51 protein-coding genes (1 of these 51 running past the window's edge) are annotated in these 57,671 nt (G+C 45.7%); 33 read left to right on the top strand and 18 right to left on the bottom strand.

The window, feature by feature from the left end; all coding sequences use genetic code 11:
• Positions 1-637, top strand: the 3' portion of a protein-coding gene (locus R7P35_RS20015) for an AI-2E family transporter (RefSeq protein ID WP_005379202.1). 434 nt of this gene lie to the left of the window's left edge; only the last 637 of its 1,071 coding nucleotides appear in the window; its start codon lies beyond the left edge, outside the window; its stop codon occupies positions 635-637.
• 18 nt (positions 638-655) lie between these two features.
• Here the strand turns inward: R7P35_RS20015 and R7P35_RS20010 are convergent, their stop codons facing one another.
• Both R7P35_RS20010 and R7P35_RS20005 read right to left on the bottom strand, forming a co-directional pair.
• On the bottom strand, positions 656-3,103 hold the full coding sequence (locus R7P35_RS20010; RefSeq protein WP_042522593.1) for an EAL domain-containing protein: 2,448 nt from the start codon (positions 3,101-3,103) through the stop codon (positions 656-658).
• Positions 3,104-3,297: 194 nt separating this feature from the next.
• Positions 3,298-4,203, bottom strand: coding sequence for a DMT family transporter (locus tag R7P35_RS20005; RefSeq protein ID WP_025768291.1), 906 nt, complete (start codon positions 4,201-4,203; stop codon positions 3,298-3,300).
• Between the two features lie 168 nt (positions 4,204-4,371).
• Here R7P35_RS20005 and rmuC point away from each other — a divergent pair, with 168 nt between their 5' ends.
• The 7 genes from rmuC to tatC all read left to right on the top strand — a co-directional run bounded on the left by rmuC (position 4,372) and on the right by tatC (position 10,560).
• Complete coding sequence (gene rmuC, locus R7P35_RS20000; RefSeq protein ID WP_005379209.1) at positions 4,372-5,904, top strand: DNA recombination protein RmuC; 1,533 nt, start codon at positions 4,372-4,374, stop codon at positions 5,902-5,904.
• Positions 5,905-5,981: 77 nt separating this feature from the next.
• Positions 5,982-6,761, top strand: coding sequence for a bifunctional demethylmenaquinone methyltransferase/2-methoxy-6-polyprenyl-1,4-benzoquinol methylase UbiE (gene ubiE / locus R7P35_RS19995; RefSeq protein WP_005379210.1), 780 nt, complete (start codon positions 5,982-5,984; stop codon positions 6,759-6,761).
• 11 nt (positions 6,762-6,772) lie between these two features.
• Positions 6,773-7,408 (top strand): SCP2 domain-containing protein, encoded by a 636-nt coding sequence (locus R7P35_RS19990; RefSeq protein WP_005379213.1) that lies wholly within the window; start codon positions 6,773-6,775, stop codon positions 7,406-7,408.
• The gene (gene ubiB / locus R7P35_RS19985; RefSeq protein WP_005379226.1) at positions 7,405-9,039 is read left to right on the top strand and encodes a ubiquinone biosynthesis regulatory protein kinase UbiB; all 1,635 of its coding nucleotides are present in this window, start codon (positions 7,405-7,407) and stop codon (positions 9,037-9,039) included. The genes R7P35_RS19990 and ubiB overlap by 4 nt, the downstream gene beginning before the upstream one ends.
• Before the next feature lie 52 nt (positions 9,040-9,091).
• Positions 9,092-9,337: a Sec-independent protein translocase subunit TatA gene (gene tatA / locus R7P35_RS19980; RefSeq protein ID WP_005382958.1), complete on the top strand. Its 246-nt coding sequence runs from the start codon at positions 9,092-9,094 to the stop codon at positions 9,335-9,337.
• Positions 9,338-9,340: 3 nt separating this feature from the next.
• Complete coding sequence (gene tatB / locus R7P35_RS19975; RefSeq protein ID WP_017635021.1) at positions 9,341-9,739, top strand: Sec-independent protein translocase protein TatB; 399 nt, start codon at positions 9,341-9,343, stop codon at positions 9,737-9,739.
• 68 nt (positions 9,740-9,807) lie between these two features.
• Positions 9,808-10,560 (top strand): twin-arginine translocase subunit TatC, encoded by a 753-nt coding sequence (gene tatC, locus R7P35_RS19970; RefSeq protein ID WP_005379234.1) that lies wholly within the window; start codon positions 9,808-9,810, stop codon positions 10,558-10,560.
• A 459-nt stretch (positions 10,561-11,019) separates the two neighbouring features.
• On the opposite strand, the gene R7P35_RS19965 is transcribed toward tatC, so the two are convergent.
• Positions 11,020-11,781 (bottom strand): TatD family hydrolase, encoded by a 762-nt coding sequence (locus R7P35_RS19965; RefSeq protein WP_025768294.1) that lies wholly within the window; start codon positions 11,779-11,781, stop codon positions 11,020-11,022.
• Positions 11,782-11,965: 184 nt separating this feature from the next.
• Here R7P35_RS19965 and hemB point away from each other — a divergent pair, with 184 nt between their 5' ends.
• From hemB to polA, 3 genes are all read left to right on the top strand, one after another.
• On the top strand, positions 11,966-13,027 hold the full coding sequence (gene hemB, locus R7P35_RS19960; protein WP_031777176.1) for a porphobilinogen synthase: 1,062 nt from the start codon (positions 11,966-11,968) through the stop codon (positions 13,025-13,027).
• 127 nt (positions 13,028-13,154) lie between these two features.
• A complete protein-coding gene (locus tag R7P35_RS19955; protein ID WP_005379245.1) occupies positions 13,155-13,589 on the top strand; it encodes a GNAT family N-acetyltransferase in 435 nt (144 codons plus the stop codon).
• A gap of 619 nt (positions 13,590-14,208) precedes the next feature.
• Positions 14,209-16,995, top strand: coding sequence for a DNA polymerase I (gene polA / locus R7P35_RS19950; protein WP_005379246.1), 2,787 nt, complete (start codon positions 14,209-14,211; stop codon positions 16,993-16,995).
• Between the two features lie 747 nt (positions 16,996-17,742).
• Here the strand turns inward: polA and yihA are convergent.
• Complete coding sequence (gene yihA / locus R7P35_RS19945; protein ID WP_017635019.1) at positions 17,743-18,402, bottom strand: ribosome biogenesis GTP-binding protein YihA/YsxC; 660 nt, start codon at positions 18,400-18,402, stop codon at positions 17,743-17,745.
• A gap of 159 nt (positions 18,403-18,561) precedes the next feature.
• Between yihA and R7P35_RS19940 the strand changes: the two genes are divergently transcribed.
• The 5 genes from R7P35_RS19940 to hemN all read left to right on the top strand — a co-directional run bounded on the left by R7P35_RS19940 (position 18,562) and on the right by hemN (position 23,270).
• Positions 18,562-19,179, top strand: a complete 618-nt coding sequence (locus tag R7P35_RS19940) for a c-type cytochrome (protein WP_005379248.1) — start codon at positions 18,562-18,564, stop codon at positions 19,177-19,179.
• Between the two features lie 838 nt (positions 19,180-20,017).
• Positions 20,018-20,656, top strand: a complete 639-nt coding sequence (locus R7P35_RS19935) for a class I SAM-dependent methyltransferase (RefSeq protein ID WP_017821951.1) — start codon at positions 20,018-20,020, stop codon at positions 20,654-20,656.
• Positions 20,656-21,198: a Der GTPase-activating protein YihI gene (yihI, locus tag R7P35_RS19930; RefSeq protein WP_005379252.1), complete on the top strand. Its 543-nt coding sequence runs from the start codon at positions 20,656-20,658 to the stop codon at positions 21,196-21,198. The genes R7P35_RS19935 and yihI overlap by 1 nt, the downstream gene beginning before the upstream one ends.
• A 7-nt stretch (positions 21,199-21,205) precedes the next feature.
• Positions 21,206-21,694 carry a DUF2489 domain-containing protein gene (locus R7P35_RS19925; protein ID WP_005379254.1) on the top strand — a complete coding sequence of 163 codons (489 nt, stop codon included), beginning with the start codon at positions 21,206-21,208 and terminating at the stop codon, positions 21,692-21,694.
• 184 nt (positions 21,695-21,878) lie between these two features.
• Positions 21,879-23,270, top strand: coding sequence for an oxygen-independent coproporphyrinogen III oxidase (gene hemN, locus R7P35_RS19920; protein WP_017635016.1), 1,392 nt, complete (start codon positions 21,879-21,881; stop codon positions 23,268-23,270).
• A gap of 69 nt (positions 23,271-23,339) precedes the next feature.
• Here hemN and add read toward each other — a convergent pair whose 3' ends face one another.
• The 6 genes from add to glnA form a co-directional block, all read right to left on the bottom strand.
• On the bottom strand, positions 23,340-24,344 hold the full coding sequence (add, locus tag R7P35_RS19915; protein WP_172563432.1) for an adenosine deaminase: 1,005 nt from the start codon (positions 24,342-24,344) through the stop codon (positions 23,340-23,342).
• Between the two features lie 147 nt (positions 24,345-24,491).
• On the bottom strand, positions 24,492-27,038 hold the full coding sequence (locus R7P35_RS19910; protein WP_318092526.1) for an EAL domain-containing protein: 2,547 nt from the start codon (positions 27,036-27,038) through the stop codon (positions 24,492-24,494).
• Between the two features lie 102 nt (positions 27,039-27,140).
• Positions 27,141-28,544: a nitrogen regulation protein NR(I) gene (gene glnG / locus R7P35_RS19905; RefSeq protein ID WP_005379267.1), complete on the bottom strand. Its 1,404-nt coding sequence runs from the start codon at positions 28,542-28,544 to the stop codon at positions 27,141-27,143.
• 57 nt (positions 28,545-28,601) lie between these two features.
• Positions 28,602-29,648: a nitrogen regulation protein NR(II) gene (gene glnL, locus R7P35_RS19900; protein WP_017821940.1), complete on the bottom strand. Its 1,047-nt coding sequence runs from the start codon at positions 29,646-29,648 to the stop codon at positions 28,602-28,604.
• Between the two features lie 132 nt (positions 29,649-29,780).
• Complete coding sequence (locus R7P35_RS19895; protein WP_017635013.1) at positions 29,781-30,362, bottom strand: DUF4124 domain-containing protein; 582 nt, start codon at positions 30,360-30,362, stop codon at positions 29,781-29,783.
• A gap of 195 nt (positions 30,363-30,557) precedes the next feature.
• Entirely contained in the window at positions 30,558-31,967 is a 1,410-nt protein-coding gene (gene glnA / locus R7P35_RS19890; RefSeq protein WP_005379275.1) for a glutamate--ammonia ligase, read from the bottom strand.
• Positions 31,968-32,497: 530 nt separating this feature from the next.
• Between glnA and typA the strand changes: the two genes are divergently transcribed.
• Together typA and R7P35_RS19880 are read left to right on the top strand one after the other, a co-directional pair.
• Complete coding sequence (gene typA / locus R7P35_RS19885) at positions 32,498-34,327, top strand: translational GTPase TypA (RefSeq protein WP_005379276.1); 1,830 nt, start codon at positions 32,498-32,500, stop codon at positions 34,325-34,327.
• Between the two features lie 72 nt (positions 34,328-34,399).
• The gene (locus tag R7P35_RS19880) at positions 34,400-34,942 is read left to right on the top strand and encodes an AAA family ATPase (protein WP_065275007.1); all 543 of its coding nucleotides are present in this window, start codon (positions 34,400-34,402) and stop codon (positions 34,940-34,942) included.
• A gap of 31 nt (positions 34,943-34,973) precedes the next feature.
• On the opposite strand, the gene R7P35_RS19875 is transcribed toward R7P35_RS19880, so the two are convergent.
• Positions 34,974-35,615, bottom strand: coding sequence for a DUF2959 domain-containing protein (locus R7P35_RS19875; protein ID WP_005382972.1), 642 nt, complete (start codon positions 35,613-35,615; stop codon positions 34,974-34,976).
• 34 nt (positions 35,616-35,649) lie between these two features.
• Here R7P35_RS19875 and R7P35_RS19870 point away from each other — a divergent pair, with 34 nt between their 5' ends.
• The 3 genes from R7P35_RS19870 (at position 35,650) to R7P35_RS19860 (ending at position 38,024) form a co-directional block, all read left to right on the top strand.
• On the top strand, positions 35,650-36,594 hold the full coding sequence (locus tag R7P35_RS19870; protein ID WP_005379281.1) for a virulence factor BrkB family protein: 945 nt from the start codon (positions 35,650-35,652) through the stop codon (positions 36,592-36,594).
• The gene (dtd, locus tag R7P35_RS19865) at positions 36,566-37,000 is read left to right on the top strand and encodes a D-aminoacyl-tRNA deacylase (RefSeq protein WP_005379282.1); all 435 of its coding nucleotides are present in this window, start codon (positions 36,566-36,568) and stop codon (positions 36,998-37,000) included. The genes R7P35_RS19870 and dtd overlap by 29 nt, the downstream gene beginning before the upstream one ends.
• Before the next feature lie 106 nt (positions 37,001-37,106).
• Complete coding sequence (locus tag R7P35_RS19860) at positions 37,107-38,024, top strand: bifunctional GNAT family N-acetyltransferase/hotdog fold thioesterase (RefSeq protein WP_005379283.1); 918 nt, start codon at positions 37,107-37,109, stop codon at positions 38,022-38,024.
• Here the strand turns inward: R7P35_RS19860 and R7P35_RS19855 are convergent.
• The 4 genes from R7P35_RS19855 to hslR form a co-directional block, all read right to left on the bottom strand.
• Positions 38,010-40,130 carry an AsmA family protein gene (locus tag R7P35_RS19855; RefSeq protein ID WP_042522600.1) on the bottom strand — a complete coding sequence of 707 codons (2,121 nt, stop codon included), beginning with the start codon at positions 40,128-40,130 and terminating at the stop codon, positions 38,010-38,012. The two genes, R7P35_RS19860 and R7P35_RS19855, sit on opposite strands and share 15 nt — an antisense overlap.
• Positions 40,131-40,320: 190 nt before the next feature.
• Positions 40,321-41,949, bottom strand: a complete 1,629-nt coding sequence (pckA, locus tag R7P35_RS19850; RefSeq protein WP_005379288.1) for a phosphoenolpyruvate carboxykinase (ATP) — start codon at positions 41,947-41,949, stop codon at positions 40,321-40,323.
• Between the two features lie 336 nt (positions 41,950-42,285).
• Positions 42,286-43,161, bottom strand: coding sequence for an Hsp33 family molecular chaperone HslO (gene hslO / locus R7P35_RS19845; RefSeq protein WP_031780788.1), 876 nt, complete (start codon positions 43,159-43,161; stop codon positions 42,286-42,288).
• Positions 43,162-43,191: 30 nt separating this feature from the next.
• Complete coding sequence (gene hslR, locus R7P35_RS19840; RefSeq protein ID WP_005379292.1) at positions 43,192-43,578, bottom strand: ribosome-associated heat shock protein Hsp15; 387 nt, start codon at positions 43,576-43,578, stop codon at positions 43,192-43,194.
• A gap of 253 nt (positions 43,579-43,831) precedes the next feature.
• On the opposite strand from hslR, the gene gspC reads away from it, so the two are divergent.
• Genes gspC through R7P35_RS19780 form a run of 12 tightly spaced genes read left to right on the top strand, consistent with a single transcriptional unit; the run spans position 43,832 to position 55,140 of the window.
• The gene (gene gspC / locus R7P35_RS19835) at positions 43,832-44,758 is read left to right on the top strand and encodes a type II secretion system protein GspC (protein WP_005379294.1); all 927 of its coding nucleotides are present in this window, start codon (positions 43,832-43,834) and stop codon (positions 44,756-44,758) included.
• A gap of 36 nt (positions 44,759-44,794) precedes the next feature.
• The gene (gene gspD / locus R7P35_RS19830) at positions 44,795-46,813 is read left to right on the top strand and encodes a type II secretion system secretin GspD (RefSeq protein WP_005379295.1); all 2,019 of its coding nucleotides are present in this window, start codon (positions 44,795-44,797) and stop codon (positions 46,811-46,813) included.
• The gene (gene gspE / locus R7P35_RS19825; RefSeq protein ID WP_005379296.1) at positions 46,813-48,315 is read left to right on the top strand and encodes a type II secretion system ATPase GspE; all 1,503 of its coding nucleotides are present in this window, start codon (positions 46,813-46,815) and stop codon (positions 48,313-48,315) included. Before gspD ends, gspE begins: the two co-directional genes overlap by 1 nt.
• Positions 48,315-49,532 carry a type II secretion system inner membrane protein GspF gene (gene gspF / locus R7P35_RS19820; RefSeq protein WP_025768303.1) on the top strand — a complete coding sequence of 406 codons (1,218 nt, stop codon included), beginning with the start codon at positions 48,315-48,317 and terminating at the stop codon, positions 49,530-49,532. The genes gspE and gspF overlap by 1 nt, the downstream gene beginning before the upstream one ends.
• Positions 49,533-49,591: 59 nt before the next feature.
• On the top strand, positions 49,592-50,035 hold the full coding sequence (gene gspG / locus R7P35_RS19815) for a type II secretion system major pseudopilin GspG (protein WP_005379298.1): 444 nt from the start codon (positions 49,592-49,594) through the stop codon (positions 50,033-50,035).
• 29 nt (positions 50,036-50,064) lie between these two features.
• Entirely contained in the window at positions 50,065-50,664 is a 600-nt protein-coding gene (gene gspH / locus R7P35_RS19810) for a type II secretion system minor pseudopilin GspH (RefSeq protein ID WP_044129564.1), read from the top strand.
• Complete coding sequence (gene gspI, locus R7P35_RS19805) at positions 50,651-51,040, top strand: type II secretion system minor pseudopilin GspI (RefSeq protein ID WP_017635009.1); 390 nt, start codon at positions 50,651-50,653, stop codon at positions 51,038-51,040. The genes gspH and gspI overlap by 14 nt, the downstream gene beginning before the upstream one ends.
• Positions 51,027-51,704, top strand: coding sequence for a type II secretion system minor pseudopilin GspJ (gene gspJ / locus R7P35_RS19800; RefSeq protein ID WP_025768305.1), 678 nt, complete (start codon positions 51,027-51,029; stop codon positions 51,702-51,704). The genes gspI and gspJ overlap by 14 nt, the downstream gene beginning before the upstream one ends.
• Positions 51,697-52,707, top strand: a complete 1,011-nt coding sequence (gspK, locus tag R7P35_RS19795) for a type II secretion system minor pseudopilin GspK (RefSeq protein ID WP_005379302.1) — start codon at positions 51,697-51,699, stop codon at positions 52,705-52,707. Before gspJ ends, gspK begins: the two co-directional genes overlap by 8 nt.
• The gene (gene gspL, locus R7P35_RS19790) at positions 52,676-53,878 is read left to right on the top strand and encodes a type II secretion system protein GspL (protein WP_025768306.1); all 1,203 of its coding nucleotides are present in this window, start codon (positions 52,676-52,678) and stop codon (positions 53,876-53,878) included. The genes gspK and gspL overlap by 32 nt, the downstream gene beginning before the upstream one ends.
• Before the next feature lie 7 nt (positions 53,879-53,885).
• Positions 53,886-54,377 carry a type II secretion system protein M gene (locus R7P35_RS19785; RefSeq protein ID WP_005383002.1) on the top strand — a complete coding sequence of 164 codons (492 nt, stop codon included), beginning with the start codon at positions 53,886-53,888 and terminating at the stop codon, positions 54,375-54,377.
• 1 nt (position 54,378) lies between these two features.
• Positions 54,379-55,140, top strand: a complete 762-nt coding sequence (locus R7P35_RS19780) for a type II secretion system protein N (RefSeq protein WP_017635007.1) — start codon at positions 54,379-54,381, stop codon at positions 55,138-55,140.
• A gap of 302 nt (positions 55,141-55,442) precedes the next feature.
• Here the strand turns inward: R7P35_RS19780 and cysQ are convergent, their stop codons facing one another.
• The 3 genes from cysQ to nfuA form a co-directional block, all read right to left on the bottom strand.
• On the bottom strand, positions 55,443-56,270 hold the full coding sequence (gene cysQ, locus R7P35_RS19775) for a 3'(2'),5'-bisphosphate nucleotidase CysQ (RefSeq protein ID WP_005379308.1): 828 nt from the start codon (positions 56,268-56,270) through the stop codon (positions 55,443-55,445).
• A 44-nt stretch (positions 56,271-56,314) separates the two neighbouring features.
• Entirely contained in the window at positions 56,315-56,884 is a 570-nt protein-coding gene (gene nudE / locus R7P35_RS19770) for an ADP compounds hydrolase NudE (protein WP_042522602.1), read from the bottom strand.
• Positions 56,885-57,060: 176 nt separating this feature from the next.
• Positions 57,061-57,645, bottom strand: coding sequence for a Fe-S biogenesis protein NfuA (gene nfuA, locus R7P35_RS19765; protein ID WP_005379313.1), 585 nt, complete (start codon positions 57,643-57,645; stop codon positions 57,061-57,063).
• Between the last annotated feature and the right edge of the window lie 26 nt (positions 57,646-57,671).

Here is a 57,671-nt window from a genome sequence, read left to right as displayed (position 1 = left end):
TACGCCGACGATTTTGACACAAGCGATGATCGTGCTGTTTATGGTTTACTTTATGCTCAATCATGGACGAAGCTTATTTCGAAAGTCAGTGTCTTACTTACATGGGTTTGCCAAGCAGCGCCAAGCGATTGAGTTGGTCAAAGCACTACAGAAAGACCTATCTCGATACATTGGCACTATCACGTTGGTGAATGCGGGACTTGGGTTGAGTGTTGGGGCGGTGTTTTTTGTTTTAGGCCTTGAGGACCCGTTCTTGTGGGGCGCGTTTGCTGGCGTGATGAATTTTGCGCCGTATCTCGGCCCAGTCATCTCCATGGTGAGTTTCGGTTTTGTGGCTTATCTGCAGTTGGAGTCGGTCAGTTTTATGCTGACGGTGGTGTCTATCTATTTACTGCTCAATTTGATTGAAAGTCAGTTTGTTACACCAACACTATTGGGGAAAAGGTTTAACTTAAACCCGTTAGTGATTTTTGTTTGGCTTGTTTTTTGGGGCTGGCTTTGGGGCGGAATGGGACTATTGATCGGTGTGCCGTTGCTGGTTTGTATCAATATTTTGGTTGATCGTCTAGAGCTATGCCAATCAACCCAAAATCAAGCAAAGCAAATCACCTCCGCGGACGTGGCACCGCGAGAGTGACTTGAGGGTCAAGCTGGTTCAACGAAACAGTTTTCCAGCGCTCACTGGCTGACTAAATAAATATCCCTGACCATAAATACAGCCTTTTTCGAATAAGTAATCGGCTTGTTCCCGAGTTTCTATCCCTTCCGCGACGACTTTCAACGACAGCGTTTTTCCCATGGCAATAATGGCATTCACAATCGCGTTGCTGTCGCTATTACTTGGGACATCACTGACAAATGAGCGGTCAATTTTCAGTTTGTTGATTGGCAAACCTTTCAAGTAAGACAAAGACGAATAGCCAGTTCCAAAGTCATCCAGAGAAATCTCAATACCCAGCTCTCGTAATTGATTTAACGATGCAATGGCTTGTTGAGGGTCGATCAGTAAAAAGCTCTCTGTGATCTCCAAATCTAACCGTTGGGCAGGGTATCCGGTGTTATCGAGGATAGTACTTAATCGCTGAATGAAATTTGACTGCTGAAGCTGCAACGCAGAAACATTGACGGCGATTTTGCCAAACTCGATGCCTTGGTCCAGCCAAGCATTACCTTGCAAACAAGCTTGTTGTAACACCCACTCACCAATGCTTTGAATCAGCCCTGTTTTTTCTGCAATTGGAATAAAGTCTGCTGGTGGTACAGGGCCAAACTCTGGATGCTGCCAGCGTAATAAAGCTTCCACGCCGACAATCGAATTTTGTTCCAAGTTGTATTGCGGTTGGAATTCTAACCGGAGTTGTTGTTTTTCTATTGCTTGATGCAAAGCGGATTGAATGCGTACATGGGATACGGATTTATCGGTCAAATCCGGTGAGTAAAACGCGTAGCCGTTGCGTCCATTTTTCTTCGCTAAGTACATCGCGGTGTCTGCGTTTTTCAGTAAGGTTTCACTGTCTTGACCGTCTCTTGGGTACAAGGCAATACCAATACTTGTCGAGACACGAAGTGAGTCGTGGTTTGCCAAGTCGAATGGTTGCTGGAATACGCTTAGAATATCGCCGACGGTTTCCAATAAGGAAACATCACTATGGATGTCTGGCAAAATAATCACAAATTCATCGCCGCCAATGCGAGCCACATGCGCATTGAGGTGAAGCACATCTTGCAGACGAATCGCTAACTTAGACAGCAATTGGTCACCACAGAAGTGGCCCATGCTATCGTTGATGTGTTTGAAATGGTCGATATCTAAGAATAGGGTGGCAAACGTCTGCTGGCTTTTGTGTCCGGTTTCGATGTGTTGCTCGAGTAAGCTAAGTAAATGAGTGCGATTAGGTAGATTGGTTAATGGATCGTAAAAAGCCATGCGCTGCAGCTTTTCTTCGTGTGCCTTACGCACAGAGATATCTTCAAACACACAAATGTAGTTAATAAGGTGGTTTTTATCGTCCATTACGGCGCTAATGGTCGCTAATTGCGGATAAATGCTGCCATCTTTCTTTCTGTTGATGAATTCGCCTTTCCATTGGCCTTTGTTTTCGAGTTGATGCCACAACTGTTGATAGAAACCTTGATCATGATGACCTGAGCGCAGAATTCGTGGGTTTTTTCCTATCACCTCTTCAGAGCGGTAACCTGTAATTTGGGTAAAAGCCGTGTTTACATCAATGATGTTGGCATTGCGGTCTGTAATGACCATGCCTTCTTGCGAATTGTTGAAAATTTGGGACGCTAAGGAGAGCTGCGTTTCTACCATTTTTCGGCGGGTGATGTTACGTGTCATCCCCAGAATGCCGATTAAGTTTCCCGCATGATCACGGACAGGAGACTTAATGGTTTCTAGCCAAGTGGGGTTATTGTTGTCATCAATTTGACGGCATTCTTCAACAATATTTTGCGTGCCAGTGGCTACCACCAATTTATCGGCATCAATGAATTTTTCCGCACGTTCATGGCTAAACAGGGCAAAATCGTCTTTTCCAATGATTTCACTGTTGGTTTTTTGCCACGCGTTTTCTACGCTTCGATTGGTCATCGAATAAAGACCATCCATGCCTTTTATCCATACGTGGTCTTCAAGGCAGTCGATAAACTCTTGTAGTGTTGGTGTTGGCTTTATTTCCGCGCTTTGATGTCGCGTTTGTTCTTGCTGACAGTGCAAGTTGATATCAAAGCTGATCCGCCCCGCGATTGCGCTTAGCCATGCCGAAACAACCGTTGATTGATCATTAGGGTGAGTCAGTGTCAGTACGGCAAGCAATTCGCCATTAGGTAGCCAAATCGGTCCAATGCTCAAGGTTTGCTCTTCAAAGGGGGTATGGCTAACTGTAAAATCTGTCGGCGTAAAGTGATCGACAACTTGCGTTATCACATCGATGATAGCACGATGATTTTGGGTTGAGGTGGACACCTCAGTCGATAGCCACTGCTGAGTATCGCTCAGAGTATAAAGCTGTCCCTGAGCTTGAGTTACATCACAGCATTGTCGCAGAACGTGTTGCCAGTCTGCCATCAAAGGCGAAGGAATAGCGAAGCGAAACATAATTAATAACGAGTCCTAAATCGCCCAAAGGTAATTATATTAGAATCTAGCGTAAGCTATTGGGCTTTGTGAGTATCGTATCCAACGCGTAGCTAAATCCTAGCAGCGTAAAGTGCTTTCTATCATTAAAATGTTATCTATATCTCTTTTTTATCCAACTTATTGCATCGTTTTTTAGGGCTTTGGATAGGTGATTAAGAAGCGTTTACCGCTTTGGTTTTCTTGCCCCATGAGACTTGCTGAATGACTAAGCCACTGATGATCAATACCAGGCCAATCAAGGTTGAAGGATGAATTTCTTCGCCGATGATGGTAGCTAACAACATGAGTGAGATAAATGGAGAAGCAAAGATCAGATTACTGATACGCGCGGTGTTTTGCGTTGATTTGAGTGCGCTCAGCCACAAAACGAAAGTGATCCCCATTTCAAACAGTCCGACATACGTCACCGCTGCCCAGCCTTTAATTGAGATTGCCTGCCAGCTCGCACCTTCATAAAGACTTAAACCAATGGCGAATGGAATAGCGACCAAAAAGCCGAGCAGAACGCCAACCACAGGGTCGGCCTTATTTTTGGTATTTAAAATCCAGTAACCGGCCCACAGCAGCGTTGATAGCAGCGCAAGACCAACACCCAACGGGCTCTCAAATTCCATGCCTAAAAGATTTCCTTGTGTGGCAATCACTATCACGCCGACATAACTAAAACCGCAAGCCAGCCAGTCCTTACCACGGATCTTTTGTCCTAAGAAAACAGCGGCCATTAGCGTTAAGGTGATGGCCCAGCTGTAGTTGATCGCTTGAGCCTGAGATGCGGGCAGCAAGTCATATGCTTTGAACAGAATAACGTAATACGCCAAAGGGTTAATCAACCCAAGCAGTAGGTAATACCAAGGGTTTGAGAAAAATGTAGCGCTTAACTGGCCCAGTTTACCTTGCACACCACAGATTACTGTTAGCGCAATCGCAGAGACGATGCTGGCAATGCATAGCATTTGAATCGGCGTAAATTCTGCCAACGTGAGTTTAAATGCGGTTGCAACGGTAGACCAAAGTAATACTGCTGAGAGCCCAAATCCTAGGGCGCGACGCTCGTTCATGATGCCTCTGCGTGATGATGTGCCGCTCGGTTTGGATAATTTGAGCGGAAGAAAGAATATTATAGGAAGGCCTAGTGTATGCGAGGATTTTTCATCCAACAAACTGGACATTTATCCAGTGTCTAAATACCATTGTTATAGATACAAAACACAGGCTAACTCGCTATTATGCAATGGATTCTTGAGTACCAATCTCTCATTCTCTCTTCTCTTTGTGCTGCCACGCTTAGTGGTGTCGCTGCCGGTTGGTGGGTGAAACAGCGTTTTATCACCCAAACTCAGCTTCTCGAGCAACAACTTGTTTCAGAAAAACAGCTTCATCAACAGCAACTTGAACAGGTCAAGCAAAGCCTTGCCGATGCTCAGCAAGAGTTGGATGAATTAGATGATGAGCGCGATAAAGCCGCGTTTGAAGTGCGTCAAACGCACGGAAAGCTGATGGCAGCTATGGAAAAACTGCGTTACTTCGAGGCCGTAAAGCAAGAGCGCCAGCAATACTTTGATGAGCTTGGTCAAATGCGTGAACACAAATCACGTCTAGAAACGCAACTGCGTGAACAGCAAGCTCGCCATGAGCAAATTAACCAAGCTAATGCCGAAAAACTGCAAATTTTAGAACAAGCGGAAGCACGCTTGAAACAACAATTTGAGCACTTGGCAAATCAACTGTTTGAAGAAAAAACCGCGAAGGTCGATTTGCAAAACCGTCAGAGTTTAGAAGGCTTGTTGTCACCGCTTAGAGAACAGTTAGAAGGGTTCAAAAAGCACGTTAATGACAGCTTTAGCCAAGAAGCTAAAGAGCGCCATACCCTAGTGCATGAGCTGAAAAACCTGCAACGTTTGAACGAGCAAATGACGCGCGAAGCGGTTAATTTGACCCAAGCGTTGAAAGGGGACAACAAACAACAAGGTAACTGGGGCGAAGTGGTGCTCGCTAGGGTACTTGCCGAATCTGGCTTGCGTGAAGGGCACGAATATCAGACTCAGGTGAACTTACAAAATGAAGCAGGCAAGCGTTACCAACCTGATGTCATTGTTCATCTCCCACAAAACAAACAAGTGGTTGTGGATTCTAAAATGGCGCTGGTTGCCTATGAGCGCTACTTCAACGCCGAAACTGATGCTGAGCGCGATCAGGCTTTGAATGCGCATTTAGCCGCTCTACGTGCACATATCAAAGGGTTAAGCATGAAGGACTACCACAAACTCAAAGGTATTCAGAGTTTGGACTATGTTCTGATGTTTATCCCGGTTGAGCCGGCGTTCCAAGTCGCGATTCAAGCCGATCCAAGTTTGATCAAAGACGCGATGGAGCAAAACATCATTTTGGTGAGCCCAACAACGTTGCTGGTGGCACTGCGCACCATTGATAATCTATGGCGCAATGAACGCCAAAATGAAAACGCCAAAATGATTGCGCAGCGTGCGACAAAACTCTACGACAAATTACGATTGTTTGTAGACGACATGGAGGGGCTCGGTGGTGCGCTGGATAAGGCGAATCAAAGCTATCAAGGTGCGATGAACAAGCTTGCCACAGGGCGCGGAAATGTGATTCGCCAAGCCGAAAGCTTTAAACACTTGGGAGTTGAAATTAAACGACCGATTTCTTCCGACCTCGCGCAGTTAGCGCAGAGTGATGCATTTTCAGAAAATGACCCGTTAGTAGAAAGACATCCGGCTGAGGATAAAGTAAACTAATCGCCCGCAGTGCAGTGGGCGATTTTATTTGTCAACAAACGCCCCGTAGAGGAAAGCGCTGCCTAAGAGGAATTAGAATGACGGACACAAGTTTGCAATCCAATACAGCGTTAGAGAATGAAACCACTCACTTTGGTTTCTCTACAGTGGCAAAAGACGAAAAAGTGACTAAGGTTGCCGAAGTATTCCACTCCGTGGCAACAAAATACGACATCATGAATGACCTGATGTCTGGTGGTATTCACCGCCTTTGGAAGCGCTTCACTATCGATTGTAGTGGTGCTCGCCCTGGCCAACGTATTCTTGACCTAGGTGGTGGTACGGGTGATTTGACGGCGAAATTCTCGCGCATTGTTGGCGATGAAGGCCATGTCATCCTTGCCGATATCAATAACTCAATGCTTAACGTTGGTCGCGATAAACTGCGTGACAACGGTATTGTGGGTAACGTGCATTACGTTCAAGCCAACGCAGAAGAACTGCCGTTCCCTGATGATTATTTTGATGTCATCACCATCAGTTTTTGTTTGCGTAATGTGACAGACAAAGACAAAGCGCTTCGTTCAATGTTCCGCGTACTGAAGCCAGGCGGCCGTCTATTGGTGTTGGAATTTTCAAAACCAGTGCTAGAGCCGTTATCGAAAGTATACGACGCATATTCATTCCACTTGTTGCCGAGAATCGGTGAGCTAGTTGCGAATGACTCAGAGAGTTACCGCTACCTAGCGGAGTCAATCCGTATGCATCCAGACCAAGAAACGCTGGAAGGCATGATGCAAGACGCAGGTTTTGAAAACACCAAATACTACAACTTAACTGGTGGTATTGTGGCTTTGCATCGCGGTTATAAATTCTAAGGGTTAACGGCATGCCATTTGAACCACTTATCACCGCTGTGATTGAAACGTCACTGAATACACTGATCAAAGACGACCCTGCATTGGGCCGTCGTTTAGCGCGTCTAAAAGGTCAAGTTATTCAAGTTCACCTGAAAGAGATCAATAAAACACTGACATTTGTTTTTAGTCAGCAAATTGATGTGCTTGGTCATTACGAAGGGCAGCCTAACTGCTATCTATCGCTCAACTTGAGTGTGTTACCAGAGCTGCGCGATCAGGCCAACATCACTCGTCTTATTAAACAAGATAAACTTGAACTCGAAGGCGATATTCAATTGGCGCAGAAATTCTCTCAGTTGATGGTGGATTGCAAACCAGATGTTGAAGAGTGGTTGTCTCGCGTGACTGGCGATGTCGCCGCACATACCTTTGTGCAAGGCTCAAAAAACATCGGCAACTTTCTTGCGTCTCAAGCAGAAAAACACCAACGTCATCTTGCGCAAGTAGTGACTGAAGAATGGAAACTGGCTCCCGCTCCGTTAGAAGTGGCCTATTTCTGCGACCAAGTTGATGAGGTTCGCAGCCAGGCTTCTCGCATTGAAGCTCGTTTAACGGCTTTGCTGAATAAGCTGGATGCAGATAAGCCTGCATTGGAGAAACCATGACGCCAGCAGAACTAAAGCGCTTATACCACATCGCCAAAGTACAACTGGAATACGGCTTAGATGAGCTGCTTCCCGATCACCAACTGACCAAAGCTCCGCTTTTACTGCGCAAAAGCTTGTTTTGGATTAAGAACAAGCACCCAGAAAAACCACTCGGTGAACGTCTGCGTTTAGCACTGCAAGAGCTGGGGCCGGTTTGGATTAAGTTCGGTCAGATGATGTCGACGCGCCGTGACTTATTTCCTCCGCATATCGCTGATCCCCTAGCTTTACTTCAAGACCAAGTCGCGCCTTTTGATGGCGAGTTGGCAAAAAAGCAGATGGAGCAAGCATTAGGTGGTCCGTTAGAAAAATGGTTTACCGAGTTTGATATCAAACCACTGGCGTCTGCGTCGATTGCTCAGGTACATACTGCGCGCATAAAAGACACTAACCAAGAAGTGGTATTAAAGGTTATCCGCCCAGATATTCGCCCAGTCATTGATTCAGATCTAAAACTGATGCACCGAATGGCGCGTATAGTCGCCGGAGCGATGCCTGAAGCACGTCGTTTAAAACCAGTTGAAGTCGTGCGTGAGTACGAGAAAACCCTGCTTGATGAACTCGACTTGCGACGTGAGGCGGCGAATGCCATTCAGTTGCGCCGCAACTTTGAGGGCAGCGAAGAATTGTATGTTCCTGAAGTTTTTCCCGACTTCAGTAATGAAACTGTCATGGTTTCTGAGCGAATATATGGCATTCAAGTCTCTGATATTGAAGGCTTGAAAGCAAATGGCACCAATATGAAATTGCTCGCGGAACGCGGTGTGAGTGTGTTCTTCACTCAGGTGTTCCGAGACAGCTTTTTCCATGCCGATATGCATCCGGGTAATGTGTTCGTCAAACCCGAACATCCAGAGAACCCAATGTGGATAGGGCTAGATTGCGGAATCGTTGGTACACTTAATAGCGAAGACAAGCGTTATCTGGCGGAAAACTTCCTGGCGTTTTTCAATCGTGACTACCGCCGAGTGGCGGAGTTACATGTGGATTCAGGGTGGGTGCCTGCGGATACCAATGTCGATGAGTTTGAGTTCGCGATTCGCATTGTGTGTGAGCCTATTTTTGCTAAGCCATTGTGCGAAATCTCCTTTGGTCATGTGTTGTTGAATTTGTTCAACACGGCACGTCGATTCAATATGGAGGTTCAGCCACAGCTTGTACTGTTGCAAAAAACGCTGTTGTACGTGGAAGGGCTTGGTAGGCAGCTATATCCTCAACTTGATTTGTGGGAGACCGCAAAACCATTCCTGGAGGAATGGATGATGAATCAAGTTGGGCCGCAAGCTCTAGTGAATGCGATTAAAGACCGCGCACCATTTTGGGCAGAGAAATTACCTGAACTGCCAGAGCTACTTTACGATAGCCTGAAACAAGGTAAAGCGATGAATCAACGTATGGATCAGCTTTATCAAGGGTATCGCCAGAGCAAGCGCCAGCAGGCGACAGGAAAGTTTTTGTTTGGCGTTGGCGCGACTTTAGTCGTATGCTCGGCAATATTGGTGAACGATGCTTTTGAGCAGCTTTCGTTGGCCTGCGGTATCGCAGGTGTCACATTTTGGCTGCTTAGTTGGCGAGCTTATCGTCAATAGACGTTAAACTCTTGAAATATTTTTGTTTGTTTAAAGACCCGAGGTAAAGAGAATGGGTGGTATCAGTGTTTGGCAACTTCTAATCATTGCTGTAATTGTTGTATTGCTATTCGGAACAAAGAAACTACGCGGTATCGGTGGCGATCTGGGTGGTGCCGTTAAGGGCTTCAAAAAAGCGATGAGCGAAGATGAACCTGCGAAAAATGACAAAGACGCAGACTTCGAACCAAAAAGTCTAGAAGAGCAGCAGAAAAAAGAAGCTGCTCCTGAAACGAAAAAAGACAAAGAGCAGGCGTAAAACGTGTTTGATATCGGTTTTTGGGAACTGGTATTAATATCTGTTGTTGGTCTGGTCGTTCTTGGGCCGGAGCGTTTGCCTCATGCTATTCGCAGCGTGTCTCGCTTTATCGGTGCCGCTAAGAGTATGGCAAATAGCGTCAAAGACGAATTGTCACACGAGCTGAAAGTCCAAGAGCTGCAAGAAAACTTGCGCAAAGCAGAACAAATGGGGATGGATGATTTGTCCCCTGAGTTGAAATCTTCAGTTGAAGAGTTGAAGAAGGCAGCGCAATCTGTAAATCGTCCTTACGCAAAGAACACCGATTCAGAGGCTGAGCCTGTAAAAACAGAGCCAGCAGTCGAAGAGGCCGTGAAAGCGCAAGAGAGCAAGGTTACAGCGGCAGATAAGAAAGCCGAATAGTCTCATTCGGAGGAGCTACTAGTGATTGGTAGCTCCTTTTTGATCTGGTTTTTAATAAGAGGTTTGCCATGTCTACCGTCGAGCAGACACAACCTTTAATTAGTCATTTGTTGGAGCTTCGCAACCGACTACTGCGTTCAATCCTCGCAGTGTTGGTCGTGTTTGTTGGACTAATTTATTTCTCTAACCACATTTACGAGTTTGTTTCCGCACCTTTAGTAGAGCGTCTACCTGAAGGCGCGACCATGATTGCTACGGATGTAGCGTCACCTTTTTTTACGCCACTTAAGCTGACGTTAATTGCTTCGGTATTTATTGCGGTGCCTTTTATCTTGTATCAAGTGTGGGCATTTGTAGCGCCAGGTTTGTACAAGCATGAACGTCGATTGATCATGCCACTGCTGTTTTCGAGTTCGCTATTGTTCTACTGTGGAGTGGCATTTGCCTACTTCGTGGTATTTCCATTGGTGTTTGGCTTCTTTACCGCTATCTCTCTTGGTGGAGTAGAGTTTGCAACTGATATCTCGAGTTATCTCGACTTTGTGCTGGCGCTATTTATGGCGTTTGGTATCGCATTCGAGGTGCCTGTTGCGATTATTTTGTTGTGTTGGACTGGGGCCACTACACCAGAAGATTTAAGACAGAAACGTCCTTATATTATAGTGGCTGCGTTTGTCGTAGGTATGGTGTTAACGCCACCAGACATGATCTCGCAAACCTTACTCGCTATTCCGATGTGTTTACTGTTTGAAGTCGGTTTGTTCTTCGCGCGTTTTTATACTCGTCGAAGCGAAGAAGTAGAAGCGGAAACCGAAGAATAAGGCTAATCTAGATGTGAAAAGCGGCTCAATTGAGCCGCTTTTTTTGCGGTTGGTTTTTTCTTGGGCTAATTACTTAACTTTCATGACGTAACCACATTTTGTGCATACGTATACTTCCTTGATGCCCAGCAGCTTTTGAAAAAAACTGCGCGGTACGCGTTGTAAGTAAGCACCATGTGTACACACTTCAACTTCCATATTCATGCTGTTTTACATTTGTGCTAATTAATGGGCGTAAATCAGTATAGAAAAATAATGTGTCGAGTTGTCGACAGTTTTGCAAAGCGGACGAAGTAAAGTGACGATATGAGAAGTAAGTAGAGTTGCTAGTTAATTATTATGTTTATCAATAATTTTGTATGGATTGTTCTACTATTTCAACGGGTTGAATCGTTCATTCAATAGTTTAGGTGATAAAAAAGCGACGTTGATTTCGTCGCTTTTTTCAATTCTCGTGAATTAAATATTAAACAGCTTTTTGGCATTCTCAGTCGTTATGGCATCGATGGTTGCGATGTCGACATCACGCAAGTCGGCAACACGTTGTGCAACGAGAGAAGTGTAGGCTGGTTCATTACGTTTACCACGGTGTGGCACAGGCGCTAAATATGGACAGTCGGTTTCTAAAATGACCCACTGCATATCCAAATGTGGAATGACTTTATCCATCCCGCCATTCTTAAAGGTCGATACGCCACCCAAGCCTAAGTGGAAGCCTAGCTCATTGATTGATTGCGCTTCTTCTAAGCTGCCTCCAAAACAGTGGAATACACCACGCAGACGACCATCTTGCTCTTGTCTTAGCAAAGTGAGTGTTTCTTCAATCGAATCACGAGTGTGGATAACGACTGGTAAGTCCATCTCTTTTGCCCAGTTAAGTTGAGCTACGAACGCCATTTCTTGCTCAGCACGATAGGTTTTATCCCAATACAGGTCGATACCGATTTCGCCCACCGCAATAAACTTGTGTTTCTCAAACCAACCGCGGATGATCTCCAACGTTTGTTCAACATTGCTGTCCACATAACAAGGGTGGAGTCCCATCATTGAGTGGCACACGTCAGGATATGCCGCTTCGGTTTGTAGCATGGGCTCAATAGAGTCCAGATCGATGTTTGGCAACAGGATTTTATTAATGCCTTGCGTTAAGGCGCGTTGTACTACTTCATCGCGGTCGTTATCAAATTCGCTGGCATAGATGTGCGCGTGGGTATCGATCATCGTTACTCTCTGTGCTTCATAGTTGGTTTCGTATTCGAAGTATACTTGAGTGTGAGTGCTGGGTCATTTTCAGTTTTTTTCATTACCTTTTTCCAGATTGTCACTCGCAACATGCATCAAGAGTGATATGATTTTGTTCACCAGATGATTTGATCATCATAACCGTCCAGACAAGGAGAAAATGGTGTCTGTATCAATTCAAGGTCCATTCCCTGCACGCCGTATGCGTCGTTTACGTAAGCACGATTTTAGTCGTCGTTTGATGGCTGAGAACCAACTTTCTGTTAATGATCTGATTTACCCAATGTTCATTCTTATGGGTAAAGATCGTCGTGAGAGCGTGGAGTCCATGCCGGGTGTAGAGCGTTTGTCGATTGATTTAATGCTAGAAGAAGCACAATACCTTGCAAATCTAGGCGTTCCAGCAATCGCGCTTTTCCCTGTCGTAAACCAAGACGCTAAAAGCTTATGTGCTACTGAAGCCTACAACCCAGAAGGTTTGGTTCAGCGAGCAGTACGAGCGCTTAAAGAACACATTCCTCAAATTGGTGTAATCACAGACGTGGCACTCGACCCATTCACGACACATGGCCAAGACGGCATCATCGATGAAGATGGCTACGTAATGAATGATGAAACCACAGAAGTATTGGTTAAGCAGGCTTTGTCTCATGCAGAAGCGGGTGCTGACGTAGTCGCGCCTTCAGACATGATGGATGGCCGAATTGGTAAGATCCGCGAAGCATTAGAAAACGCGGGCTACATTCATACTCAAATCATGGCTTACTCGGCTAAGTACGCATCGAACTACTACGGACCATTCCGTGATGCGGTTGGCTCTTCTTCAAATCTAAAAGGCGGCAACAAGAAAAACTACCAAATGGACCCAGCAAACATTGATGAAGCGATTCACGAAGTGGCGCTAGACATCAACGAAGGTGCGGACATGGTGATGGTTAAACCTGGTATGCCATACTTAGATGTAGTTCGCCGAGTAAAAACTGAACTTCAAGTACCGACATTTGCTTATCAAGTCTCTGGCGAGTACGCGATGCATAAAGCGGCGATCATGAATGGCTGGCTCAAAGAGCGTGAAATTGTGATGGAATCACTATTGTGCTTCAAACGTGCAGGTGCAGATGGCATCTTAACGTACTTTGCGAAAGACGTTGCTGAGTGGTTGGCAGAAGAGAATGCACAAACTGCTCAACACCTAAATCGTACTCCGGAAGCGACAGAAGAGTAATTATCGCTCAGTGAGAAATACCAGACCAACAAGAGTTGTTCGTCTGTATATACCCAAGTAACCTCAGGCGGATTACAACAGTAACAATCCAAGGTGCTTGGGTATTTTTATTTTGGAGAAGAGAACAATGACAATGCTGATTCGTGAAGGCACATTGGAAGAAGCACTTCAAGTTGTGGCGCGTGTTACCGAGTTTTCGAAAGGAGAAACGGTAGACTCCATGACTCAACGTTTAGAAGAGAAAAACAGTTTAATCCTCGTTGCAGAAAAAAATGGCACGATTGTCGGCTTCAAAATAGGTTACGAATTAGAGGATGGTGTTTTCTATAGCTGGTTAGGTGGTGTTGTCCCTGAAGCTCGAAATGAAGGCGTGGCACAACTGCTTTTGGAAGCTCAAGAGGATTGGGTGGCAGAACAAGGCTACAACACATTAAAAGTGAAATCTCGAAACCAGTTTCCGGCTATGCTTCGCTTGTTATTGAGAAATGGCTATATAATTGAAAAGTTTGAAGAAAAAGTAAATCTTCGAGAATCTCGAGTGCATTTCATTAAAGCAATGTGAAAATAAATGAGATTTTTTCTCATTTAACTGTTGACTACGAAATGAGAATCATTATTATTAAACCTGTCTTAGGGAATGAGGAAAGTTCACAAGGACGTTGAGTGACTTATTAACAGAAGTTAATTAACTGAAAGTTGAGAAGTGATGAAACATTTTTCCGAGAACTTGCACGAATTCTTTTTGACACGACATTGCTCACATTGCTTCCAGTGTAATTTATAGCTTCTTGGTTAAGCTGCTCTATTTACAGAATTTGCTTTACCACTTCTGCTAGGCGACCCCATTCGGGTCGCTTTTTTCTTTTCTACGATTTCTATTTGACGTCACTATTAATATCTTTTCCACATGCGATGATCATTTTAGGAACGTTGATCTTCTCGCTGTTATGAGAATTTGTTGTTATTAATCAATGGTTTGGGTTGGTGTTTTCTTGTTTTTTTTGTTATTGGATAACCAGTGGATAATTTCTATAAACAGAGTTATCCACAGGAGGTGGTGTTTTCGTGAATAAAGTCGGAAAAATTTACGCGACCTAGATCGAGCGAACAAGATAGATTCAGATCAGCAGTCATGGCATCCTAGGCAGATCTCTCAAGTACTGAATTGGATACAGACAATTATGGCAAGTATTCCTGAAAATCCGTTGATCCTTATCGACGGCTCTTCTTACCTATATCGCGCTTTTCACGCCTACCCGGGCACCATGAGCAATGGTGAAATTCCAACTAATGCCGTTTACGGCGTCGTGAACATGTTACGCAGCATGATGCGTCAGTTTGCGTCTGAGCGCATCGCGGTGGTTTTCGATGCAAAGGGAAAAACCTTTCGTGATGATATGTATGCAGAATACAAAGCGAATCGTCCGCCAATGCCGGATGACCTGCGTTGTCAAATTGAACCATTACACAATGTTATTCGTGCAATGGGTTTGCCGCTGATCTGTGTTCCTGGCGTCGAGGCGGATGACGTCATCGGTACGTTAGCATACCAAGCATCACAAAAGGGCATGCCTGTATTGATCAGTACTGGTGATAAAGACATGGCGCAGCTAGTGGATGATAACATTACCTTGATCAACACCATGACGAACGTCGTAATGGATCGTGAAGGTGTGGTTGAAAAGTTTGGCATTCCACCTGAGTTGATCATCGACTACTTAGCACTGATGGGCGATAAAGTAGATAACATTCCTGGTGTACCGGGTGTCGGTGATAAAACAGCGACCGCACTACTGCAAGGTATTGGTGGTCTGACGAAGTTGTATGAAAACCTCGATGATATTGCAGGGCTTGGTTTCCGTGGTTCTAAAACCATGGCGAAAAAGCTCATCGACAACAAAGAAAATGCCATGCTTTCGTATGAGCTCGCGACCATCAAATTGGATGTTGAGCTTGAGGAAACGCCAGAATCATTGCTGAAAGCGGAACCAAATAAAGACGAATTAGTGAAGCTGTATGGCCAACTGACGTTTAAATCTTGGTTGAATGAACTACTTGAAGGCGGTTCTGGATCTGTGGAGGCCGTAGAGCTTGCAGGATCTTCACAAGCTTCTTCTTCTCAAGCCGAGATGGAAACTTCTGCGGTAACAATCGATCGCAGCCAATATGAAACAATTCTGGATAAAGAAACCTTCAATGCTTGGCTAGATAAACTTCAAACGGCTGAGCTGTTTGCATTTGATACGGAGACCGATAACCTAGATTACATGCTAGCGAATCTAGTTGGTTTGTCATTCGCTGTCGATGAAGGTATTGCGGCTTATGTGCCAGTTGCACATGACTATTTAGATGCGCCTGAACAGCTTGATCGTGATTGGGTACTAGAACAGCTGAAGCCAATTCTTGAAGATGCAGCGAAAGCAAAAGTCGGTCAAAACTTAAAGTATGATGCGTCTGTACTCGCTCGTTACGACATTGAGCTAAAAGGTATTAAGCACGACACGATGTTGGAATCGTATATCTACAACAGTGTCGGCGGTAAACACGATATGGACAGCTTGGCGCTTCGCTTCCTACAGCACAGCTGCATTTCTTTTGAGCAAATTGCAGGTAAAGGCAAAAATCAGCTTACGTTTAACCAAATCGAACTGGAACAAGCATCGCCATACGCGGCAGAAGATGCGGATGTGACCCTTCGTCTGCACAATCGCTTGTTTGCTAATATCGAGCAGGATGAAAGCCTAAAGACAGTTTACGAAGAGATTGAAATGCCGTTGGTGCCAGTTCTTTCGCGCATTGAACGCACTGGGGTCTTTATCGATGAAATGAAGCTGAGTGCGCAGTCGGTCGAGATTACCGCTCGCCTTGATGAGCTTGAAAAGAAAGCGTACGAAATTGCTGAGCAAGAGTTTAATATGAACTCTCCAAAGCAATTACAAGCCATCCTATTTGAAAAAATGGGTTTACCGGTTGTGAAGAAAACGCCATCAGGCACACCATCGACGAATGAAGAAGTTCTGCAAGAACTCGCGCTAGACTACCCACTACCAAAACTGATTTTGGAATACCGTGGTCTGGCGAAGCTAAAATCAACTTACACCGACAAACTGCCGAAGATGATCAACCCATCAACGGGTCGCGTGCATACTTCTTACCACCAAGCAGTGACCGCAACGGGTCGTCTATCTTCTACTGATCCGAACTTACAGAATATTCCAATTCGTAACGAAGCCGGCCGTCGTATTCGTCAAGCGTTTGTCGCGCCATCAGGGCATAAAATCTTAGCGGTCGACTACTCGCAAATCGAACTTCGCATCATGGCGCACCTTTCTGGTGACCAAGCGTTATTGGATGCATTCCGTGATGGCAAAGATATCCACGCGGCAACCGCAGCAGAAATCATGGGTGTTTCTATTGAAGACGTTTCAAGTGAGCAACGTCGTCGTGCGAAAGCGGTTAATTTCGGTCTTATTTACGGCATGAGTGCGTTTGGTTTGGCGAAGCAATTAGGCATTCCTCGTGGTGAAGCTCAAGCGTACATGGATACATACTTTGAACGTTACCCAGGCGTGATGCAGTACATGGAAGACACACGCAGCACGGCAGCAGATAAAGGGTATGTTGAAACGATTTTTGGTCGACGTTTGCATTTACCAGAAATCAAATCGCGCAACGGGATGCGTCGTAAAGCTGCTGAACGTGCGGCAATCAACGCACCAATGCAAGGTACGGCTGCGGACATCATTAAGAAAGCGATGCTGTTGGTTGATCAGTGGATTCAGGAAGAAGGCAATGGTCGTGTGAAGTTATTAATGCAAGTACACGATGAATTGGTCTTTGAAGTTGAAGAGTCATCATTGTCCGAAATTGAAAGTAAAGTACAGAAATTGATGGAATCTGCAGCAGAGCTAAAAGTACCGTTGGTTGCAGAAGCAGGTCATGGTGATAACTGGGATCAAGCTCATTAGTCACTTTTAGACCAAAATAACCAATTAATTATGAGCCAGCGCACAAACGCTGGCTTTTTTTTGAGATTAAAAAAGCTAGCGCAAAGTTAACTTTGATGTTGCTTAATAAAAATTTCATGAAAAAAAACTACAAAAATTCTTTGCAATTCTGACCAATTGTTGTACATTAATACTCGTAGGGTACAGAGGTAAGATGTTCTATCTTTCAGACCTTTTGTTTCACGTTATTGGATTAGGCTGATTCAGCCGCCCCAGTCAGTTTTTGACTGGGGCGTTTTTTATTGGGCGAAAGAAAATTATTCTTTTGGATCAGCAGCTTAAAGTTAGCCTTCAAAAACCTTCTTTTTTGACCTTTCTAAGTCACTGCAAAATCTCGATTTTTCCTTCAAATTTATTGCGTTATTCATCCTGTAAATTTACGCCAGTCACACTATTATTTTTTCTTGAAAGAAACTAAGTTACATCTTTTTGAAGATTTGCTTGGCTTAACTGTCTGAATTGTAACGCTATTGGGTGTTTTTGGAGTGAATGTTTGGTGATACACAGGAAACAAGAGCGCTTTTTAACCTATTGAAATCGAATCTCAGTTCAGCAATGCTTCGTCACATAACAATAATTACCAATTTTTCTCTCCCGTTATCCCTGCCAGGAAGGCGGGGATTTTTATTGCCTGTTATTTAGTTCAGATAAACAAAAGCCCCACCAAATGGCAGGGCCGTGTCGAAGAAATTTAACAAATATTGTTAATTATTCTTCATCGCTCGCTGGTATCTCTTGTTCGTCTTCTTCTATCAGGTGTGCTAGTGCTGGTGCAAACCAGGTATCCAGTTTTGCACGTAGCTGATCGACACCTAATCCTTTCAGTGAAGAGAACACATCAACAGAAACGTCACCACCGAAAGTTTCTACTTGCTTACGAACTTTCAGTAGAGTTTGTTTGCGTGCACCACTTTTTAGTTTATCTGCTTTGGTTAGCAAAACTTGCACAGGAATGTGGCTATCGATGGCCCAGAAAATCATTTGTTGGTCGAGATCTTTCATTGGATGACGAATGTCCATTAGAACCACTAAGCCTTTTAGGCACTCGCGTTTCTGTAGGTATTCACCCAAAGATTTCTGCCATTTGTTTTTCATCTCTACCGGTACTTGAGCAAAACCGTATCCAGGTAGATCGACAATGTGACAACCTTCTTCTACTTTGAAAAGGTTGATTAATTGCGTACGACCAGGTGTCTTTGATGTCTTGGCTAAGCTTTTTTGATTAGTTAGACGGTTAAGTGCACTCGATTTACCAGCGTTTGAGCGTCCTGCAAACGCAATTTCGACACCTTCGTCTTCCGGCAGGTGACGAATATCGGGTGCGCTGGTGATGAAATGCGTATTTTGGTAATGAATTTTTACGCTCACTGTTAACTCCATCTCGACTTTGTGTAGTCGATTGATTACTTTTTTGTGAAAATGTGTAAAATAACCGTGCTCGGCATAAGGTCGCCTATTGTACCATGAGTGTACGCGGTATGTTCACATTCCGTGGTACTGGAAGCTTGATAATTATAATGGAATGTCATGAAGAAATTAGCGCTAATTTTGAGTCTTTTAGCCAGTTGCTCAGTATGGGCCCAAGGTAATATTGAGGCTGGTAAAGCAAAATCACAAACCTGTGTCGCCTGTCACGGAGCAGATGGCAACAGTGCAATAACAACGTACCCGAAACTCGCAGGCCAACACGCTAAGTATCTTGAGAAGCAGTTAAAAGAACTTAAGCTAGGCATGACAAGTGGTGGTAAACAAGGTCGTTACGATCCTGTAATGAGTGGTATGGCAATGCCACTGAGCGATGAAGATATCGCAGACCTATCTGCTTACTACGCTTCGCTACCAGTTTCAGAAAACTCAACACCTGAAGATGTAGTAGCAAAAGGCAAAACGCTTTATACCGCTGGTGATGCCGAGCGTGGCCTAACCGCATGTATTGCATGTCATGGTCCTCGTGGCAATGGTACTGAGCTTTCAGGTTTCCCGAAAATTTCTGGTCAGCATGCTGACTACATCAAAGCTCAGCTAGAAAAATTCCGTGATGGCGACCGTGGCAATGATATGAATGCCATGATGCGCGACATCGCGAAGAAAATGACAGACGAAGATATCGAAGTGCTGTCTAAATACGTTGGCGGTCTGCACTAATATACCTAAATCGCTCAAGATCCTGCATCTTGAGCTGGTTGGGTAGATGTCCCTACATCGTTCGAGCAACTTGTACAAAAATGCCCTAGTGAATCCACTAGGGCATTTTTGTTCGTGACAGATATCACAGTCGAGTTTGGATGCGAAAGCGATAGTTGGCTCGGCAGTTTGTGAGACATTTGCCATACTTGATGTTGGCTTTTTCTTGTTAGTGTTTTTAAGTTTTTGATTAAATGATAATTTTGATTTTTTAGAAAAATAGGCGGATTATTTTTTCAACCCATTACTTGTGAGCATAACGGGATGGCGTAAAGTAGAAGTCGTTCACAGGGAGTGAATGTAAGGATTTAAGACCACGGTTTAGGTCTCCAAGGATGTAGCTCGGATGCTTGGTGATTTAGAAAGGGATTTAGATAGGTAGGGAGCCTATCAGATAAGGATGGTCATCTCGTCTGACGGTTAAGACAGTGAAACGGATCAGGCACAGGAAGTTGCTCAGTAGACAGGAAGTAAACGGATAGCCAAAATTCATCAGGAAGATGAAAAACAACTCTTTTTGGCAGGGAAAGCTCTAAAAACAAAGGGATCATTGGTGCACCAAATGTGTGCAACACAGTTTCGCCAATTGATGGCACTTAGAAAGCGACAGTCTGACTGTCGCTTTTTTTATATCCGTTGACTTGCTCAGTCGTAACTTGAATTGATATTACTGCACTTATTTAGCTTTATAGGTTGTAAACAAAGTTTTTTAACAAAAATTGCTGAAAAAATACTCAACAACACTCCAATCCGAGTTCACTTTCTGGTATGTTTCGCATCCCTGTTTGAGGAAGTCAGCATGCATACCTGTCCTTTATGCCAAAATCAGCGCACTCACCATTATTTTGAAGATAAGCGTCGTGAATATCTTCAATGTGAGCAGTGCAGCTTGGTATTCGTAAATCCAGACCAACGTTTGGATGCGGAAAGCGAAAAAGCTCACTATGATTTGCATGAGAACAACCCCGATGATTTGGGTTACCGACGCTTTTTGTCGCGTATTACTGACCCGATCACAGAGCGAATTTCTCCACAATCAAATGGTATCGACTTTGGTTGTGGTCCTGGCCCAACGCTCTCCTTGATGCTGGAAGAGGCGGGGCACAACATGGCGTTGTACGATCTCTACTACCACCCTGATACGTCGGTTTTAGAAAAAACGTACGACTTCATGACAGCAACAGAGGTGATAGAGCACCTCTACCACCCAGATTTGGTGTGGAAGCAATGGTTGAATTTAGTTAAGCCAGGGGGCTGGATAGGCCTGATGACGAAAATGGTCATCGACGTGGAGGCTTTCAAATCATGGCATTATAAGAACGATCTCACTCACGTAGTGTTCTTTAGTCGTGACACGTTCCAGTTCCTAGCAGAGCGGGATAAGCTCGAACTCGAATTTATTGGTAATGATGTAATTTTACTGAGGAAACCCCAGTAATGAGCCGTAGTAAAAAATCTAGAAAACCGGGTGCCGCTGGTGCACCTGAGTTTGTTGTAACTCGTAACCGTACAGAATCTGATGTGGAAGGCCGCTTACGCAAGCGTGCTAAAAAGCGTAAAGGTCTGAAAACGGGTAACCGTAACTCAGAAGTTAACGAGCAGAAAAAGCAAGCTGCTGCACAAAATCGCGACCCGCGCTTAGGCAGCAAAAAGAAAATACCTCTGATTGTTGAACCTGCGAAGAAAATGACGAAGCAAGAGCGTCGTTTGTCGGCAGAGCAAGAACTAGAGATGCTAGAAAATGACGCGCAATTGAACGTGTTGCTAGACCGTATTGAAGCGGGTGAAAACCTGGGCACAGGTCTACAGAAATTCGTCGATGAGAAACTCGATCGCATTGAGAAGCTAATGGACCAACTAGGTTTGTTGGAACCTGAAGAAGAGGAAGACTTCACTGCACCTGCTGAGAAAAGCACGCGCAACGATGATGACTTGCTGGCAGATTTCGACGACATTAATTTCGACGACTATAAAGGATAATTAAGCTATGAATGTAACCTTATTAGCTATTGCTGGTGTTGTGATTATCATCGCACTCGCTTCTTATGCAGGTTACCTTCTGCTTCAATTGAAAAAGCAAAAGGAATTGCAGCTGAAGCATCAAAAATTGGCGATAGACAAACGTAACGCCAACATTTTTGAGAATGTGCATACCTTGTGTCAGGCGGGCATTCAAGGGCAGTGCGATTTATCTGAAATCAGTATCCGTGTGTATAACATCATGGATTATGTACAAGGTGAAGACCGCGTTGATTTCGATAAAACGTACCCTGCGATTTCTGAGCTTTACCACATAGTGAAAGATATGGCGCGTGGCGAAGAACGCCAACAACTTGCCAAGAAAGAGCGTATGCAACAGAACTTGACGCGTCATAAAGCGGAAAGCCGCCTCACTGATGCGATTATTGAGGAGCTCAAAGTGTTGCAGAAAAACGTCCAGCCACTGAATAATCAAATCAATATTCAGATGATTTAAGCGCGACCCCCAATAGTCTCCTTATGGCTAATGGGGGTATCGTGATCACGCTAGCACTTCTTTAGTTTTATACTTAAAAAGCCAGTCGGCGTTGCCACGCTTGTCATCGTCGTATGGCAAAATAGCGGCTCTGAATATCGGGTGACGGCTTTCGTTGCCCTAGCATTTAACGGAAAGTACCACCATGTCGAATCAACACACTGAATCGAAACAGCAAATCGTCTGGGATCAAGCGGTATTGGATAAGTACAACTATTCCGGGCCTCGTTATACGTCATACCCAACGGCGCTGGAGTTTCATGAAGCGTTCACCATTTCTGATTATGATATGGCATGCACTCAATACCCAGAACGCCCATTATCGCTGTACGTACACATTCCGTTCTGTCACAAGCTTTGTTACTACTGTGGATGTAATAAAGTCATTACGCGCCACTCGCACAAAGCGGATGAATACCTTGACGTGCTTGAACACGAAATTCGTCAACGTGCTGCATTACTTGTTGGTCGCACCGTGACGCAATTGCATTTTGGTGGTGGTACACCGACGTTTCTCTCTGAAAAGCAAATCACGCGTGTAATGAGCCTGCTACGCCAAGAGTTTACTTTTAGTAGCGATGCTGAAATCAGTATCGAGGTTGACCCGCGTGAAATCGAGCTGACCATGCTGGATCATCTGCGTAGTGAAGGCTTCAATCGCTTGAGCATCGGTGTGCAGGACTTCAACAAAGAAGTGCAAAAACTGGTGAATCGTGAGCAAGATGAAGAGTTCATCGTTGCGATGGTTGCGCGCGCAAAAGAGTTAGGCTTTCGTTCGACGAACCTAGATTTGATTTACGGTTTACCGAAGCAGACCAAAGAATCTTTTGCCAAGACTCTAGAACAAGTGCTAGAGATGCAGCCGGGCCGTCTATCCGTGTTTAACTACGCGCACATGCCACAGCTATTTGCAGCGCAGCGTAAGATTAAAGACGAAGACCTGCCAAAAGCAGAGGAGAAGATGGCGATTCTGCAAGACACCATCGCGACACTGACTGGTGCTGGCTACCAATTTATCGGTATGGACCACTTTGCTTTGCCGGACGATGAACTTGCTGTTGCCCAGCGCGAAGGTATTTTGCATCGCAATTTCCAAGGCTACACCACACAAGGTGAATGTGACTTGGTTGGCTTTGGTGTTTCTGCAATCTCGATGATCGGCGATGCGTACGCGCAAAACCAGAAAGAGCTGAAGAAATACTACGCTCAAGTCAACGAACTTCGTCACGCTCTATGGAAAGGGGTCTCGCTGGACTCTGATGATTTGCTCCGTCGTGAAGTGATTAAGCAGCTGATTTGTAACTTCAAGTTAGACAAGAAAGCCATTGAGTCTGAGTTTAAAGTGAAGTTTGATCAGTACTTTAAAGAAGACTTACAGCTACTTCAGACCTTCATCAACGATGAGCTGGTGGAAGTGGATGACAATGAAATTCGTGTGACGCTGCGAGGTCGTTTGCTGATCCGTAATATTTGTATGAGCTTCGATAAGTACCTGCGAGCGAAGGCGCGTCAGCAACAATTCTCTCGTGTTATTTAATCCGAGATACAGATTCAAGATATAAAAAATGCCAGCAGATGCTGGCATTTTTTTATGTTTTCGCTGGATTTAAGCGCGATCTTTTACTTTTTCTTTCAGTTCCGCTTTTTCTGCTTCTGAAAGGAACGCAATCTCAAGGCCATTGATTTGCGCTTGGCGAATCTGGTCTTGGCTCAGACCAGCGGCTGGTGCCGCTACTTCGTATTCGTATGGCAGTTCGATACCTTCAACCGCTGGATCGTCAGTGTTAAGACACGCAAGAACGCCATGCTCTAGGAACTGCTTGAGAGGGTGGTTTTCTAGCGTTTCTACCGTACTTGTTTGGTAGTTTGACGTCAGGCAAGATTCAATACCAATGCGGTTTTCTGCTAGGTAATCCATCAGTTTTGGATCGTGAATCGCTTTTACGCCGTGACCGATACGAGTTGCGCCTAGCTCATTGATTGCTTGCCACATGCTCTCTGCACCTGCTGCTTCACCAGCATGGACCGTTACCCCAAGGCCAGCATCGCGTACTTGCTTGAAGTGAGACACAAAGCGATCACCCGGTTGGCCTAGCTCGTCACCCGCAAGGTCGACGGCAACGATGTGATCTTTCTGGCTCAGAATGCCGTCCAGTTCTTGTTGACATGCGTCAGTACCAAATGTACGACTCATGATACCGATCAGGTTGGCTTTCACGCCAAAATCGCGCATACCCGCTTGCACACCGTCCACGACGGCTTCAACAACCCCCGCTACTGGTAGTTTGTGTTTCATCGCCATGTAGTAAGGAGAGAAACGCAGCTCTGCGTAATCGATTTGTGCGTTTAGCGCGTCTTCTACGTTTTCGTACGCGACACGACGACACGCATCTAGATCGCCCAGTACAGCAACACCCCAGTCGAGCTTAGAAAGGAAAGCAACAAGAGAGGGTTCCGCTTCGACAATTTGAACGTGAGGAGTGAGAGACTCAATATCGTACGCTGGTAGGGTAATGCCAAACTTTTGGCCTAGCTCAAGAATCGTTTTAGTACGAATGTTACCGTCGAGGTGACGGTGCAAATCAGTAAGAGGAAGGTTCTTCGTTATCATTTTGTCGATCCGGATAGTTATGAACTGGAACAGGGCCCAAACATCATCTGTGACAATACATGGGTAAGATTTGCAGTTAAGTATAAATAACAGTTGGGTAGATTGTCAGTAGAGGATGACTAGGAAATCAACGATTCTCGCTCTTTTCTACTTCATGTTCACCAAATGTGTTGGCCATTCTTCTAGTGGCATAGGGCGGCTGTAGTAGAAGCCTTGCACCTGATTACAGCCTAAAGAGCGCAGTAATTGTGCTTGATTGCTATCCTCGACACCTTCCGCGACGACATTAGTTTTGAGACCTGCTGTGATATTGATGACGGCAGCGACGACTGAACTGTTTAAGTTTTCTTGTGTGAGTTGATTGATGAAGGTGCGATCAATCTTCAAGCAAGTAAACGGTAGAGAGTGGAGGTAACCCAGTGATGAGTAACCAGTGCCAAAGTCATCTATCGCGATACCAATACCCATTTCACGCAGTTTAGTCATGTTTTCTAGTGTGGTCGGTGCGCTATCAATGACGCGTGATTCTGTGATCTCTAGTGTGAGGTTACTTGCTGGTAATTTCGTGATATCCAATACGCTTGTCACCGTATCGACAAAACTTGGGCAAGATAGTTGATTAACGGAGATATTCACATGCAGTTGGAAGTCCGACGGCCACTGTTTGCTTTCGATCGCTTGGTAAGTGTCGCGACAAGCTTGTAACAGAATCTGTTGGCCAATGGCTTTGATCATGCCGCTTTCTTCCGCGATTGGAATAAAATCTAATGGTGACACCATACCTGAGTCGCTATGCCAACGCGCAAGTGCTTCGGCGCCACACACTGTGCCACTGACGAGATCCACAATCGGTTGGTAATGAGGAATAAACTCTCGGTTTTCAATGCCAGTTTGGATCTTGGTCAGCATTTGCGTACGAAACTTTGAAGCGCTCGCTAGTTCTGGGCTGTAGTGACAAACACCAGTCAGTGAGTCTTGTTTGGCGTAACTTAATGCGATGCTGGCGTTGCGTAACCATAAAGGCATGGTTTCGTTTGGCTGGGTTTGTACAATACCAAGTGAAATCTTCATCACTACATTCTCGCCTTCCACCATAAATGGGGTGGAAAAGAGTTGCTGTAATCGACGCTCGGTTTGTTTAATTTTGGTTTCTGTGTCGACATTTGAGAGAAATACCGCGAATTCGTCACCACCAATCCGAGCCAATAATGCGTTGTCACGAAACTGCTGTTTTAACCTTTCAGCGATGCTGACCAACAACTGGTCGCCGTTGTGATGACCCACACTGTCGTTGATATCTCTAAATTTGTTGATGCCAAGTAAAAATAAACTGCCGTGACAAAGATCAGACTGATTTTCACAGATTTCGACCAAACCCTGACGGCTATATAAGCGTGTTAGAGAGTCATAAACCAACTGTTCACGCAATGCTTTGAATGAAGCTCTTAGATTGTTCGCCATTTCATTAAAAGCATGGACCAGTACGGTTGTCTCATACACATAACCAGGCTTTGGCATGCCGCTATCCCAATCCCCATTTGCCAGGTGCTGAGCGGCGGCGGCCGTCGCGTTAATTGGTCTGGTAACTCGGTTGAAAATGATCCAACTGATGGCGATACCAAATAGGCTTACAATAATGCCAACGAGCCAGCTCTCTTGCTGGCTTTTTGGTAACAGGCCGAGAAGCTCAGACTCCGAAATGGAGGTGCCGATAAACCATGTTAAGCCGTCTTGGTCTCGATACGGGGTTAGCCGACTGAAAATACGTTGGCCATCATGTTCAAATGAAAAAGTATAAGGTTGCTTGGTGTTGTTGAGATCGAAAGACCGGACTCGGCTCGCACTGATTTTGATGATCGGGTCTGCGTTTTCAGCGGCAAGCAAACGCTGCCCTTTATCCGAAAATTTTGTGCCCCATGAGATGACGCTTCCCGGGCCTGAGTGAGCGATTAAACGATGATCTGGGTCCATGATGTAGACCGACGCTTTAGTGTTGTATTTTAACTCGCGCAGGAATTCGTTGAATGTATTGATACGAATGTCTGTCACCAAAACACCAGCAAATTGGTCGTGTTTGTACACCGGCGTCATGGCTGATAGCGTAATATCCTGGCGTTCATCAGCATTGGTATAAATTTCAGACCAAGTGGCGTTTTGGCTCTCTGCAACGGGCTTATACCATGGGCGAGTGCGAGGATCGTATTGGGAGATAACCGTTCGAATGTTGTTACTCACATGGTTGGTTCCATAAATAACCAGATCACCATCGGTGTGGCGATCTTGCACCATTAAGGTGTAATCGTCGGAAAGTTCGCGGCGAAAGCCTGCAAAGTCGCCGTTTTCTGAACCAAATGCGATTACATCCAACTGCGGTATCGATTGGTAAAGATTTTTGAATGCACTTAGCAGGTAGTTTTGAATGTCTGAGGTATCGTGAGGGCGATAAAGGTTGTGATAGCTGACGTTGTGCGCGAGAGCCATAACCGCAGTAAAAGGCTTACGTAGATAGCTATTGAGGTGGTCGTGGACACTTTCGGTTAACACGGAAAGTTGCTTGTCACTGATATCCGTGACCACTTCTTCGTAACTTTGTTTTTGGACGTAGACAATGACACCGATCGCCAGTAAGAAGATCATGACAAATGGAATCAGAACAGCAGTACGCAGTGTAATTTGAGTCGTAGCAGTAGACATCGCCTAATCACATAGATGGTGGTGCGCCACAATTGTACTGATGTTTTTATTAATATCGAGTGACAAACGACGCTCGTTGTTAACGCACCACGTAAGTGATTGTCAGTACAATTCTTTTAATTTTCTGGTGAGTGTATTTCGCCCCCAGCCTAATACTTTAGCGGCATCTTGCTTATGACCTTTAGTGTGCTCTAAGGCTGCTTCTAATAAAATGCGTTCAAATTCTGGTAAAGCGTAAGAAAGTAGTTCTTTATCTCCTGCTGCGAGTGAATGCCGTGCCCAATCCGCCAATTGTTCTTGCCAACTACCATGTGCAGAGTCTGAAATGGATTTTTTCTCTTCTAGTAGTTCGCTTGGCAAGTCATTTGGTAACACCTCGCTACCACTGGCCATAACGGTTAACCAACGGCAAATATTCTCTAATTGACGCACGTTGCCAGGCCAATCAAGGCGGTTAAGAATCTCTACAGTCGACGGGTGGAGAGTTTTTGTTTCCACACCAAGCTCATCAGCCGCACGGATAAGAAAATGCTGTGTAAGCTTTTCAATGTCTTGCTTACGCTCACGCAGTGCCGGGATCTGAACGCGAATCACGTTTAAGCGATGAAATAGGTCCTCACGAAAGTCACCTTCGTGCACCAGCTTTTCTAAGTTCTGGTGTGTTGCCGCGACAATTCGTACATCGACACTGATCGGAGAGTGACCGCCCACTCGATAAAACTGCCCGTCAGCTAGAACGCGTAGTAAACGAGTTTGAATGTCCAATGGCATGTCGCCGATTTCGTCTAAAAATAGAGTGCCGCCATTGGCTTGTTCGAATCGTCCTTGACGAACATTGTTTGCCCCCGTAAACGCGCCTTTTTCGTGGCCAAACAGTTCTGATTCAATCAAGTCTTTGGGAATCGCCGCCATATTGAGCGCAATGAAAGGTTTGTTAGCACGTGGACTGTGACGGTGCAGTGCATGAGCAACGAGTTCTTTACCCGTGCCCGATTCACCGTTAATCAAGACTGAAATAGAGGAGCGAGAAAGACGACCAATGGCGCGAAACACCTCTTGCATCGCTGGTGCTTCACCGATAATTTCAGGCGTTTCTGCTGGAATGTCTTCTGGAGAGAGCTGCTCGCGTTTGTTTTCGTGGCTGTGTGCAATGGCTCGTTCAACCAGAGTTAAAGTTTCATCAATATCAAAAGGTTTTGGTAAATATTCAAAAGCACCTTTTTGGTACGCATTCACTGCCGCATCTAAATCTGAATGCGCGGTCATGATAATCACGGGAAGGTCTGGGTAATCGCGCTGTACTTGCTTTAGTAGCTCCAACCCATCAATACCTGGCATGCGAATGTCTGATACTAGAACATCCGGCACTTCGCGTTCGAGCGCCATTAACACGCTTTCTCCATCGGCATAGGTTTCACATTTGATGTTGGCAGAGGAGAGCGTTTTCTCCATTACCCAGCGAATTGAACTGTCGTCATCAACGACCCAAACATATCCTTTACTCATGTAGTAATCCTTGCAGCAAACCGAAAAACTGACGCGACTTGAAGTCCATTAGCGCACTCAGATCGGCAGATAAATAGTAAATGTTGTGTGACCAGGCCAGCTTTCTACGTCTATTTTTCCATTGTGCTGGTCGATCAAATTTTGCGAAATAGATAGCCCTAATCCAGTTCCTCCCTCGCGGCCACTGACCATGGGATAGAACAGCGTGTCTTGTAGTTCCGGTGGAATACCTGGGCCGTTGTCTGTGATTTCGACACGAGCAGCGAGTTTACAGCGTTTGCCGTGAATATTGGCTTGATGCACCGTTCTGGTGCGAATGGTTATTTTCCCGTGTTCTTGATGGCTAAGAATTTGTGCGGCGTTGCTGACGATATTAAGCATTGCCTGCTCGATTTGGTCTGTATCCATCAAAATCTCTGGCAAGCTTGGGTCATAATCTCGTTCAATGATGATTGAGCGTTGTGACTCTAATTCAACCAGTTGGCGAACCTTTTCAAGGATTTGGTGCAGATTCTCTTGTGTCTTCTTACCTGGCTTTTGCGGTCCTAGTAATCGATCCACGAGCGCCCTTAAACGGTCTGCTTGCTCAATGATGATGTGTGTATATTCGGTGAGAGAGGGCTCTGGCAGCATTTTTTCTAGCAATTGCGCCGCACCGCGTAAGCCGCCAAGCGGATTTTTAATCTCATGTGCAAGCCCTCGGACTAACAGCTTCGCTGCTTGTTGTTGGGCGTGTTGGTTCAGTTCTTGAGAGAGTCGGCGCTGCTGATCAATTTTGCGCATCTCGACCAGAAGCATCAACTGCTTTTGCCAAGTGATAGGGCTAACCGTCACCTCTAGCATTAAAGGGCGGCCATCAACAACGAAAGTGACGTCACTGTCGGTGATGCTTTGGCCACTTTGCAACGGTTGAGTGAGCAGCGCGAGATCCAGCGACGCATGCTGAATCAATTGAGAAAGTGATTGTTCAATAATTCGTTTGGCGCTTTGAGAAAACAGCAATTCGGCAGCCGGATTGGCATAACGGATGGCCAATCCATCATCAAGAATCAGCGTTGCTGTCACCATATTGTTGAGAATGGCACTAGGAAGACTGGTATCCACATTACGTCCTTGTTTTGCTTTAAGATTGTGCGATGCACAATAATGGTGCAATTGAACGTTAAGTATGGCGAATAAATCTTAGAAGAAAAAGTGAAAAGCATCGCTGTGATGTGATTTTTTTCACCAGATATTCTATTTTGCCCCTTTTACGGTCGGCTTAACACTTGCTCTATGTAAATGCACCGTTATAGGGCTAGTAGATGCAATAAGCTTGCCGCTTCTTTTCGCGTGCACAGCAAGTGTGTGAGTGCCTCGGTCAATATTGTTCAACTGCCACACTATATGGTTTTGTGGTGCACCATAAGGTTTTCCATCGAGTAACAATTGCAATTGCTCACCGATACCAAGCTTGCGATTGGTTTCTAATTGAATATTGATGATGCCTCGATTGCTGCGGATGGTCTCGTTGTGCTTGGGAGCCAGCATCGAGAGTTGTAATGGGAGAGGCTTCTCGGTTGTTTTATCTGGCTTGTTTTGTGATGCAGTAGATGGCGTAGTCTGAGGTGCGAGCGATTCAGTACTTTCTACCTCAGGAGCTGGTGCGCTGGCTTCAAGGTTTGGCAGTGCGATCGCTTTTGCTCCTTTGTTTGGCGTATCGCTAAAGTGAACCACGCCATTTTCATCTACCCACGTATACGCGACCTGCGCGAAGGCGATAGAGGCGATTAACAATCCGCTGAGTGCACACAGTGATGGAATAAGCTGAACTTTCATTGCTCACCTTCTCTTGTTCGATGATTTCACGTTTCAATGGCTTAGCTCTTTGACCTGTAAGGAAAAATTCTAAGCGTATTTTTATTATCCCCTCATGTTAAACGTCGAAGCTTGAGTGGCGAATACAAAAAAGGCCCGCCTGCGAGGCGAGCCTAATATTTTATTGCTGTGTTTACACTTTACACAGTGTCGACCTTACACAGAGTAGTAAAGTTCGAACTCAACAGGGTGAGTTGTCATGTTCACACGCTCTACGTCCTGAGACTTAAGGTCGATGTATGAATCGATGAAGTCGTCAGAGAATACGCCGCCCGCTGTTAAGAACTCACGATCAGCATCTAGCTCTGCTAGCGCGTCTTTTAGTGAGTATGCAACAGTTGGGATTTCTGCTGCTTCTTCAGCTGGAAGATCGTAAAGGTCTTTATCCATCGCTTCGCCTGGGTGGATCTTATTCTTGATACCGTCAAGACCAGCCATAAGCATTGCTGCGAAACATAGGTATGGGTTCGCCGCTGGGTCACCGAAACGAACTTCGATACGACGTGCTTTCGGGCTTGGTACCACTGGGATACGGATTGAAGCAGAGCGGTTACGCGCTGAGTAAGCTAGCATTACTGGTGCTTCGAAGCCTGGTACAAGACGTTTGTACGAGTTGGTTGATGGGTTAGCGAATGCGTTGATTGCACGAGCGTGTTTGATGATACCACCGATGTAGTAAAGCGCCATTTCAGATAGACCGCCGTACTTGTCACCAGCAAATAGGTTTACGCCATCTTTAGCTAGAGACTGGTGAACGTGCATACCGCTGCCGTTGTCGCCAACAAGTGGTTTAGGCATAAACGTCGCTGTTTTACCAAACGCGTGAGCAACGTTGTGTACAACGTACTTATAGATTTGGATTTCGTCAGCTTTGGTTGTTAGCGTGTTGAAACGAGTTGCGATTTCGTTTTGACCCGCCGTTGCCACTTCGTGGTGGTGCGCTTCAACAACAAGACCCATTTCTTCCATTACTAGACACATAGCAGAACGGATGTCTTGAGATGAATCTACTGGAGCTACTGGGAAGTAACCACCTTTAACGCCTGGACGGTGACCTTTGTTACCTTCTTCGTAGTCAGAACCTGTGTTCCATGCCGCTTCTACGTCGTCGATTTTGAAGAAAGAGCCTGACATGTCTGTCGAGAACTTCACGTCATCAAATAGGAAGAATTCTGGCTCAGGACCGATAAGTACAGTATCTGCAACACCTGTAGAACGCATGAAGTCTTCAGCGCGTTTTGCGATAGAGCGTGGGTCACGGTCGTAGCCTTGCATTGTTGCAGGCTCTAAGATGTCACAACGGATATTTAGTGTTGCGTCTTCCGTGAATGGGTCAAGCACAGCAGAAGATGCGTCAGGCATCATTACCATGTCTGATTCGTTGATACCTTTCCAGCCAGCAACTGATGAACCATCGAACATTTTACCTTCTTCGAAGAAGTCTGCGTCGATTTGGTGAGCAGGGATCGAAATGTGCTGCTCTTTACCTTTTGTATCAGTGAAGCGTAGGTCAACAAACTTAACTTCGTTTTCTTGGATCAGCGATAGAACGTTTTCTACTGACATCTTGGATAACCTCCAGTGTTAATAAGCGGTAAAAGCTCGATTTATGAATTATTCATGAAACCTGGCATTGATTAATCAATTTGACTTTTCATTAATCGATGCTGTTTTAACTTAAGCCAAAACCGTGCCAAAAAAAATATTCCATTAATTTCAAGCAATTGTGTTTTTGAATGCTAGTTTGGTGCACTTGCTTGCACCAAAATGATCTTTGCTTGCACTATTATGGTGCCAAAAATCATTGTTGCACCATAATGTGACAGGTACATTGCGTATTCAGCCCAGTTTTTGAGCAAGAGTCAATTTGAATTATGCATCGATTAGAATAAAGTTGCGTTTAATCAATTCGTTCTGAGGAAGAAAATGGGCATTAAGCGTAAAAATCGCAGAAATGCTCGGGAGTAGATCACATATTTCTAGGCTTTTTGCTAAAATCTGGTACATTATGGCCGTTTTTTTAATCAGCAAATGTCGCCAGAGAGCACCCGTTCTCAGCGTGGGGGCATTTCATCTATCTAAGTGAATCAATATCCATGGCTACTCCACAGATTGATAAATTAAGAAATATCGCGATCATCGCGCACGTTGACCACGGTAAAACCACGTTGGTTGACAAGCTGCTACAACAATCAGGCACGCTTGAGTCTCGCGGTGAAGCTGAAGAGCGAGTCATGGACTCGAACGACATCGAGAAAGAGCGCGGTATTACCATTCTTGCTAAAAACACAGCAATCGACTGGAACGATTACCGTATCAACATCGTAGATACTCCGGGACACGCGGACTTCGGTGGTGAAGTTGAGCGTATCATGTCGATGGTAGACTCAGTACTACTTATCGTTGACGCAGTCGATGGTCCAATGCCTCAAACGCGTTTCGTAACACAAAAAGCGTTTGCTCACGGTCTAAAACCAATCGTTGTAATCAACAAGATTGACCGCCCTGGTGCACGTCCTGATTGGGTTATGGACCAAGTGTTCGATCTATTCGACAACCTAGGTGCAACTGATGACCAGCTAGACTTTAAAGTAGTTTACGCATCAGCACTTAACGGCTGGGCTTCTCTAGAAGAAGGCGAAACTGGCGAGAATATGGAACCACTATTCCAAACTATCGTTGATGTTGTTGACGCGCCAAATGTTGACCTTGATGGTCCACTACAGATGCAAGTTTCTCAGCTAGACTACAGCTCTTACGTTGGTGTTATCGGCGTGGCTCGCGTAACTCGTGGTAGCGTTAAGCCAAACCAGCAGGTAACCATTATTGGTGCTGACGGTAAAACTCGCAACGGTAAAGTGGGTACAGTAATGGGCTACCTTGGCCTAGAGCGTCACGAAGTGGAACAAGCTAACGCGGGTGATATCATCGCAATCACTGGTCTTGGCGAGCTGAAAATTTCTGACACTATCTGTGCACAAAACGCAGTAGAAGCATTACCACCATTGTCTGTTGATGAACCAACAGTAACAATGACGTTCCAAGTAAACACGTCTCCATTCGCGGGTAAAGAAGGTAAGTTCGTAACGTCACGTAACATCCTTGAGCGTCTTGAGAAGGAATTGGTACACAACGTTGCACTACGCGTTGAGCAAACAGACGATCCAGATAAATTCCGCGTATCAGGTCGTGGTGAACTTCACCTTTCTATCCTGATCGAAAACATGCGTCGTGAAGGCTTTGAGCTTGCGGTATCTCGTCCAGAAGTAATCATCAAAGAAGAGGATGGTCAGTTGATGGAACCGTTCGAAACGGTAACTATCGACGTAATGGAAGAGCACCAAGGCGGCATCATGGAGAACATCGGCCTACGTAAAGGTGAGCTGAAAGACATGTCTCCAGACGGTAAAGGTCGTGTGCGTATGGACTTCGTTATGCCATCACGTGGTCTGATCGGTTTCCAAACGGAATTCATGACACTGACTTCAGGTTCAGGTCTTCTTTACCATACGTTTGATCACTACGGCCCTCACAAAGGCGGTAACATCGGTCAACGTGTAAACGGTGTACTAATCGCGAACGCGATGGGTAAAGCGCTAACTAACGCACTGTTCAACCTTCAAGAGCGTGGTCGTCTATTTATCGGTCACGGTGTTGAAGTTTACGAAGGTATGGTTATCGGTATTCACAGCCGTGACAACGACCTAACGGTAAACGCACTGAAAGGTAAGCAGCTAACCAACGTTCGTGCATCTGGTACAGATGACGCACAGGTTCTTACTCCGCCTATCAAGATGACTCTTGAGCAAGCACTAGAATTCATCGATGACGACGAGCTAGTAGAAGTAACGCCTGAAAGCATCCGTATCCGTAAGAAGTTCCTAACGGAAAGCGACCGTAAGCGTGCTTCTCGTGGCGCGAAATAATTTTCGTTAAGCGATTCAATTAAGAAGAAGCCTCGAGTTATGCTCGGGGCTTTTTGTTTTCTGGAGTTGAATATGAACCCGATTATTATCACCGGTGGGCCTGGTGCGGGAAAAACAACACTGCTGAATGCGCTAGACGCGTGTGGTTATGCCACGTTTCCTGAAGGGTCTCGCGACTTGATTGAGCAGCAAAGCCAGTTAGAAAATGGTATTTTGCCGTGGACGAATTTACCTGAGTTTGCCAAGTTATGCCTTGGGTTGATGGACAAACAAAAGAGTGATGCGCGTTGTCATGATGTTGCGTTTGTTGATCGCGCCATCCCCGACATCATTGCATACCTACAAGTGGGCGGCTGTAAGGTTGACCAAGCTTTCTTAACCGAAAGCGCTGGGTACCATAGTCAGGTGTTTACTTGTCGACCTGAAGCATCCATTTACGTACAAGATGAAGTGCGTCCGCACAGCTTTGAAGAAGCATTGGAGATTCATCAGTCGTTAGTGAGTGTCTATACTGAGTTGGGTTATGAAGTGGTAGAAGTGCCATGGGGAACTGTGCCAGAGAGGGTAGGCTTTGTTCGAAGAGTCATCGGTTTACTCGGTAAGGTCGCCGACTAAAACCTCCTCACTTGGAGGAGGTCTAAATCATTTACTTTTGATTGAGCTTTTGTAGGAATTTATCGGACTCTGCAATCGCTTCGTTCATTTGTTTGATCGCAAACTGAATGTCCTTCTCTAAGCTAGAGAACTCACCTTGCAAAGAACCAATCGCACTGGCGTTAAGGTTGTGTTTTAAGTACAACGTGTTGTCACGCAGCGTGTCCAGTACCGGTGTCATCTTTTTCTCTGCACGCTTCATAGCGCTAAGCATGGTTTTGTACGAGGCTTTGGTTTCACGTAGCTTTTGCTCGCTTGAACGACGCAGTTTCGCACTCGAGTACAGCTCTAGCTCATCTTGCCACTCATCAAACAGTGCGCCGGATACGTCTTCAATCGCAGCAATACGGTCACGTACGTCTTGAGCCGCTTTTTCGCTATCTTCGTATTTGTCATTGATGTTGTTGTAGACATTTTCTAGCTCACCACCATCAAAGTTGGTGATCGCAGACAAGGCTTCAAGTGCACTGGTGAATTCTTCTTGTGCATCTTGTTGAGATTCTTTGGCATCTTCGACGCGGTCGACCATAATATCTCGTTTATGATACCCAACCTGCTCCATTGCTGAGTAATAAGCAGATTGACACCCTGTTAAAGTGAAAATTGATAGTACAATTGCTAATAAATAAGGCATTCTTATGTCCTCGGCGCTAATTATGGGATGAACTATGAACCAGTTATCAGAGAGTTACAAGGCGAGATTAATCAATCTACTGCCAAGTTGCGTCGCGTTTTTTAAGTATCTTCTTAAGCGATTAACGCATGACCGTGTGAATGTGAACGCGGGCTATCTTGCCTACATTACCTTGTTATCCATCGTGCCAATGCTGACGGTATTGTTATCAATATTGTCGAAATTTCCCGTTTTTGCGAACGTTGGTGAGGTGCTGCAAGGCTACATTATTGAGAATTTTGTGCCAGCTTCTGGAGAAGCTGTACATACGGCATTACAGGAATTTGTGGCGAATACGGGCAAAATGAGCGCGGTTGGCGGTGGGTTTTTATTCATCGCAGCGGTCATGCTGATTTCCAACATTGATAAGAACTTAAACTACATTTGGCGAGTTAAAGACAAGCGCCGTTTAGTCTTTTCATTCTCTATGTATTGGATGGTACTCACGTTAGGGCCGATCATGGTCGGTGCGAGTATTGCGGCGACGTCGTACGTGACTTCGCTGCAAATTTTAGAGAACGAGACATTATCTGGTGCGTTTAATTTATTTCTGCGTTGGCTACCGTTGTTGCTGTCCTTTTTTGCTTTTCTTGGCTTGTATATTCTAGTGCCGAATAAAAAAGTACACCTCGCTCATGGTGCCATGGGGGCAGCAGTCGCCGCGATACTGTTCGAGTTGAGTAAAAAAGGCTTTGCGCTTTACATCACTCAGTTTCCGTCTTATCAGCTCATCTACGGCGCGTTAGCGGCGATTCCTATCTTATTTGTTTGGGTGTATTTATGCTGGATGATCGTGTTATTGGGGGCGGAAGTTACGGCTGCGCTTGGTGAGCGAGAGCACTGGAGTGAAGATTTAGACATGATACACTCGACCGCTGAATCTCAGTTAACAGATGAAGGAAGCGAGAGTAGTGATAGCGCTAATTCAACGAGTCAGTGAAGCAGCCGTCCGCGTGGATGGTGAAGTCGTAGGAGAAATTGATCGTGGTCTGCTGGTCTTATTGGGCGTAGAGAAGGACGACGATGAAGCTAAAGCAAAGCGTTTAATGGAGCGTGTTACAACCTACCGTGTGTTCGAAGATGACGAAGGCAAGATGAACCTGAACGTTAAACAGGTGGAAGGTAAAGTGCTGGTGGTTTCTCAATTTACGCTGCCTGCGGATACAAAAAAAGGCACGCGAGCTGGCTTTTCTCGCGGTGCGCATCCTGTGGATGCAGAGCGCTTGTATGATTACTTTTCTGACTTGTGTGAAGAAGTCTTACCCACACAGCGTGGCCGCTTCGCTGCCGATATGAAGGTGTCTTTGGTGAATGACGGTCCAGTGACGTTTTGGTTGCAGGTCTAATCTGGTAACACAGGCGCCATAGTCTAAGCTTTAACTCCAAGCTCATGGAATTGGCTTGGAGTAATTTTTCCGACACTGATTAGTGTTGTGCTTTCAAAGGATTGATATGTTCAAACTCATTACTCCCAAAACCGATAATCAGATAAACAAGTATTATCAGTTTCGCTGGCAACTGCTTCGTGAGCCATGGCGTATGCCGATCGGCTCAGAGCGCGATGAATACGACGAAATGAGTCATCACCGGATGATTGTTGATGGTCGAGGTCGTCCTATGGCGATTGGCCGTTTATACATTACGCCGGACAATGATGGCCAGATCCGCTATATGGCGGTTAAAAATAATCGCCGTAGCAAGGGGATGGGTTCGCTGGTTTTGGTTGCACTAGAGTCGTTAGCGCGCCAAGAAGGAGCGAAACGCTTGGTGTGTAATGCCCGTGAAGATGCCATCGCCTTTTATGAAAAAAATGGCTTTGAGCGTCGAGGCGAGCTGACCGATGAGCGTGGCCCTGTGCGCCATCAGCAAATGGTGAAGCAACTGGATCCGATGGCCAATGTGTTACGTCGCCCTGAATGGTGTACTGAGCTTCAACAGCGCTGGGAGCAACAAATCCCAATTAGCGACAAAATGGGGATCAAAATTAACCAGTACACGGGTTACCAGTTTGAATGCTGTGCGCAGCTTAATCCTAACCTTAATCCCCATAACACCATGTTCGCCGGGTCAGCTTTTACCTTAGCAACCCTGACAGGGTGGGGGATGACGTGGTTGCTGCTTAAAGAGCGTGGGCTGCACGGTGATATTGTGTTGGCCGACAGCTCTATTCGTTATCGTCAACCAGTCGAACAAAACCCCGTGGCGAGTACTTCGTTGGATGGGATCAGTGGTGACCTAGACCGATTGGAGTCGGGACGCAAAGCACGCATCGTTATTCACGTAGTGATTTATAGTGGTGACACGCCAGCTGTGGATTTTGTCGGTACCTATATGCTGATACCGAACTACTCGCAGTTACTCAGTTGCTGATGGGGGAAGCGCCGACTGATCTGCTGGGCGCTTATCTGTTTCACCTTCTTGCTCTGTCGGTGAGAGGGTTTGTTCTTCTGCTGCGAAATGCGTGTCGGGTACTTCATCTTCTTCGATAATTTCTTCGTAAAGCTCTTCCTCTTGAGTCTCCAAATTGATGTTATCAATCACGATTGGCTGCTCGATGGAAGGATCATTTTTCTGTGGAGTCTCAATATCAGTAGGCTCGGCCAGTTTTGATGCGTTCACGCACTCATTACGGTGGGTTTCACCACTTAGTAGATCGCCTTCAATGTTTCCGCACGACTCTTCCAATTGATAAGTAATGCCACTTAGCGGGTTGTTGGCCATATCAAATGTTCCCCAAACCTTACCACTTATGGCTTTTCCTGAAATTGTGACCGGCTTTATGGCAACTTCCCCTCGCTGCGCGCTTAAACGCAGTGGACTTAAGGTAATGGCTTTGAGCGAATGATCCGCTTGGGACTTCAAGCGGGTATCTCGGAGATTGGCTTCCACTTCACCCGATAAGCTGTAGGCCAGCATGTTGCGATCACCTGATAACCCTTGTAGATCGAGGCTGAGATCGGAAAAACCATCAATAGCCAGTGTGTCGGGTAAAAAATAATCGTGGAAGAGCGATAAGGGAATACCATCAGCATTGACGTTGAGCGCCCAAGGTTGGCTCGGGGTACTCAAATCTATTTGTCCGATGCCTTCTACGTAGCCTTGCTTGAGTGGCGCAAAAAGGCGAGTCAATTGCCAAAAGCCATCTTTGCTTTGCATGGCAAGTGCTGCGTGAGACGTGAGTATTTGGTCATAGCTGGCGTTGACAACGCTGACTTCCAATTCGCCTTGCCAAAGGCCCCAACGTTGAGCAGACTGTTTAATATCAAGCTGTTGCCCTTCGATATTTAAACCGGAAAGTTGCCAATAAGGTTCGTGAGATAGCTGGATAATTTGGCTGCGCTCAATGTCGAGTCGTTCGATTGCAACATGCTCTAACTCGCTGGTGGCGGCGTGCCACCAATTTAGGTTGTCTTCTGGCTGTGTTGCCCACTTGAGGCCTTGAATAGAGGCTTCTTTGAGCTTCCATTGTGTTGGCGTGAACAATCCAGAAACTTGCACTCGACCTTGCTGCCAATCTAAGCTGAGCTCGTTGAGCTGGATTGTTCCTGGCTCGATAGCGGCACTCAAACGTGGCTCTATTGCGGTTTGCTGCTGGAATCGAACGCTATCCGCCTGCAATGACACTTGAGCTTTTGTCTTCCAGAGAGACCGTGGCAGTATGGCGTTTTCCACAGAAAGATCCAAGTTCTGCCAGTGCCAGTCGCCCCATTCAATATCGGCGTTAAGCAAATCTAAGCTATTAATATGATTAATGTTAAATGGTAGATCGTGCCAAGGTTTTGCAAGCAGTGATTGGCGCTGCGTATTATTCAGTTTCAGCTTGTTGATGGTCACATTTACTAAAGACCAGCCTTGAGGATACTGCTCCCCTTGCCCAGATATTTGACTGTTACGCCAGTTAAAAGAGGTGCCATAAAGCGTACTGTCTTGCGGTTTGTAGTCTATATCGACTAAGACTTGATTAAAGGCTTCGCCATTCCAATAGAGTTGGTCAGCTGCAAGTTGAACTTCGCCATATGGTATTAATTGACCATTCCATTGTGGTGATTGAATTTGAAGGTCAATGCCATTGGCAGAGAACTGCTCGTCGGCGTAATCAATATTTTTGAGCGCGATTTGATGGAATAAAACGTTATCTAAAGGTGGGAGCTTTGGTGCGCCATACTGCAAGCTCATACCATCAATCAATAAACTATCAACGATCCATTTACCATTGCGATAAACATCGGGATTCATCCATAAATCGACTTGCTCGATGTAAGACGCATCGTCTCCGCTGGTGTTCACGCGTTGTAAAGTTAGGTGATAGGGAAAGCCATAACGCACGCTTTCGGCCCGGAAGGGAAGAGAAAAGGTGTTTGACAGCAAGCGCCAGGTTGCGTCCGCGTAAGATGTTGTTAGCAGCGCAATCGTAGCGGCTGGAATGGCAACTAAGATAACCAGTAACAGAAGTAGAACTCGACGCGCTGTTTTCATCTTTGCTAGAACCTACGTGTGTTATGAAATAAAACTAGATAGGCTTTAGCTTGTATCAATATTCTGTGGTATTCAATAAAAAGCCCCTCAAAAGAGGGGCTTGAAGCAATTTTTGTAACTTGGCCTACGTAAAGGTGATAAGTTAATGCCAACTTTTCACTGCGTTTACGCGACGTCGCTGTTACTCGATTTAATCAATCTGAGGACCAGCCGCAACCAGAGATTTACCTTCAGCGTTGTCTGTGTACTTATCAAAGTTATTGATAAAGCGCGCTGCTAAATCTTTCGCTTTGCTTTCCCACTGAAGTGGGTCAACGTACGTGTCGCGAGGGTCTAGAATGCTAGGATCCACACCTGGTAGTGACGTTGGTACTTCAAGGTTGAAGATTGGAATGTGCTTAGTTGGTGCTTCTTCAATCGAACCATCAAGAATGGCATCAATAATTCCGCGTGTATCTTGAATAGAGATACGTTTGCCAGTGCCGTTCCAACCAGTATTCACTAGGTAAGCCTCAGCGCCTGCTGCTTCCATGCGTTTAACCAGTACTTCTGCGTATTTAGTTGGGTGAAGCGTTAGGAACGCCGCGCCGAAACAAGCAGAGAAAGTTGGTGTTGGCTCAGTAATACCGCGCTCTGTTCCCGCTAGTTTGGCGGTAAAGCCAGACAGGAAGTGGTACTTAGTTTGCTCGGGTGTCAATTTAGATACTGGAGGCAGTACGCCAAATGCATCGGCTGATAGGAAGATCACTTTATTCGCGTGACCGCCTTTTGATACTGGCTTAACGATATTATCGATATGGTAGATAGGGTAAGAAACACGTGTGTTTTCTGTTTTCGAACCATCATCAAAGTCGATAGAACCATCGCCACGTACTGTTACGTTTTCTAGCAGTGCATCACGACGAATTGCATTGTAGATGTCCGGCTCTGCTTCTTTCGAAAGTTTGATGGTTTTTGCGTAACAACCACCTTCGAAGTTGAAGACACCGTCATCATCCCAGCCGTGCTCATCATCACCAATTAGCGCACGTTTAGGATCAGTCGACAGGGTCGTTTTACCCGTACCAGATAGACCGAAGAATACCGCTACATCGCCATCTTTGCCCATGTTAGCGCTACAGTGCATTGATGCGATGTCTTTTAGTGGAAGGAAGTAGTTCATCATCGCGAACATACCTTTCTTCATTTCACCACCGTACCAAGTACCACCGATAAGTTGCATGCGCTCGGTTAGGTTAAATACGGTGAAGTTTTCTGAGTTCAGGCCTTGCTCTTCCCATTTTGGATTAGTGCATTTTGCGCCATTCATTACTACGAAGTCTGGTTCAAATGTCGCTAACTCTTCTTCCGTCGGGCGAATAAACATGTTTTTAACGAAGTGCGCTTGCCATGCGACTTCTGTGATAACACGAATGCTCAAACGTGTATCTGGGTTTGCACCACAGTAACCGTCAACAACAAACAAGCGTTTGTTAGAAAGCTGGTTTGTGACCAGTTCTTTTAGCTCGTCCCACACTTCAGGAGTGATTGGTTTGTTATCATTTTTCACTTGATCAGACGTCCACCACATATGTTCTTCTGTCGTAGCGTCTTTGACGATATATTTATCTTTTGGTGAGCGACCAGTAAAGATGCCAGTGTCAACGGCAACCGCACCTAGTTCAGTAACCACGCCGCGCTCATAACCGGTTAGGTCTTCACGCGTTTCTTCCTCAAACAACATTTCGTAGCTTGGGTTGCGAATAACCTCTTTTACGTTATGCAGTCCGTGCTTGGTTAGATCAAGTGTTGCAGCCTTAGTATGTTCCATAACGGTCATAGGTGCTCCTTATAAGGATTTTGTAGGGATTTTGTAAGAATGTTTTAATTTTAATCTGCTCACCATGCTAGCAACGGGGCGGGGAGAAAACAGGGAGATAGCTCAAAATTTGCCCATGATTTCAATAAGGTTTTAGGTAACCCGTCACATATTGGTGGGAATAGTCTATCGTGCACGCAATCCTTTGCGCTAGGGCAAAATCATTATTAATTGTTTAAAATTAAGCAGTTGTTTTATTACGCTTGAGGCTAGTTATTACGAGGGGTTGATCACAAAAAGGCCAGCATTAAGCTGGCCTTTTGTAGGGTAAATTACGTGCTTGATAAGCTATGTAAATTAATGCAGGGTTTTCTTGTCTGTAGAAGCTTGTGCATACAGTTCAGTGACTTCAGATTCGTCGAACGTATAAGTTGTGCCACAGTAATCACAATGTAAAGAAACTGATCCAACTTCTGCCAAAATGTCATAAATTTCAGCTTTCTCAACGGTGATGATTGCTGCACCGCTACGCTCACGAGAACAGCCACAATGGAACTCGACAGGTTGCGGCTCGTACAGACGTACTTTGTCTTGGTTATATAGTCGATACAATAACTCGTTCGCTTCTAAACCAAACAATTCTTCATCTTTTACTGTGTCAGTGAGCTGCTCTAGATGTTCGAAATCATCTGGAGAGCCAGTGCCGTCAGGGATCACTTGAATCAACATACCTGCTGCGTGTGCTTTGCCTTCATGCTCACCAGTGCGGATCCATAGGCGCGTTTTTAACTGCTCTGAGTTTGCAAAGTAGCCTTCTAGCACTTCTGCTAAAGTGTCACCTTCTAATCCAACGACGCCTTGGTAACGCTCGCCGTTTTTCGGTTCGATGGTGATCACAAGGTAGCCCTTACCCATTAGATCGTGAATGTTTGCGTCATCGGCAATATCGCCTTCCCAGCGAGCTACGCCACGAACACGTTGGTTATGGTCACCGTTGATAACGGCAAGAGACACAGGACCGTCGCCTTGTAGCTGGATGGTGATCGAACCTTCGAACTTAAGAGTGGCAGTTAAAAGAGTAGTTGAAACGAGTAGCTCACCCAGCAGTTTCTCTATTGCTGCCGGATATTCCTTGCTGGAGATAACACGTTGGTACGCTTCATCCAATTGTACCAACTCGCCACGTACTGAAAGATCTTCGAATAGGTAGCGGTTTAAAACATTATTTGCCATGGAGTGCTTTCCTCGTTGGTAATCCGGCTTTTATTGGTGTTTGAACTTAATGATGTCTCGGCGCTGCTTTTTATCTGGGCGGCGTTCCGGACTTGGGTTGTGGGCATTAAGCTTACGTTGAGTCGCGTGTTCCTCACGTTTCGCGATACTCTCATTGGTTTCGCGATATAAGGTTTGTGCGATGGGAGCGCCTCGGCGTTGATCTGAGATTTGTTCGATTATCACGATTTTTTCTTCGTTGCCTTGACGAAGTCTGACTTCAGCGCCCACTTCAACGATTTTACTCGGCTTGCTTCGTTGGCCATTATAGTGGACTTTACCGCCATCGACCATGTTACGCGCGATGGAGCGGGTTTTGTAAAATCTTGCGGCCCATAGCCATTTATCTAGCCTAACGGCTTCATTTAGGGAACTCATAGAACACTACGCTATCTAATCACTGCCCGAATACAGCAATGAGTGATGGATTATTCACCTACAGATGGAGTCAAGGCGTATTTTTTTCAAGGGAGTTGGCAAAAACTGCATAAGAAAAAGGTATGAAAGACAACTTGTGATATAGTTCACTGCTCTTTGTTGAGTAATAATTTTATTGCAAATTTAGCAATTTAAAGTCGATAGCTATCGTTATAGCTTAAATGACGGACGTTAGAATAAAGGAATCCATTCAGTGAAACGTTTAGAGCTAAGTGCAGGATTATCAAGCAGACCGCTACTGGCTCAGATCAAGTCCAATCATTATACCATTCAAGCCAAACTTAGCTTGTTGCTTACCTGTCTGTTTATTGCGATAACCGGATGGATACTTGGCAAAATTGTGTGGTTAGCCATACCTCAATCGTCGGAAGTGCCGCAATGGCGTCCATCGGCGAGTAGCGTTGCTGCGAGCAATAAAGGCGACGCGATAGATTTTAATGCCCTTCAGAATGCCAACCTATTCGGTAAATACACTGAGCAAAAAGCGGCGGTTGTAGAACAGCCTATTGTTAAAGACGCCCCTAAGACGCGCCTTAACCTTACGCTGGTCGGTGCGGTTGCAAGTAGTGATGCCAACACCAGCCTTGCTGTTATTGCTAACCGAGGTAAGCAAGCTACGTACGGTTTGGGTGAAGAAATCGAAGGGACACGTGCGACACTAAAAGCGGTATTGGTGGATCGCGTCATCATTGATAACCAAGGTCGAGACGAGACCTTAATGATGGAAGGTATAGAATATAAGAAGCTATCTGAATCGCCGCAGGTAGCTAGGGCGCAAGCTCAGCGAGCAGAAGCAGCGACGTCTGACGTTGGAGAGAAATTAGAGCAAATCCGCGAGGAAATTGCGAAAGATCCACAAAGCGTTTTTAAATACATCACCATTTCACCCGTCAAAAAAGACGGAGACATTGTTGGTTATCGAGTATCACCTGGTCGTGATGCCGCATTATTTAATGATGTAGGACTACAACCTGGCGATATTGCGGTTCAACTGAACGGGATCGATTTAAGTGACCCGTCTTCTTCAGTACAACTGATGCAAGTGATGAGCGATCCGCAAGAATTAAATTTAACTGTTGAGCGAGACGGCCAACAGTACGATATCTATATCCAATTGTAAGACTTAGGCAACCGGCGTAAGTTCAGGGAGACATACGTGAAACATTGGTTCAGCAAAAGTGCTTGGCTACTAGCAGGAAGTTTACTCTGCGTACCAGGTGCAATGGCAAACGAATTTAGTGCGAGCTTTAAAGGCACTGATATTCAAGAATTCATCAACATAGTGGGTCGTAACCTCGAAAAGACCATCATTGTTGATCCTTCAGTACGCGGTAAAATCGATGTCCGCAGCTATGACGTTCTTAACGAAGAGCAATACTACAGCTTTTTCCTTAATGTCCTTGAAGTATACGGTTACGCAGTCGTAGAAATGGACAATGGGGTACTTAAGGTTATCAAAGCAAAAGACTCAAAAACCTCAGCAATCCCTGTGTTAGGTGATGGCAGCGCGCAAGGCGATAGTGTTATCACTCGAGTTGTCGCGGTGCGTAATGTGTCGGTTCGAGAGTTGTCTCCTCTACTTCGTCAACTGATTGATAATGCCGGTGCCGGTAACGTGGTTCATTATGATCCAGCGAATATTATCTTGATTACTGGTCGTGCGGCAGTAGTGAATCGCTTAGCAGAGATCATCAAGCGTGTTGACCAAGCCGGTGATAAAGAAATTGAATTGGTGGAGCTGCGTAATGCATCTGCTGCTGAAATGGTACGCATTGTCGAAGCACTGAATAAAAGTGCGAATCAGAAAAGCACGCCAGAGTTCCTTGAACCTAAAATTGTGGCCGATGAACGTACTAACGCGATTTTAATTTCTGGTGATCCAAAAGTAAGAGCCCGCTTGAAACGTTTGATTCGTCAACTTGATGTTGAAATGGCGACAAAAGGTAACAACCGAGTTGTGTACCTGAAAAATGCGAAAGCTGAAGACTTGGTGGATGTATTGAAAGGTGTTTCCGATAACCTGCAAGCTGAAAAGCAAGCCGGTCAGAAAACATCAGGTGCATCGCGTGGTGAGGTCGTCATTGCTGCTCACGCTGCAACTAACTCGTTAGTTTTAACAGCGCCGCCAGATATTATGATGGCATTACAAGACGTCATTTCTCAACTCGATATTCGTCGTGCTCAGGTTCTTATTGAAGCGTTAATTGTCGAAATGTCTGAAGGTGATGGTATTAACCTAGGTGTTCAGTGGGGTTCGTTAGAAACGGGTGCTGTAATTCAGTACGGTAACTCAGGAGCCCCGATTGGTCAGGTGATGGTTGGTCTAGAAGAAGCAAAAGATCAAACCCGAACTGAATACTATACCAACTCTAATGGCGAACGAACGCCATATGATGTTACTGAATCAGGTGACTACTCTACGCTAGCGTCAGCACTTAGCGGAGTAAATGGTGCGGCAATGAGTATTGTCATGGGTGACTGGACAGCGCTAATTAGTGCTGTTGCTTCTGACTCCAACTCAAACATTCTATCTTCTCCGAGTATTACCGTAATGGATAATGGCGAAGCATCATTTATTGTGGGTGAAGAGGTTCCGGTTATTACGGGCTCTACGGCTGGCTCAAACAACGACAACCCATTCCAAACGGTTGACCGTAAAGAAGTCGGTATCAAACTCAAAGTAGTGCCACAAATTAACGAAGGTGACTCTGTACAGTTAAACATTGAACAAGAAGTTTCCAACGTATTAGGCGCAAACGGTGCGGTTGACGTTCGCTTTGCTAAACGACAGTTAAACACCTCTGTCATGATCCAAGATGGTCAGATGTTGGTTCTTGGTGGTTTGGTCGATGAACGCGCACTTGAAAGTGAGTCTAAAGTGCCGCTATTGGGTGACATTCCGGTACTTGGCCATCTGTTCAAGTCAACTAGCACGCAAACAGAAAAACGTAACTTGATGGTGTTCATCAAGCCGACGATTATTCGCGATGGTGTGACGGCCGACGGTATTACGCAGCGTAAATACAACTTTATTCGCGCAGAACAGCTTTACAAAGCGGATCAAGGTTTGAAGTTGATGGCTGACGAGAAGATCCCGGTTATGCCTGCCTTTGGCCAGGAGCGTCAGCACCCAACAGAGATTCAAGCGTTTATTGATCAAATGGAAAACAACTAATGGTTGATATGTTAGACACAGCGCCAAGTATGCGTCGTCTGCCATTCAGTTTTGCCAACCGCTTTAAACTGGTGCTGGAGACAGAGCATCCTGAGCGTCCACCTATTCTTTACTATGTCGAGCCGCTTAACCCTGCGGCTCTGGTTGAAGTCCGTCGTGTATTAAAGAAAAGCTTCGTACCGCAACCTATCGATAAAGAAGCCTTTGATAAAAAGCTGACTGAAGCATATCAACGCGACTCGTCTGAAGCGCGTCAGTTGATGGAAGATATTGGTGCTGATAGCGATGATTTCTTCTCTTTGGCTGAAGAACTGCCGCATGATGAAGACTTATTAGAATCGGAAGACGATGCGCCAATCATCAAATTGATCAACGCCATGTTGGGCGAAGCGATCAAAGAAGGTGCGTCGGATATTCATATTGAGACGTTCGAGAAAACCCTTTCGATTCGTTTCCGTGTCGATGGCGTATTGCGTGAAGTTCTGACCCCAAGTCGTAAGCTAGCGCCTTTGCTGGTTTCTCGTGTGAAGGTTATGGCTAAACTAGATATCGCAGAAAAGCGTGTGCCTCAAGATGGCCGTATTTCGTTGCGTATCGGTGGTCGTGCGGTGGACGTGCGTGTATCGACGATGCCGTCCTCTCATGGGGAGCGCGTGGTAATGCGTCTGTTGGATAAAAACGCGACTCGTCTTGATTTACATAGTTTGGGCATGACCCCTTCAGTGCATGACAACTTCCGTCACTTGATTGGCCGCCCTCACGGTATCATCTTGGTGACGGGCCCGACAGGTTCTGGTAAATCCACCACCTTGTACGCTGGCTTGCAAGAGATCAATAGCAACGAACGCAACATTCTAACGGTTGAAGACCCGATCGAATTTGATATTGATGGCATCGGTCAAACTCAGGTGAACCCAAAGGTCGACATGACGTTTGCGCGCGGCTTGCGTGCCATTCTGCGTCAGGACCCGGATGTGGTGATGGTCGGTGAGATCCGTGACTTAGAAACCGCACAAATTGCAGTGCAAGCGTCCTTAACGGGTCACTTGGTAATGTCGACTCTCCACACCAACACCGCAGTGGGTGCGATTACGCGTCTACGTGATATGGGTATTGAGCCATTCCTTATTTCTTCTTCGTTATTAGGGGTGCTAGCGCAGCGCTTAGTTCGAACGCTTTGTCCAAGCTGTAAAGAGCCGTATGAAGCCGATGCGGAACAGAAAAAACTGTTTGGTATGGAAGCGCATGAACCGTTAGAACTGCACCGAGCAAAAGGCTGTGAAGCGTGTAACCAAAAAGGCTACCGAGGTCGAACAGGTATCCACGAGCTCATTATGGTCGATGAGCAAGTGCAAGAGTTGATTCATCGAGAGTCTGGTGAACAAGAAATTGAGAGAGCCGTTCGCGCCCATACGCCAAGTATTCGCAGTGATGGTTTAAGCAAAGTACGTCGTGGTATTACGTCACTTGAAGAAGTGATGCGAGTGACGAAGGAAACCTAATGGCGGCATTTGAGTACAAAGCGCTAGATGCAAAAGGCAAGCATAAAAAAGGCACGATAGAAGGGGACAACGCCCGACAAGTGCGCCAGCGACTCAAAGAGCAAGGGATGATCCCGATTGAAGTGGTCGAGACGAAAGCTAAATCGGCTAAGTCTTCAGGTTCAGTCAGCTTTAAGCGCGGCATCTCGACATCTGAGCTGGCACTCATCACACGGCAATTGTCTACGCTAGTCCAATCAGGAATGCCTTTGGAAGAGTGTTTGCGTGCGGTCTCTGAGCAGGCTGAAAAGCCGAGGATTCGTTCTATGTTGGCTGCGGTTCGCTCGAAAGTAACCGAGGGTTATCCGCTCGCCGACAGTTTTGCCGATTACCCACACGTGTTTGATGAACTGTACCGCTCCATGGTTGCGGCGGGCGAAAAATCAGGTCACCTCGATACCGTATTAGAGCGTTTGGCAGACTATGTCGAAAACCGCCAAAAGATGCGATCTAAATTGCTTCAAGCAATGATTTATCCTGTAGTTTTGGTGGTATTCGCGGTTGTCATCGTTTCGTTCTTATTGGCGACAGTGGTTCCTAAAATCATTGAACCCATCATTCAGATGGGCCAAGAGTTACCTCAATCGACGCAATTTTTACTGGCAGCCAGTGAGTTTGTGCAAGGTTGGGGGCTGATTATTTTCGTTGTGCTGGTGGCGCTTTTCTATGGCCTCAAACTGGCGTTGCAAAAGCCAGACTTTCGCTTAGCTTGGGACAGAAAAATCTTGAGCTTACCGCTAATAGGTAAGATCTCTCGAGGTTTGAATACCGCACGATTCGCGCGAACACTTTCGATCTGTACTTCCAGTGCGATTCCAATTCTCGAGGGTATGCGCGTTGCGGTAGATGTTATGTCTAACCGTTATGTGAAGCAGCAAGTGTTGCTTGCAGCGGATAACGTTCGAGAGGGCGCTAGTTTGCGTAAGGCGTTGGACCAAACCCGCTTGTTTCCACCAATGATGCTACACATGATCGCCAGTGGTGAGCAAAGTGGTGAATTAGAGAGCATGTTGACGCGGGCTGCCGATAACCAAGATCAAAACTTTGAATCAACAGTCAATATTGCTCTGGGGGTGTTTACTCCTGCGCTGATTGCATTAATGGCTGGATTAGTGTTGTTCATTGTGATGGCGACCTTGATGCCAATGCTAGAAATGAATAATTTGATGAGCGGATAATTTCGAATTAAGACGTGTCTACTAACGGCATGGCTTTAATCTAACTTTCGGAGAAAAAAATGAAGTTTAAGCGTAGTAAACAACAGGGTTTTACACTTTTAGAAGTGATGGTTGTTGTCGTTATCCTTGGTATTTTGGCAAGTTTCGTTGTTCCAAACCTATTGGGTAACAAAGAGAAGGCTGACCAACAAAAAGCGATTACGGACATCGTAGCGCTGGAAAATGCCCTAGATATGTACAAGTTGGATAACAGCGTTTACCCAACAACGGACCAAGGTCTAGAAGCATTGGTTAGCAAGCCATCTAACCCAGAGCCACGCAATTACCGTGATGGTGGTTACATCAAACGTCTTCCTAATGACCCTTGGGGCAACCAGTACCAATACTTAAGCCCAGGTGATAACGGTACAATCGATATCTTCACTCTAGGCGCAGATGGCCAAGAGGGTGGAGAAGGTCCAGCTGCAGATATTGGCAACTGGAACATGCAAGACTTCCAATAATTGAGCCTAAGCCAGCACTAATGAAACAAATGCGAAAACATAACGGTTTTACATTGATAGAAATTCTATTGGTGCTGGTTTTGCTATCTCTTACGGCTGTGGCCGTGATCTCGACGTTACCGACTAGCCAAAAAGATCTTTCCAAACAGTATGCTCAAAGCTTTTTTCAGCGTTTACAGCTGCTCAATGAAGAAGCTGTGCTGAGCGGTAAAGATTTTGGCGTTCGAGTGGATGATGCCAAATCGACCTACGCTCTACTGAGTTTAACCTCAGAAGGTTGGCAGCCTCTGAAATTAAAGCAGATTCCGAGCAAAACCAAGCTAGAAGAAGATGTTACGCTACAACTCGAGCTCGGAGGTGGTGCTTGGGATAATGATGAGCGCTTATTCAAACCAGGTTCTCTTTTTGATGAAGACATGTTCGCAGAAGAAGAGGACGAAAAGAAAATTGAGCCACCGCAAGTGTTTATCTTTTCCAGCGCCGAAGTCACGCCATTTACCCTGTCTTTTTTTCCGCAAAATGGTGATGCCTTTAATGACGGTTGGCGAGTCATTGGCAAAGAAAGTGGACAAATTTTGTTATTAGCTCCGGGCGAAGAAGTGAAAGAGGATGAGAATGCGCAATTTTAAGCAAGCTCGCCCAAATTTGAGTCATCGCCGGACGAGAGGCATGACCTTACTGGAAGTATTGGTCGCACTGGCAATTTTCGCCACCGCTGCCATCAGTGTTATTCGCTCCGTGAGCCAGCATATTAATACAATCAGTTATTTAGAAGAAAAAATGTTTGCAGCCATGGTTGTGGATAATCAGATGGCAAATGTGATGTTGAATACCGGAGAACTCAAAGCGAAAAACGGCACAGAAGAGCTGGCAGGACGCACTTGGTTCTGGAAAGTCACGCCAGTCGCCACGACGCAGCCATTGCTGAAAGCATTTGATGTGAGCGTCTCGGTAGAGAAAAGCGCGAGCCCTGTAGTAACGGTACGAAGCTATGTGGCGCAATAATCATCTCCGCGCAAATACGCGCCAAAGGGTAAAAGGTTTTACACTTATTGAAGTGTTGGTATCGATTGCCATCTTTGCCAGTTTAAGTGTCGCTGCGTACCAAGTGGTATCGCAAGTACAGCGTAGCAATGCGCTATCACAAGAACGAACCCAACGCTTAAACGAAATTCAGCGTGCCATGGTGATGATGGATAACGATTTTCGTCAAATGGCGATGCGTCAAACACGTACTAATGGTGAAGAGCCTGCTAGCCGGCTAATTTTTTGGTCCGATTACCTGTTGGACTCCGATACTAAAGGGCTGATGTTTGCCCGTTTAGGTTGGCACAACCCTCAGCAGCAGTTCCCTCGTGGAGAAGTAACCAAGGTTGGCTATCGCTTAAAAGAAGAAACACTGCAGCGAGTATGGTGGCGCTATCCTGATACGCCGGTTGGGCAACAAGGTACTGTTACTCCATTGCTAACGCAGGTCGAGTCATTTGATATGCGTTTCTATGATGGTAAGCAATGGAAAAAAGAGTGGGCTGAAGAAAAAGCGCTGCCGAAAGCGGTTTCTGTTGTTCTCACTCTCAAAGACTATGGAGAAATTGCCCGCACTTATCTCACTCCTGATGGCACATTGAGTCAGAAAGATGAAAGTTCAGGAGACAGCAATAATGGTTAACCGTCAACGCGGTGTTGCTTTGATTATAGTGTTGATGTTGCTGGCGATTATGGCGACGGTTGCTGCCAGTATGTCGGAACGTTTGTTCTTGCAGTTTCAGCGAGGCGCTAATCAAATCAATTACCAGCAAGCGTACTGGTACAGCCTTGGCGTCGAGGCGCTAGCAAAAGTGGGTATCGAACAAAGTTATAAAGACACCGACACGATTAATATGAGTCAACCGTGGGCGATAAAAGAGCAAGTCTATCCGTTAGATTATGGTCAAGCGGCGGGACGAATTAGAGACAAGCAAGCGTGCTTTAATCTAAATGTATTGAGTCGTGTGCAACCAACGGGTCAGCAAATTACAAGACCATATTTAGTGAATGTATTGCAGCGCCTATTAGAAGAGTTGGATGTCGAGCCATATCAAGCAGAAATCATTGCAGACTCTACTTGGGAATACATTGATGCTGATGACTCTGTCCGTTCGACTACTGGGGTTGAAGACAGCACATATGAAGCGATGAAACCTTCCTATTTGGCATCAAATGGTTGGATGGCAGATGCTTCCGAGTTACGGGCTGTCTATCAGGTGAGCGGTGAAATTTTCCAAAAATTGGAGCCGCTGGTCTGTGCATTACCAAGTGATGACTGGCGTTTAAACGTGAATACGATTGATGTTGAGCAAGCTCCGATTTTGGTGGCAATGTTCTCACCAAACTTAAGCAGTAGTGATGCGATTCAGCTAATTGAAAAACGCCCATTTGATGGGTGGGATAGCATTGATGAATTTTTAGCAGAGTCAGAAATGGCTGGCTTAAGTGAAGATGTAAAGAAAAACGCCAAAGGCTATTTGGGTGTGGATAGCGCCTTTTTTGAATTGGATGCACAAGTGTTGGTGGATGAATCACGTGTACGTATCCGAAGCCTTTTGCAAAGTACAAATAGAGAAACGGTGACCGTAGTTCGCCGTCGTTTTGGAGGGATCAGTGAGCGAGTTTCTGACCGTTCGGCTGAGTAGCGAACAACAAAGTACCATTCCTTGGGTGGTGTGGTCGACAGATCAACAGGAAGTGATTGCTAGCGGTGAAATCGCCGGGTGGGAACACTTAGATGAATTGGTCTCATATGCTGGTCAGCGCCAAGTTGTGGCGCTGTTGGCGAGTAATGATGTGGTCCTGACGCAAGTGGATATACCACCTGGTGCAACACGCCAATTCGAGGCGATGTTACCGTACTTAGTGGAAGACGAAGTTGCTCAGGACGTTGATGGCCTGCACTTTAGCGTGTTGGGTAAACAAGCGGATAAAGCGCAGATTTGCGCAGTTGAACGTGCTTGGATTCAGACTGTACTGCAACGTTTCTCAAGCCAAGGTATCGCCATTAAACGCATTTTACCCGATGTGCTTGCGTTACCGGTTCGTGGAGATCACAGCAGTGCTGCAATGATTGGCGAGCAATGGCTAATTCGTCACTCTGCGACAGAGGGCGCGGTTGTCGACGCTTCTTGGTTAGACCTTTACCTCTCTTCTTATCTACAAAATCATGAAGGTTGGAAGCTCGATTGCTATAGCTCGGTCCCGGAATCTGCGTTACCTGAAATATGGGAGCCGCAACCAGAAGAAATGACGATGGCTTTACTGGCGAAGGGGGTGACAGAAAGCAAAGTCAATTTGCTGACTGGGATCTTCAAGCCGAAATCTTCTTGGGGTAAATACTGGAAGCTCTGGCAAAAAGCCACCATTGCTGCGGGGGTGCTTATTGTCGTCATGGTTGCGCAGCAGTTGCTCGTGGTCCACAAGTACGAAGCACAAGCTCAAGCGTATCGTGAGGAGAGTGAGCGTATTTTCCGCCAGGTGTTCCCAAATAAACGACGCATTCCTACCGTTAGTTACCTCAAACGACAAATGGATGATGAAGAGCGCCGCTTATCTGGTGGAAGTGGTCAGCAGGCAATGTTGTCATGGTTGGCGGCATTACCCGCGACGCTTGGTCAGGTCAGCGACTTGGAGATCACTAGCTTTAAATACGACGGACAACGTGGCGAAGTACGTATTCAGGCTCGTAGTTCAGACTTCCAACCTTTTGAGCAGGCTCGTGTGAAATTGGCAGAGAAGTTTAATGTTGAGCAAGGTCAGTTGAACCGTAGCGATAACGTTGTGGTTGGCAGCTTTGTTTTGAAGCGTTTGTGAGGTGATGATGAAAAATTTAATTTCTCAAGCTCAGGTTTGGTGGAGCAGCATCTCGCAGCGTGAGCAGCGTTTGGTCATGGGATGTGGCGCTATTGCCGTTATCGGTATTATTTATTGGGGTTTATTACAACCAATGAGTCAACGTGCGGAGCTAGCTCAGTCACGTATTCAAAGTGAAAAGCAGTTGCTAGCTTGGGTACAAGATAAAGCGGATGGCATCACTGCACTGCGAAAAAGCAGCGGTGTGAGCTACTCTAGTCAACCGTTGAATCAGTTGGTTTCTTCTTCAGCTCGTCGTTATAAAGTTGAGTTGATTCGCGTACAACCTCGTAATGAGAGCGTTCAAGTGTGGATCAAACCACTCGCGTTTAATCAACTAGTGGATTGGTTACGTTACTTGAAAGAGCAACAGGGTATTGAAGTCGAATTTTTAGATATCGACCGAACAGAGCAAGCGGGCATGATCGATGTAAACCGCCTTCAGTTTAAGCGAGGTTAAGGTGAAGCGAGCAGTACTTTACGTTGTTATCTTTATCGTCTTTTTTTCAGTCAGTCTTTTAATGGGATTACCAGTCTCTTGGGTGTTACAACAAGCACCAACAGTGAGAGGCCTTGACATTCAAGGAGCCAACGGTTCGGTATGGCAAGGTCAAGCTGCTAGTATTCGTTGGCAGCGCCAGAACCTTGGAGAAGTTAATTGGGATTTCCAATGGTCGAGTCTACTGACAGGTAAAGCTGAGTTTGCTGTGCGCTTTGGTCGTGGTAGTGAAATGGACGTTCGTGGGCGCGGTTTTGTCGGTTATAGCTTAAGTGATGGCCCTTATGCCAAAAACTTAGTTGCCTCGATTCCGGCGGTAAAAGTTGTTGAGCAAGCGCGCCTCCCTGTGCCTGTTGGTGTTGATGGGCAACTTGAGCTGAATATTCGTCATGCGACTTATGCTGCGCCTTGGTGTAAGAACGGTGAAGGCACTTTAGTATGGAATGCCAGTGGTATTCAAAGCCCCGTTGGCAGCTTAGATCTCGGTCCTGTGATTGCCGATATAAACTGTCAGGATAGTGTATTGACGGCAACTGGTGAGCAGAGCAGCAAACAAGTCTCTGCGGCGTTTTCCGCTGAACTGATGCCTAATCAACGGTACTCAACCAAAGCGTGGTTCAAACCTGGTGCAGAGTTCCCATCCAGCATGGGGGAGCAACTGAAATGGTTGGGTAAGCCGAATGCTCAAGGTCAATATGAGTTTAATTACCAAGGGCGCTTCTAACCTATCGTGACAAAATCCAATATCTTAAAAGAGCTGCTATTGTGCAGCTCTTTTTGCTTTTGGATCATCGTAAGCTAAAACCTCTATTCGCTGTACATTCGATCTTGATTGGGAATGAGTGAAAGTTTAAAGCCATGATTTTTAATCGATTTGTTTCTTTTGTTCAGCTTTGCAAGTAATTGGAACATAGCAGGCCAGATACTCTAAGTGCTGTACAGAAGGTCAAAAAGAAAAGGCCACGAAGATATTCGTGGCCTTTCTATTGCTAGAATTTTGTGCTCTAAATTTTACCGATAGGGCGCTTAATCTTTGCGTTGTAAAATCTCATTCCAAGGTAAATCCGCATCACCAAGAACAATAAAATTCGGGTTTTCTAGTGTTTCCCGCTCGTTATATGACAGCGGTTCTAATTGCGTGCTGAGAATACGTCCGCCAGCTTCTTCAACAATGCATTGTGTCGCAGCGGTGTCCCACTCACCTGTTGGACCTAGTCGGAGATAGCAATCTACCGCCCCTTCCGCGACGAGGCATGCTTTCAATGCCGCAGAACCGAGCGGTATTAAGTCGTAATTCCAGGCGCTGCTCATACGGTTAGTAATACGATTGATGTCTTGGCGACGACTAATAGCAATTGCGATGCTTTGCTCTGGCTGTTCGTGTTTGTGTGTATGGATTTTGACGCTGTCCGACATGTCGGGAATTTTCCAGGCGCCTTTGCCATTATAAGCGTAGTAAGTCACGCCAGATACAGGACCGTAAACGACGCCCATGGTTGGTCGATTGTTGTCGACCAACGCAATAATAGTGGCAAAGTCACCACTGCGAGCGATGAATTCTTGAGTACCATCAAGAGGGTCGACTAACCAATAACGTTCCCACTGAGCGCGTTGCTCTAAGCTTATGTCTGCGTCTTCTTCTGACAACACGGGAATGTCAGGCGTCAGATCACTCAAGCGTTCAGTGATGAACTTGTGAGCTGCAATATCTGCACTTGTTACGGGAGTTTCGTCACTTTTGGTGTAGGCCTCGTATTGCTTCTTTTCATATATTTCGAGGATCATTTGCCCAGCACTGCGGGCAATCTCGATGACTTGAGGAAGTAGGTGAGATAGATCTTTTGTCATTGGCATAAGTGATAGTCCTTACTCACAGTGTTATTCGGTTCTAATGACCGTTATTGGTTATGCTTGTGAGTGGTGTTTGGTAAGTGTTTCAGTGCCAACATTAGCGCTGTGATGCTTCGTGCTTCACAGAAATCCATGTGAGTTAATAACTCTTCGGCTTGCGCAAGTGGCCAACGCACAATTTCCAGTGGTTCAGGCTCATCGCCTTCTTGCTTCTCTGGATAAAGCGCCTGTCCTAAAAATAGAGTCATTTTGCTCGAAAAGTAAGATGGCGCGAGGATAACTTGTTTCAACGGGGTTAACTGATTGCAGCCAAAGCCGATTTCTTCTTTTAACTCACGATCCGCAGCTTGGTGTGGTGTTTCTCCTGGGTCAATCAGCCCTTTTGGGAAACCTAGCTCGTAACGTTCAGTTCCAGCGGCGTATTCACGCACCAGTAATAAATCGCCATGTTCTGTTACAGGAACCACCATTACAGCATCTCGTCCACTTGGCTTCATACGCTCATAAGTACGATGCTCACCATTGGAAAAACGAAGGTCGAGCGCTTCCACAGCAAACAGTTTGGATTTTGCAACCGTCTGGCATGAGAGTATCTCTGGTGGGGTTCGTTTCGGCATGACGCTGGCTCCTTGGTGTCGTTGGCGTTTACGAGATGCGTAAGATTCTTAATATATGAGAACTCCGCCTGAGTTTCTAGCGGATTTTACGAGTCGAGCTAAGCATCTCAGCATCACCTCAGTATCGATACAAAAATGGGAGACCGAAGCCTCCCATTTTCTGACAGTGTTTACTCTTAGTAGTAAGAGTGATCACCACGGTCATGTTCTGTTGCATCACGAACAGCGGTTAGTTCACCAATGAACTGGTTTAGCAGTTCTTTCTCGATGCCTTCTTTTAGTGTTACGTCAACCATAGAACAGCCATTACAACCGCCACCAAATGCAACAATCGCAACACCGTCTTCAGTGATCTCAACCAAGTTTACGTGACCACCGTGGCCAGCAAGCTGTGGGTTCACTTGAGTTTGGATAACGTACTCAACGCGCTCAACCAGTGGTGCGTCGTCCGCAACTTTACGCATTTTAGCGTTAGGTGCTTTTAGCGTTAGCTGAGAGCCCATTTTATCGGTAACAAAATCGATTTCAGCGTCTTCAAGGAATGGCAGGCTTAGCTCATCCACGTAAGCTGAAAAACCGCTGTAAGAGAGTTCAGTGTCGGTCGATTCTACTGCTTCTGGTGGACAGTAAGACACGCCACACTCAGCGTTTTGTGTACCTGGGTTCACAACGAAAATACGAATGTTAGTGCCTTCAGGTTGTTGACCTAAAAGGTTAGCGAAATGCGTTTGCGCAGTTTCTGTAATAGTAATATTTGACACGACGAATACCCGAGTAAATTTGTAGG

This window comes from Vibrio sp. Vb0304, from assembly GCF_033338995.1.
GTDB lineage: Bacteria > Pseudomonadota > Gammaproteobacteria > Enterobacterales > Vibrionaceae > Vibrio > Vibrio alginolyticus.
This window is presented reverse-complemented; position numbering and strand designations above follow the sequence as displayed.

Excerpts from the sequence above, each read along its gene's own strand:
- R7P35_RS20010 (WP_042522593.1), bottom strand. The coding sequence starts at position 3,103 with ATGTTTCGCTTCGCTATTCCTTCGCCTTTGATGGCAGACTGGCAACAC.
- R7P35_RS20005 (WP_025768291.1), bottom strand. The coding sequence starts at position 4,203 with ATGAACGAGCGTCGCGCCCTAGGATTTGGGCTCTCAGCAGTATTACTT.
- rmuC (WP_005379209.1), top strand. The coding sequence starts at position 4,372 with ATGCAATGGATTCTTGAGTACCAATCTCTCATTCTCTCTTCTCTTTGT.
- ubiE (WP_005379210.1), top strand. The coding sequence starts at position 5,982 with ATGACGGACACAAGTTTGCAATCCAATACAGCGTTAGAGAATGAAACC.
- R7P35_RS19990 (WP_005379213.1), top strand. The coding sequence starts at position 6,773 with ATGCCATTTGAACCACTTATCACCGCTGTGATTGAAACGTCACTGAAT.
- ubiB (WP_005379226.1), top strand. The coding sequence starts at position 7,405 with ATGACGCCAGCAGAACTAAAGCGCTTATACCACATCGCCAAAGTACAA.
- tatA (WP_005382958.1), top strand. The coding sequence starts at position 9,092 with ATGGGTGGTATCAGTGTTTGGCAACTTCTAATCATTGCTGTAATTGTT.
- tatC (WP_005379234.1), top strand. The coding sequence starts at position 9,808 with ATGTCTACCGTCGAGCAGACACAACCTTTAATTAGTCATTTGTTGGAG.
- R7P35_RS19965 (WP_025768294.1), bottom strand. The coding sequence starts at position 11,781 with ATGATCGATACCCACGCGCACATCTATGCCAGCGAATTTGATAACGAC.
- R7P35_RS19955 (WP_005379245.1), top strand. The coding sequence starts at position 13,155 with ATGACAATGCTGATTCGTGAAGGCACATTGGAAGAAGCACTTCAAGTT.
- polA (WP_005379246.1), top strand. The coding sequence starts at position 14,209 with ATGGCAAGTATTCCTGAAAATCCGTTGATCCTTATCGACGGCTCTTCT.
- R7P35_RS19940 (WP_005379248.1), top strand. The coding sequence starts at position 18,562 with ATGAAGAAATTAGCGCTAATTTTGAGTCTTTTAGCCAGTTGCTCAGTA.
- R7P35_RS19935 (WP_017821951.1), top strand. The coding sequence starts at position 20,018 with ATGCATACCTGTCCTTTATGCCAAAATCAGCGCACTCACCATTATTTT.
- yihI (WP_005379252.1), top strand. The coding sequence starts at position 20,656 with ATGAGCCGTAGTAAAAAATCTAGAAAACCGGGTGCCGCTGGTGCACCT.
- R7P35_RS19925 (WP_005379254.1), top strand. The coding sequence starts at position 21,206 with ATGAATGTAACCTTATTAGCTATTGCTGGTGTTGTGATTATCATCGCA.
- hemN (WP_017635016.1), top strand. The coding sequence starts at position 21,879 with ATGTCGAATCAACACACTGAATCGAAACAGCAAATCGTCTGGGATCAA.
- add (WP_172563432.1), bottom strand. The coding sequence starts at position 24,344 with ATGATAACGAAGAACCTTCCTCTTACTGATTTGCACCGTCACCTCGAC.
- R7P35_RS19910 (WP_318092526.1), bottom strand. The coding sequence starts at position 27,038 with ATGTCTACTGCTACGACTCAAATTACACTGCGTACTGCTGTTCTGATT.
- glnG (WP_005379267.1), bottom strand. The coding sequence starts at position 28,544 with ATGAGTAAAGGATATGTTTGGGTCGTTGATGACGACAGTTCAATTCGC.
- R7P35_RS19895 (WP_017635013.1), bottom strand. The coding sequence starts at position 30,362 with ATGAAAGTTCAGCTTATTCCATCACTGTGTGCACTCAGCGGATTGTTA.
- glnA (WP_005379275.1), bottom strand. The coding sequence starts at position 31,967 with ATGTCAGTAGAAAACGTTCTATCGCTGATCCAAGAAAACGAAGTTAAG.
- typA (WP_005379276.1), top strand. The coding sequence starts at position 32,498 with ATGGCTACTCCACAGATTGATAAATTAAGAAATATCGCGATCATCGCG.
- R7P35_RS19880 (WP_065275007.1), top strand. The coding sequence starts at position 34,400 with ATGAACCCGATTATTATCACCGGTGGGCCTGGTGCGGGAAAAACAACA.
- R7P35_RS19875 (WP_005382972.1), bottom strand. The coding sequence starts at position 35,615 with ATGCCTTATTTATTAGCAATTGTACTATCAATTTTCACTTTAACAGGG.
- R7P35_RS19870 (WP_005379281.1), top strand. The coding sequence starts at position 35,650 with ATGAACCAGTTATCAGAGAGTTACAAGGCGAGATTAATCAATCTACTG.
- R7P35_RS19860 (WP_005379283.1), top strand. The coding sequence starts at position 37,107 with ATGTTCAAACTCATTACTCCCAAAACCGATAATCAGATAAACAAGTAT.
- R7P35_RS19855 (WP_042522600.1), bottom strand. The coding sequence starts at position 40,130 with ATGAAAACAGCGCGTCGAGTTCTACTTCTGTTACTGGTTATCTTAGTT.
- pckA (WP_005379288.1), bottom strand. The coding sequence starts at position 41,949 with ATGACCGTTATGGAACATACTAAGGCTGCAACACTTGATCTAACCAAG.
- hslO (WP_031780788.1), bottom strand. The coding sequence starts at position 43,161 with ATGGCAAATAATGTTTTAAACCGCTACCTATTCGAAGATCTTTCAGTA.
- hslR (WP_005379292.1), bottom strand. The coding sequence starts at position 43,578 with ATGAGTTCCCTAAATGAAGCCGTTAGGCTAGATAAATGGCTATGGGCC.
- gspE (WP_005379296.1), top strand. The coding sequence starts at position 46,813 with ATGGTTGATATGTTAGACACAGCGCCAAGTATGCGTCGTCTGCCATTC.
- gspF (WP_025768303.1), top strand. The coding sequence starts at position 48,315 with ATGGCGGCATTTGAGTACAAAGCGCTAGATGCAAAAGGCAAGCATAAA.
- gspG (WP_005379298.1), top strand. The coding sequence starts at position 49,592 with ATGAAGTTTAAGCGTAGTAAACAACAGGGTTTTACACTTTTAGAAGTG.
- gspH (WP_044129564.1), top strand. The coding sequence starts at position 50,065 with ATGCGAAAACATAACGGTTTTACATTGATAGAAATTCTATTGGTGCTG.
- gspI (WP_017635009.1), top strand. The coding sequence starts at position 50,651 with ATGCGCAATTTTAAGCAAGCTCGCCCAAATTTGAGTCATCGCCGGACG.
- gspJ (WP_025768305.1), top strand. The coding sequence starts at position 51,027 with ATGTGGCGCAATAATCATCTCCGCGCAAATACGCGCCAAAGGGTAAAA.
- gspK (WP_005379302.1), top strand. The coding sequence starts at position 51,697 with ATGGTTAACCGTCAACGCGGTGTTGCTTTGATTATAGTGTTGATGTTG.
- R7P35_RS19785 (WP_005383002.1), top strand. The coding sequence starts at position 53,886 with ATGAAAAATTTAATTTCTCAAGCTCAGGTTTGGTGGAGCAGCATCTCG.
- cysQ (WP_005379308.1), bottom strand. The coding sequence starts at position 56,270 with ATGCCAATGACAAAAGATCTATCTCACCTACTTCCTCAAGTCATCGAG.
- nudE (WP_042522602.1), bottom strand. The coding sequence starts at position 56,884 with ATGCCGAAACGAACCCCACCAGAGATACTCTCATGCCAGACGGTTGCA.